The organism is Streptococcus sp. HMSC078H12, from assembly GCF_001814615.1.
Lineage (GTDB): Bacteria > Bacillota > Bacilli > Lactobacillales > Streptococcaceae > Streptococcus > Streptococcus salivarius_F.
The window spans coordinates 30,731-79,655 of sequence record NZ_KV817316.1; the positions used below are offsets into that span (position 1 = coordinate 30,731).

The 48,925-nt window shown below is 40.2% G+C and carries 45 protein-coding genes, 2 pseudogenes and 1 other annotated feature; of the genes and pseudogenes, 41 read left to right on the top strand and 6 right to left on the bottom strand.

The window, feature by feature from the left end; all coding sequences use genetic code 11:
• The 12 genes and pseudogenes from HMPREF2979_RS01570 to HMPREF2979_RS01625 form a co-directional block, all read left to right on the top strand.
• Window positions 1–200, top strand: a pseudogene (locus HMPREF2979_RS01570) (tRNA 4-thiouridine(8) synthase ThiI); the annotation flags it as partial.
• A gap of 105 nt (window positions 201–305) precedes the next feature.
• Window positions 306–1,817, top strand: coding sequence for an accessory Sec system glycosyltransferase GtfA (gtfA, locus tag HMPREF2979_RS01575; protein ID WP_070654776.1), 1,512 nt, complete (start codon window positions 306–308; stop codon window positions 1,815–1,817).
• A complete protein-coding gene (gene gtfB, locus HMPREF2979_RS01580) occupies window positions 1,810–3,129 on the top strand; it encodes an accessory Sec system glycosylation chaperone GtfB (protein ID WP_002885503.1) in 1,320 nt (439 codons plus the stop codon). Before gtfA ends, gtfB begins: the two co-directional genes overlap by 8 nt.
• A gap of 4 nt (window positions 3,130–3,133) precedes the next feature.
• A complete protein-coding gene (locus tag HMPREF2979_RS01585; protein WP_070654778.1) occupies window positions 3,134–3,670 on the top strand; it encodes a GNAT family N-acetyltransferase in 537 nt (178 codons plus the stop codon).
• A gap of 112 nt (window positions 3,671–3,782) precedes the next feature.
• Window positions 3,783–3,857: a sequence feature (ribosomal protein L21 leader region), on the top strand.
• A 40-nt stretch (window positions 3,858–3,897) separates the two neighbouring features.
• Complete coding sequence (rplU, locus tag HMPREF2979_RS01590) at window positions 3,898–4,212, top strand: 50S ribosomal protein L21 (protein ID WP_002885597.1); 315 nt, start codon at window positions 3,898–3,900, stop codon at window positions 4,210–4,212.
• Between the two features lie 35 nt (window positions 4,213–4,247).
• Window positions 4,248–4,538 (top strand): 50S ribosomal protein L27, encoded by a 291-nt coding sequence (gene rpmA / locus HMPREF2979_RS01595; protein ID WP_002885483.1) that lies wholly within the window; start codon window positions 4,248–4,250, stop codon window positions 4,536–4,538.
• Window positions 4,539–4,594: 56 nt separating this feature from the next.
• Window positions 4,595–5,290 carry a GNAT family N-acetyltransferase gene (locus HMPREF2979_RS01600; RefSeq protein ID WP_070654780.1) on the top strand — a complete coding sequence of 232 codons (696 nt, stop codon included), beginning with the start codon at window positions 4,595–4,597 and terminating at the stop codon, window positions 5,288–5,290.
• 199 nt (window positions 5,291–5,489) lie between these two features.
• Window positions 5,490–5,864 carry a DUF1149 family protein gene (locus tag HMPREF2979_RS01605; RefSeq protein WP_002885550.1) on the top strand — a complete coding sequence of 125 codons (375 nt, stop codon included), beginning with the start codon at window positions 5,490–5,492 and terminating at the stop codon, window positions 5,862–5,864.
• Between the two features lies 1 nt (window position 5,865).
• Window positions 5,866–6,708: a DegV family protein gene (locus HMPREF2979_RS01610; protein ID WP_070654782.1), complete on the top strand. Its 843-nt coding sequence runs from the start codon at window positions 5,866–5,868 to the stop codon at window positions 6,706–6,708.
• Window positions 6,709–6,768: 60 nt separating this feature from the next.
• Window positions 6,769–7,536 (top strand): 4-hydroxy-tetrahydrodipicolinate reductase, encoded by a 768-nt coding sequence (gene dapB / locus HMPREF2979_RS01615; protein ID WP_037612027.1) that lies wholly within the window; start codon window positions 6,769–6,771, stop codon window positions 7,534–7,536.
• Window positions 7,533–8,735: a CCA tRNA nucleotidyltransferase gene (locus tag HMPREF2979_RS01620; RefSeq protein WP_070654784.1), complete on the top strand. Its 1,203-nt coding sequence runs from the start codon at window positions 7,533–7,535 to the stop codon at window positions 8,733–8,735. The genes dapB and HMPREF2979_RS01620 overlap by 4 nt, the downstream gene beginning before the upstream one ends.
• Before the next feature lie 83 nt (window positions 8,736–8,818).
• The gene (locus HMPREF2979_RS01625; RefSeq protein ID WP_070654785.1) at window positions 8,819–10,699 is read left to right on the top strand and encodes an ABC-F family ATP-binding cassette domain-containing protein; all 1,881 of its coding nucleotides are present in this window, start codon (window positions 8,819–8,821) and stop codon (window positions 10,697–10,699) included.
• A gap of 78 nt (window positions 10,700–10,777) precedes the next feature.
• Here the strand turns inward: HMPREF2979_RS01625 and HMPREF2979_RS01630 are convergent, their stop codons facing one another.
• From HMPREF2979_RS01630 to HMPREF2979_RS01640, 3 genes are all read right to left on the bottom strand, one after another.
• A complete protein-coding gene (locus HMPREF2979_RS01630) occupies window positions 10,778–11,281 on the bottom strand; it encodes an HdeD family acid-resistance protein (protein WP_070654787.1) in 504 nt (167 codons plus the stop codon).
• Between the two features lie 68 nt (window positions 11,282–11,349).
• Complete coding sequence (locus tag HMPREF2979_RS01635) at window positions 11,350–12,111, bottom strand: NUDIX domain-containing protein (RefSeq protein ID WP_070654789.1); 762 nt, start codon at window positions 12,109–12,111, stop codon at window positions 11,350–11,352.
• A 56-nt stretch (window positions 12,112–12,167) separates the two neighbouring features.
• Entirely contained in the window at window positions 12,168–13,274 is a 1,107-nt protein-coding gene (locus tag HMPREF2979_RS01640) for an AAA family ATPase (RefSeq protein WP_070654791.1), read from the bottom strand.
• Window positions 13,275–13,633: 359 nt separating this feature from the next.
• Here HMPREF2979_RS01640 and gdhA point away from each other — a divergent pair, with 359 nt between their 5' ends.
• The 21 genes from gdhA to metG all read left to right on the top strand — a co-directional run bounded on the left by gdhA (window position 13,634) and on the right by metG (window position 35,575).
• Complete coding sequence (gdhA, locus tag HMPREF2979_RS01645; protein WP_002885547.1) at window positions 13,634–14,986, top strand: NADP-specific glutamate dehydrogenase; 1,353 nt, start codon at window positions 13,634–13,636, stop codon at window positions 14,984–14,986.
• A 281-nt stretch (window positions 14,987–15,267) separates the two neighbouring features.
• Window positions 15,268–16,887, top strand: a complete 1,620-nt coding sequence (locus HMPREF2979_RS01650) for a YfhO family protein (RefSeq protein ID WP_261787277.1) — start codon at window positions 15,268–15,270, stop codon at window positions 16,885–16,887.
• Window positions 16,888–16,966: 79 nt separating this feature from the next.
• Window positions 16,967–17,377, top strand: a complete 411-nt coding sequence (locus HMPREF2979_RS01655; protein WP_014633963.1) for a peptide deformylase — start codon at window positions 16,967–16,969, stop codon at window positions 17,375–17,377.
• A 185-nt stretch (window positions 17,378–17,562) separates the two neighbouring features.
• Window positions 17,563–18,006 (top strand): MarR family winged helix-turn-helix transcriptional regulator, encoded by a 444-nt coding sequence (locus tag HMPREF2979_RS01660; protein ID WP_070654793.1) that lies wholly within the window; start codon window positions 17,563–17,565, stop codon window positions 18,004–18,006.
• A gap of 3 nt (window positions 18,007–18,009) precedes the next feature.
• Window positions 18,010–19,824 carry an ABC transporter ATP-binding protein gene (locus HMPREF2979_RS01665; RefSeq protein ID WP_070654795.1) on the top strand — a complete coding sequence of 605 codons (1,815 nt, stop codon included), beginning with the start codon at window positions 18,010–18,012 and terminating at the stop codon, window positions 19,822–19,824.
• Window positions 19,814–21,592 (top strand): ABC transporter ATP-binding protein, encoded by a 1,779-nt coding sequence (locus HMPREF2979_RS01670; protein ID WP_070654797.1) that lies wholly within the window; start codon window positions 19,814–19,816, stop codon window positions 21,590–21,592. The genes HMPREF2979_RS01665 and HMPREF2979_RS01670 overlap by 11 nt, the downstream gene beginning before the upstream one ends.
• Window positions 21,593–21,699: 107 nt before the next feature.
• Window positions 21,700–22,323, top strand: coding sequence for a GNAT family N-acetyltransferase (locus HMPREF2979_RS01675; protein ID WP_070654799.1), 624 nt, complete (start codon window positions 21,700–21,702; stop codon window positions 22,321–22,323).
• Between the two features lie 148 nt (window positions 22,324–22,471).
• The gene (locus tag HMPREF2979_RS01680; RefSeq protein WP_070654801.1) at window positions 22,472–23,095 is read left to right on the top strand and encodes a GTP pyrophosphokinase; all 624 of its coding nucleotides are present in this window, start codon (window positions 22,472–22,474) and stop codon (window positions 23,093–23,095) included.
• A gap of 1 nt (window position 23,096) precedes the next feature.
• A complete protein-coding gene (locus HMPREF2979_RS01685) occupies window positions 23,097–23,774 on the top strand; it encodes a response regulator transcription factor (protein WP_070654803.1) in 678 nt (225 codons plus the stop codon).
• A 13-nt stretch (window positions 23,775–23,787) separates the two neighbouring features.
• A complete protein-coding gene (locus tag HMPREF2979_RS01690; protein WP_070654805.1) occupies window positions 23,788–25,011 on the top strand; it encodes a sensor histidine kinase in 1,224 nt (407 codons plus the stop codon).
• A 237-nt stretch (window positions 25,012–25,248) separates the two neighbouring features.
• Window positions 25,249–25,986 carry a UMP kinase gene (gene pyrH, locus HMPREF2979_RS01695; RefSeq protein ID WP_002885551.1) on the top strand — a complete coding sequence of 246 codons (738 nt, stop codon included), beginning with the start codon at window positions 25,249–25,251 and terminating at the stop codon, window positions 25,984–25,986.
• Between the two features lie 14 nt (window positions 25,987–26,000).
• Window positions 26,001–26,558 (top strand): ribosome recycling factor, encoded by a 558-nt coding sequence (frr, locus tag HMPREF2979_RS01700; RefSeq protein ID WP_014633971.1) that lies wholly within the window; start codon window positions 26,001–26,003, stop codon window positions 26,556–26,558.
• A gap of 90 nt (window positions 26,559–26,648) precedes the next feature.
• Window positions 26,649–27,506: an RNA-binding virulence regulatory protein CvfB gene (cvfB, locus tag HMPREF2979_RS01705; protein ID WP_070654807.1), complete on the top strand. Its 858-nt coding sequence runs from the start codon at window positions 26,649–26,651 to the stop codon at window positions 27,504–27,506.
• 8 nt (window positions 27,507–27,514) lie between these two features.
• Window positions 27,515–27,730 carry a YozE family protein gene (locus HMPREF2979_RS01710; RefSeq protein ID WP_002885591.1) on the top strand — a complete coding sequence of 72 codons (216 nt, stop codon included), beginning with the start codon at window positions 27,515–27,517 and terminating at the stop codon, window positions 27,728–27,730.
• Between the two features lie 239 nt (window positions 27,731–27,969).
• Window positions 27,970–29,238, top strand: coding sequence for a LysM peptidoglycan-binding domain-containing protein (locus tag HMPREF2979_RS01715; RefSeq protein WP_021144621.1), 1,269 nt, complete (start codon window positions 27,970–27,972; stop codon window positions 29,236–29,238).
• Window positions 29,239–29,317: 79 nt separating this feature from the next.
• Entirely contained in the window at window positions 29,318–30,382 is a 1,065-nt protein-coding gene (locus HMPREF2979_RS01720) for a PhoH family protein (protein ID WP_070654809.1), read from the top strand.
• 125 nt (window positions 30,383–30,507) lie between these two features.
• Window positions 30,508–30,912 carry a hypothetical protein gene (locus HMPREF2979_RS10385; protein ID WP_261787278.1) on the top strand — a complete coding sequence of 135 codons (405 nt, stop codon included), beginning with the start codon at window positions 30,508–30,510 and terminating at the stop codon, window positions 30,910–30,912.
• Window positions 30,913–30,991: 79 nt separating this feature from the next.
• Complete coding sequence (locus HMPREF2979_RS10390) at window positions 30,992–31,207, top strand: hypothetical protein (protein ID WP_261787279.1); 216 nt, start codon at window positions 30,992–30,994, stop codon at window positions 31,205–31,207.
• A 152-nt stretch (window positions 31,208–31,359) separates the two neighbouring features.
• On the top strand, window positions 31,360–32,454 hold the full coding sequence (locus tag HMPREF2979_RS01730) for a zinc ribbon domain-containing protein (protein ID WP_064520597.1): 1,095 nt from the start codon (window positions 31,360–31,362) through the stop codon (window positions 32,452–32,454).
• Between the two features lie 129 nt (window positions 32,455–32,583).
• Window positions 32,584–33,462, top strand: coding sequence for a hypothetical protein (locus HMPREF2979_RS01735; RefSeq protein WP_064520598.1), 879 nt, complete (start codon window positions 32,584–32,586; stop codon window positions 33,460–33,462).
• A 109-nt stretch (window positions 33,463–33,571) separates the two neighbouring features.
• Window positions 33,572–35,575 carry a methionine--tRNA ligase gene (metG, locus tag HMPREF2979_RS01740; protein ID WP_070654811.1) on the top strand — a complete coding sequence of 668 codons (2,004 nt, stop codon included), beginning with the start codon at window positions 33,572–33,574 and terminating at the stop codon, window positions 35,573–35,575.
• A 202-nt stretch (window positions 35,576–35,777) separates the two neighbouring features.
• Here the strand turns inward: metG and HMPREF2979_RS01745 are convergent, their stop codons facing one another.
• The 3 genes from HMPREF2979_RS01745 to HMPREF2979_RS01755 form a co-directional block, all read right to left on the bottom strand.
• Window positions 35,778–36,623: an aldo/keto reductase gene (locus tag HMPREF2979_RS01745; RefSeq protein WP_002885489.1), complete on the bottom strand. Its 846-nt coding sequence runs from the start codon at window positions 36,621–36,623 to the stop codon at window positions 35,778–35,780.
• 10 nt (window positions 36,624–36,633) lie between these two features.
• Entirely contained in the window at window positions 36,634–37,530 is an 897-nt protein-coding gene (locus HMPREF2979_RS01750) for a LysR family transcriptional regulator (protein ID WP_002885507.1), read from the bottom strand.
• A gap of 238 nt (window positions 37,531–37,768) precedes the next feature.
• Window positions 37,769–38,509, bottom strand: a complete 741-nt coding sequence (locus HMPREF2979_RS01755) for a CPBP family intramembrane glutamic endopeptidase (RefSeq protein WP_014633981.1) — start codon at window positions 38,507–38,509, stop codon at window positions 37,769–37,771.
• A gap of 410 nt (window positions 38,510–38,919) precedes the next feature.
• Between HMPREF2979_RS01755 and HMPREF2979_RS01760 the strand changes: the two genes are divergently transcribed.
• From HMPREF2979_RS01760 to HMPREF2979_RS01790, 8 genes and pseudogenes are all read left to right on the top strand, one after another.
• Window positions 38,920–40,857 (top strand): GbpC/Spa domain-containing protein, encoded by a 1,938-nt coding sequence (locus tag HMPREF2979_RS01760; protein ID WP_070475879.1) that lies wholly within the window; start codon window positions 38,920–38,922, stop codon window positions 40,855–40,857.
• Between the two features lie 1,299 nt (window positions 40,858–42,156).
• Entirely contained in the window at window positions 42,157–43,116 is a 960-nt protein-coding gene (locus HMPREF2979_RS01765) for a competence protein CoiA (protein ID WP_070654813.1), read from the top strand.
• 10 nt (window positions 43,117–43,126) lie between these two features.
• The gene (gene pepF, locus HMPREF2979_RS01770) at window positions 43,127–44,932 is read left to right on the top strand and encodes an oligoendopeptidase F (RefSeq protein WP_037599540.1); all 1,806 of its coding nucleotides are present in this window, start codon (window positions 43,127–43,129) and stop codon (window positions 44,930–44,932) included.
• Between the two features lie 211 nt (window positions 44,933–45,143).
• On the top strand, window positions 45,144–46,364 hold the full coding sequence (locus HMPREF2979_RS01775) for an L-lactate MFS transporter (protein ID WP_070654815.1): 1,221 nt from the start codon (window positions 45,144–45,146) through the stop codon (window positions 46,362–46,364).
• A 71-nt stretch (window positions 46,365–46,435) separates the two neighbouring features.
• Window positions 46,436–47,143 (top strand): O-methyltransferase, encoded by a 708-nt coding sequence (locus HMPREF2979_RS01780; RefSeq protein WP_070654817.1) that lies wholly within the window; start codon window positions 46,436–46,438, stop codon window positions 47,141–47,143.
• A gap of 61 nt (window positions 47,144–47,204) precedes the next feature.
• Window positions 47,205–48,347 (top strand): peptidyl-prolyl cis-trans isomerase, encoded by a 1,143-nt coding sequence (locus HMPREF2979_RS01785; RefSeq protein WP_037611991.1) that lies wholly within the window; start codon window positions 47,205–47,207, stop codon window positions 48,345–48,347.
• A 68-nt stretch (window positions 48,348–48,415) separates the two neighbouring features.
• Window positions 48,416–48,553 carry a hypothetical protein gene (locus HMPREF2979_RS10295; protein ID WP_153300621.1) on the top strand — a complete coding sequence of 46 codons (138 nt, stop codon included), beginning with the start codon at window positions 48,416–48,418 and terminating at the stop codon, window positions 48,551–48,553.
• Window positions 48,554–48,685: 132 nt separating this feature from the next.
• Window positions 48,686–48,925 (top strand): annotated as a pseudogene (locus tag HMPREF2979_RS01790) (UDP-N-acetylenolpyruvoylglucosamine reductase); the annotation flags it as partial.

Below are 48,925 nucleotides of genomic sequence, written 5' to 3' on the forward strand. Positions count from 1 at the left end.
CTTTTGAGGATTGCTGTACCATCTTTGCACCTGACCGTCCAAAGACTAATCCAAAAATCAAAAACGTTGAACAATATGAACGTCGTATGGATGTTGACGCCTTGGTTGAACGTGCGGTTGCAGGAATCATGGTGACTGAAATCACACCTATTGAAGAGGCGCAAGACGAAGTGGATACACTTATCGAAGACTTGCTCTAGTCTAGGAGGCTATAGTACTAACATAGTAGTGCTTAGCTGCTACTAGAGTTAGGTATGTCGAAAAAGAAATGTCGATGTTGAACTTTTACCCAGAAAGGAAAATACATGACTGTTTATAACATCAATTTAGGAATCGGTTGGGCATCAAGTGGTGTTGAGTACGCCCAGGCCTATCGTTCTACAATTTTCAAAAACACAGGTATTAAGGCCAAATTTGTCTTTATGGATATGTTCTTGCAGGACAATCTTTCTGATTTGACCCGTAACATGGGGTTTGCGGATGAAGATATCATCTGGCTCTACAGCTATTTTACAGACCTAAAAATTGCTCCAACGACCTATACTGTCAAGGATTTGGAAAAGGAAATTCCATATGACATCACGCGTCGTGAGATTAATGGTAAAGTGGTTAAGCTCTTTTGTGCCAAGGAAGATATCTTCTATGCAGCCTACTTGCGTAAAGAGGGTGAAGATATCGTTCATCGTGTGGAAAAAGTATCGCGTGGTTGCCTAATCCGTAAAGACTTTTACTCTTACACTAAGATGTTCACGGAGTACTACACACCGGTAGACAATAAGGCTCACCTCTATCAACGTCGTTTCTTCAATGAGGATGGTAGTGTTGCTTATGATGAAATTGTTGATGGTAAGGATAGTGTCTTCCGTTTTCCAGATAAGATTTTGTCATCTAAGCATGAATTTATCGCCTACTTCATGTCTCAACTTGGTCTAACTGACCAGGACATCGTCATCTTGGACCGTGCAACTGGTACCGGACAGGCTGTTTTCCGTAACACCAAACCTGCTAAGCTTGGGGTTGTGGTTCATGCAGAGCACTTTAGTGAAAATGCTGTGACAGACAAGACTATTTTATGGAATAACTTCTACGAGTACCAATTCAGCAATGCAGATAAGGTTGATTTCTTTATCACAGCGACAGAGCGCCAACGTAGCATTATGCTAGATCAGTTCAATAAATACACACCATTTACACCTCATATCGTAACCATCCCTGTGGGAAGTGTGGATAAACTGAGAAAGCCTGAAGGAGAGCGTAAACCATTCTCAATCATCACAGCCTCACGTTTGGCTAATGAAAAACACGTGGACTGGTTGGCCAAGGCTGTCGTTAAGGCTAAAGAAAGTCTGCCACAAGTAAACTTTGATATCTATGGAACAGGTGCTGAAGAAGCCAAACTTAAGGCCATTATCGAGGAAAATCAAGCTCGGGATTATATCCACCTTAAAGGTCACCAAGACTTGACAGAAGTCTACAAGGACTACGAACTTTACCTATCAGGTTCTAAGAGTGAAGGGTTTGGCTTGACACTTCTAGAAGCCGTGGGATCGGGTCTCGGTATGATTGGTTTTGATGTTCGTTATGGGAACCAAACCTTTATCAAGGATAATGAAAATGGCTACCTCATTCCTCGTTTTGAAAAAGATGATGAGCCTGCTATCGTGGCTGCCTTGGCAGAGAAAATTGTAGCCTTCTTCAATCGCTCAGATTTGGATCATGTTCATCAAGTTTCTTATGATATTGCCAAAGGCTTTTTGACAGAGGAAATCGAGCAGAAGTGGCTTAACTTAGTAAAGGAGATGACTAGTCATGATTAATTTATTTGAAAACTATAGTCAGGGTAGTTGGGATCTCCATTACTCACTGATTGTCGCTGGCTATGTGAATACAACAGTTTGTCTTTCAGATGATGGCTTTCTGCCTAGTGATGTGACCTCACCTTACCTTTATTTCACTGGTTTTGACAAGGTTCAAGGTTCTGCACTTTACTTTAATCAGGTACCTGTGCCTGACTACTGGGAAATTATAGGAACAAATAGTAATGCGGAAATCTTCCGTTTTGATAAGAAACGTGGTCATATTCATTATGCGCATCCTGCTCACCAACGTCTGGTTAAAGCCGTGGACTGGTATGATGAGTCAGGACGCCTGCGCGTGACTGATCGCTACAATAACAAGGGGTACCGTTTCTCACAAACAACCTATAATGTTAAGCAAGAAGCGACCATTACGAGCTATTTCACTCCTGACAACAAGGAAGTTATCGTCATCAACCATTTGACTAAAGACGTTATCTTGAATTGGAAAGACAAGGTCTACATTTTCAAAAATAAATCTGAATTTGTAGTCTTCTATCTTAAAGAAGCTGGTTATGATTTGAGTCGTATTCTATACAACTCATTGGCGACGCCTTTCTTGACAACTATGAATCTTCCAAATTCTGGTCAAGACGTTCTCTTCTGGCAAGAGCCTATCACTGATTCAGTTCCTGGGAATATGCGTCTGCTTCTTGAGAGCAACCATCGTCAGACTAAGATTGTTGTACAAGATTACACAGCTTATACGAATCTTCTAAAGTTGGTTAGTCCAGAGCAAGCTTCTCGCGTGGCCTTCCTTGGCTTCATGTATCCATTTGCCCGTCAGAACAACTTCCAAAATCAAGCGCTTATCTTGACCAACTCAGACCAAATTGAACATTTGGAAAGTATTGTCAGTGAAGTGCCTACCATGCACTATCATGTTGGGGCAATCACAGAAATGTCAAGTCGCTTGATGGATTTGGCTAAATATAGTAATGTTAGCCTTTACCCTAATATTACAACAGAGCAGGTTAAGCGTCTTTATAAGGAAGCTGATTTCTACTTGGATATTAACCATCAAAATGAAATCTTATCAGCGACACGTGCTGCCTTTGAAAATAACTTGCTTATCCTTGCCTTTACGAACACTAGCCATGGTCCTGAATATACCGCACCAAGTAATATCTTCTCACCAATGAATGCTGGGCAATTTAAGCAAACACTTAAAGAAGCCTTGGGCAACCGTGATTTCCTTAGTCACTTGCTTGATCGTCAACGTGAGCATGCTCATGTAGCAACACCAGAAGATTATAAGAAGGTTATTGGTTAGGAAAATGACATTAGAGGTTCGTAACATTTATCCTCTGACACCAACATTTAAGAAGGTCGCTTCGCTTTATGAAGCGGCTTTTCCTGTGGAGGAGCGTCTCCCACTTTGGCAATTGTCTTGGAACAGCTTGAAAAGAGGACAATCTTTCTTGGCCTATTTTGATCAGGGAGTCTTCGTTGGCTTGACCTATACCATTTATACTGACAACCTGGTCTACCTACTTTTTCTTGCAGTTGAGGAAAGTAAACAATCTCTGGGATATGGCAGTCAGATTTTGGCACAAGTTAAGAAAGAAGCAGGGGTACGACCGTGTGTGCTTACGATTGAACCCATGGATGAGAAGGATGCTTCTAATCGTAATCAGCGCTTAAAACGTTTGGCATTTTATGAGCGAAATGGCTATCAGTTATTGAATCACTTCTATTTTGAAGGAAGTGAACGCTATCAAATTTTGACAACGGATAGGAGCCTTTGTTTAGCTGATTTGGAGCAGGATTTATCTAAGACCTTCTTAGGAAAATATGGTATAAGGGTTGAGTAGGGGTATCATTACTTGGTTAAAGGTCAATGAGCAGAATAAGAATAATCAAAATAACTTTTTCTCTTGTCATTAGAGGGAAAAAATGATAGAATTGTAACGTTGACTAAATGCACGTCCTGTGCAACCGCACGACTACTGTTCGCAAGTGGGTTCGTCCCCGCAGTACTAGGCGAGTCTTCACAGAGGGAAACCTCAGACACATTAAAAATTTTAATAGGAGGTGCATCATGAGCACATACGCAATCATCAAAACTGGTGGAAAACAAGTTAAAGTTGAAGTAGGTCAAGCAATCTACGTTGAAAAAATCAACGCTGAAGCAGGATCAGAAGTAACTTTTAACGAAGTTGTTCTTGTCGGTGGTGATAAAACTGTAGTAGGTACTCCAGTTGTTGAGGGAGCTACTGTTGTCGGAACTATCGAAAAACAAGGTAAACAAAAGAAAGTTGTTACTTTCAAATACAAACCTAAAAAAGGTAGCCACCGTAAACAAGGTCACCGTCAACCTTATACAAAAGTTGTTATCAACGCTATCAACGCGTAAGTTAGCGACTAATCACTAAGAAAGGACACAATCTTATGTTGAAAACTCTTGAAAACTTGCAACTTTTCGCCCACAAAAAAGGTGGGGGTTCTACTTCCAATGGTCGTGATTCACAAGCTAAACGTCTTGGTGCTAAAGCAGCTGATGGACAAACTGTATCAGGTGGATCAATCCTTTACCGTCAACGCGGTACACACATCTACCCAGGTGTAAACGTAGGCCGTGGTGGTGACGATACACTCTTCGCTAAAGTTGAAGGTGTTGTACGTTTCGAACGTAAAGGTCGCGACAAAAAACAAGTATCTGTATACCCAGTTGCTAAATAATTAAGCTAAAGTCTGCACTTTTGTGTAGACTTTTCTTTATGAAAAAGGAGAATCCTATGCCTTTAAATCACTACCAACAAGAAGTGGGGCCAAGTCTAGCGGATGCTAGTCCAGGTAATATGCCAGATGCTGCCCTATTAGAAGGTCGTTATTGTAGCGTTGAACATTTGACGGTTGCAGAGCATTATAAGGACATTTTAGACTTTTACTTTACTAATCAGATCCTTTCTGATTGGACCTATATGTATGCGGATCCTTTTGAATCTGAAGAAGCTGTACGTCAGTGTTTGGAGGATTATGAGCAATCCGATAACCCTTATTTCTTTGCCATCAGGGATAAGGCTTCAGGTAAGGTTCTGGGAACCTTTTCACTTATGGCTATTACACCAAAAAATCGTAGTGTTGAGATGGGACGAGTGATTTTAGCACCTGCTTTACAAAAGACTCGAGCAGCTACAGAAGCTCAATACCTGCTTATGAAATATGTCTTTGAAGATCTTAACTATCGTCGTTATGAGTGGAAATGTGATAGTCTCAACCGTCCTTCTGCCAATGCTGCCATGCGTTTAGGGTTCACCTATGAGGGGCGTTTTCGTAACCATGCTATCTATAAGGGACGTAGCCGTGATACGGACTGGTTCTCGATTATTGATAGTGAGTGGCCGGCACTTAAGAAACGATTTGAGAATTGGTTGTCTCCTGAGAATTTTGATGAAAAGGGACAGCAGAAACATTCTTTAAGAGACTGTTAGCTGGCAATAAAAGGGCTCTCTTCTGATGAAGGAGCCTTATTTTAGTAGTCTTAGTCCTAAATCAAAGCTCCTACTTTTCTAGTGATTATTGTTGCTGTCAAAATCAGTCTAAATACTCATTTTTCTGTCAATAATATTCCCATAATAAAGCATATTTATGCTATAATAAAGAGTAATTGTATCAAGGAGAATATGACTAATGGATTTAATTCGCGAAAAAGTATTTGTTAACCGTTACCACTATGATGTTCGTAACCATGAGTGGGAAAAAGAGAATGGTGTTCCTAAAACAAATGTTGAAGTAACTTTCCAGTTGCACAATAAAGATGAAGAAGCTAACAATACGTCTGTTGTAGCTGTTTTGCAATTTATGATTGTCCGTGATGAGTTTGTTATCTCAGGGATTGTTTCTCAAATGGACCACATTCAAAACCGTATCGTCAATGAACCAAAAGACTTCTCACAAGAAGAAGCAGAAGCCTTGGCTGCACCGCTCTTGGATACGCTTCAACGTTTGACTTATGAAGTAACTGAAATTGCCTTGGATCGTCCAGGTATCAATTTGGAGTTCTAAGATGTCTCTTGCAGTTATTACGGATTCATCGGTTAATCTCCCTGCTGAAATTCAGGGCCATGCTGATGTTTATGTTTTAGATATTCCGGTCATCATTGAAGGGCAGCCTTTTGTTGAAGGAAAAAACTTGGATGTCAATCAGTTTTATGCGCAAATGGCAAACTCTGAGGAATTGCTCAAGACGTTGCAACCTAATCTAGCTGACTTGGATAACTTGCTTATGGAGTTGGAGGAGGAAGGTTATACCCATGTCATTGGGCTTTTCCTTTCTTCAGGAATCTCTGGTTTTTGGGCTAATAGTCAGTTTTTGATTGAGGACCATGCCAAGTTGAAGATTGCTTTTCCTGATACAAAAATCACAGCAGCTCCTATGGGAGCCATGGTGAGAAACGTTTTGCATTGGTCAGCCCAAGGAATGTCTTTTGAGAATATTTTGAAGAAGCTTGAGGAGCAGGTTGACCAAACGACGGCTTATATTCTTGTGGATGATCTTAATCATCTGGTAAAAGGTGGTCGTTTGTCGAATGGTTCGGCGATTTTAGGAAATCTTTTGTCTATCAAACCTATTTTGAATTTTAATGACGAAGGAAAAATCGTTGTTTTTGAAAAGGTGCGTACAGAGAAGAAAGCTGTGAAACGTTTGGTTGCCCTAGCTGAGGAAAATCGTGAAATGGAACTTAGTATCCTTCACACGAATGCTCCTGAAAAAGCTGAAGATTTTAAAAGACAGCTAGAAGCACAGGGAATTAGCGTTTCAACAGTGGTATCCTTATGTGCCGTAATTGCGACACACTTGGGTGAAGGAGCACTAGTGTTAGGTCTAACACCTAAATTTACCAAATAAGTACTATCCATCTGGGATGGGGCTTGTCTATGATTAAGATCAATAGAGAGGAAAAATGACATGTCTATTAAAGTTATTGTTGCTGGATTTAAAGGAAGAATGGGTTCAACTGCGGTTGAAATGGTCAAGGGAGATGACGAATTGACTTTGGCTGCCTTGCTTGACCCATTTGCGACAGAAAAAGAAGTGGACGGTGTTCCTGTCTTCACAGATAAAGCGGATTTGGTTGGCTTTGACGCAGATGTCTGGGTGGATTTCACTATGCCAGCTGTTGCCTATGAAAATACTCGTTTTGCTTTGGAGAATGGTTTTGCACCAGTTGTGGGTACCACAGGATTTACTGAAGCACAAATTCAGGAATTGACAGACCTTTCTAAAGACAAGTCTATTGGTGGTTTGATTGCACCTAACTTTGCTATTGGTGCTATCCTTCTTATGAAGTTTGCGGCAGAAGCTAGCAAATATTTCCCAGATCTTGAAATCATTGAGCTTCACCATGACAAGAAAAAAGATGCTCCTTCAGGTACAGCGGTGAAAACAGCTGAACTTATCCGTGAGGTTCGCGAAACAAAACGTCAAGGTGCTGAGGATGAGGTGGAAACACTTGCTGGAGCACGTGGTGCTGAGTTTGATGGTTTCCGTATTCACAGTGTACGTTTGCCAGGACTTGTGGCTCACCAAGAGGTTATCTTTGGTGCCCAAGGAGAAGGCTTGACCTTGCGTCATGATTCTTATGACCGTATTTCCTTTATGGGTGGGGTTAACCTCGGTATTAAAGAAGTGGTTAAACGTAATCAGCTTGTTTATGGTTTGGAACATTTACTATGAGATTAAGTTATTTGCCTTCTGAGTTTCAGAAGGCTTTACCAATATTAGAGAAGATTAAGGCTGCGGGTTTTGAGGCTTACTTTGTTGGTGGTTCGGTACGAGATGCCCTTCTTAACCGTCCCATTCATGATGTAGACATTGCCTCATCTTCATATCCTGAAGAGACCAAGCAGATTTTCGAGCGTACGGTGGATATCGGTATTGAGCATGGGACCGTTTTGGTCTTGGAAAATGGCGGAGAGTATGAGGTGACGACCTTCCGAACAGAGGATGTCTATGTAGATTACCGTCGTCCGTCTAGCGTGTCCTTTGTGCGTTCATTGGAAGAAGACCTCAAGCGTCGTGATTTTACAGTCAATGCTTTTGCTCTTAATGAAAATGCTGAGGTTATCGACAAGTTCAATGGTCTAGCTGATTTGGACAATCGTGTTTTGAGGGCTGTTGGTAAGGCTGAGGAACGCTTTAACGAGGATGCCCTTCGTATCATGCGAGGGTTACGTTTTGCTGCGAGTTTAGACTTTGATATCGAAGAAAAGACTTTTCAGGCTATGACCAGCCATGCCCCACTTCTGGAAAAGATTTCGATTGAGCGAAGTTTCATCGAGTTCGATAAGTTGCTTTTGGCCCCACATTGGAAAAAGGGAATCAAGGCACTTCTAGCGACTAAGGCTTATCAGTACCTTCCGGATTTTCAAGAAACTGCTGAAGAATGGCAGGCTTTTGTGGCAGACTATGTGGAGGACTTTAGATTTACAAGTTCTGAACAGGCTTGGGCGGCAACTCTTTTGGCTCTCAAGCATGATAATCCACGCTCTTTCCTTAAAAAATGGAAGACGTCTGTTAATTTCCAAAAGACAGTTCAGTCCTTGATTGAGATTTTCAATTTCCGTTTGGAGAGAGCCGTGACTAAACAAGATGTTTATCAGTATGGTAAGGAGCTCTTAGAGGCGGCTGAAACTTTGAGACAGGCTCAGGGCTTGGACGTCGATTATGAGCGTATTGCCGATTTGGATGGTCAGTTGCTCATCCATGATAAGCACGAAATCGTTGTGAATGGTGGCACACTGATGAAGGAGCTAGGATTCAAACCTGGTCCGGACCTTGGACGTACACTTAAAGCCATTGAAAATGCCATCGTTGATGGGAAACTAGCTAATGACAAGGAAGCTATTATGGCCTTTGTTCAAGCTATGAAATAAGTCTACAGACGTTATAAAAATGACACACCGCTACAGAGCATGCGTAGGATCCGTAGCGGTGTTATTTGTAAGAAGGAAGTAAGATGTCAGATTTTATTGTTGAAAAATTAACCAAGTCCGTTGGAGACAAGACGGTTTTTAAAGAGATTTCATTTATTATCCATGATTTGGATCGTATTGGGATTATTGGTGTCAATGGGACAGGTAAGACAACCTTGCTAGATGTTGTCTCTGAGCGTATTGGTTTTGATGGTGATGTGTCACCTTTCACTAAGGCTAATGGCTATAAGATTGCTTATTTGACTCAGGAGCCAGAATTTGATGATAGCAAGACAGTGCTTGATACGGTCTTGTCATCAGACCTTCGTGAGATGGCTTTGATTCGTGAATATGAAACCCTTATGGCAGATTATTCTGAAGAGAATCAAGCTCGCTTGGAGAAGATTATGGCTGAGATGGATAGTCTGGATGCTTGGTCCATTGAGAGCGAGGTTAAGACAGTTTTGTCTAAGTTGGGATTGTCAGACCTCTCGCAAAAGGTCGGGGACCTCTCAGGTGGTCTTCGTCGTCGTGTGCAGTTGGCTCAGGTTCTCTTGAATGATGCAGATCTTCTGCTCTTGGATGAGCCAACCAACCATTTGGATATTGATACTATTGCTTGGTTGACGAATTTTCTCAAGTCTTCTAAAAAGACGGTACTCTTTATTACCCACGACCGTTATTTCTTGGACAATGTAGCCACACGTATCTTTGAGTTAGACCAGGCTAATCTGATTGAATATCAAGGGAATTATCAAGACTATGTGCGTCTAAAGGCCGAACAGGATGAACGAGATGCAGCAGCCCTTCACAAGAAAAAGCAACTCTATAAACAGGAGTTGGCATGGATGCGAACGCAACCACAGGCACGTGCAACCAAACAACAGGCTCGTATCAATCGCTTTAAGGATCTTAAGGGTGAGGTTCATCAAACGGTCAATAATGACGATCTTGAAATTAACTTTGAGACCAGCCGTATTGGTAAGAAGGTAGTGAACTTCGAGCATGTCGATTTCGCTTATGAAGATGGCAAGCAAATTCTCAGAGATTTCAATCTTATCATGCAAAATCGTGATCGTATTGGTATTGTTGGGGATAATGGTGTCGGAAAATCGACCTTGCTCAATCTGATTAATGGCGACCTTGTGCCTACAGCTGGTGTCCTAGATATTGGTGAGACGGTACGTATTGGTTATTTCTCACAGCAAATTAAAGATATGGATGAGAGCAAGCGTGTCATTAACTACTTGCAGGAAGTTGCAGATGAAGTTAAGACAACGGTTGGGACAACCAGTATCACAGAGCTTTTGGAGCAATTCCTTTTCCCTCGTTCTACCCATGGGACACAGATTGCCAAGCTCTCTGGTGGGGAAAAGAAACGTCTTTATCTACTTAAGATTCTGATTGAAAAGCCCAACGTTCTGCTCTTGGATGAGCCGACAAATGATTTGGACATTGCAACTTTGACGGTTTTGGAAAACTTCCTTAATGGTTTTGGAGGCCCTGTCGTTACCGTAAGTCACGACCGCTATTTCTTGGACAAGGTAGCTAACAAGATTCTAGCCTTTGAAGAGGGTGGTGTTCGAGAGTTCTTTGGTAACTACACAGACTACCTTGATGAAAAAGCCTTCTTACAAGAGCAATCAGCCCTCCTCGAGAAGGAAAAAGAGCAAGCTAGCGTTAAAGTTGAGAAAGTTAAAGAAGACAAAAAACGCATGAGCTACTTTGAAAAACAAGAGTGGGCGACCATCGAGGACGAGATTGCTGACCTTGAAGCTAAAATTGAAGAGATTGAAGCAGCCATGCTTGAAAATGCTAGCGATTATGGACAGTTAGCTACCCTTCAACGTGATTTGGATGCTGCTAACGAAACCCTACTTGAAAAGTATGAACGCTATGAGTATTTGAGTGAGCTAGAGGGATAAGCTCTTTAGTAATCAAAGTATGACAAAAGCCCTGCATTTGCAAGGCTTTTTTATGTTTATGTAGTGTCTGGTTTCTTCTTACCACAAGCGGAATGAAAAGGAAAGGACTGAAACACCCGTAAAGATAATTAAGGAAGCTACCAAGCGCCCAATAAGAAAGGCTGAGAAAAACGGAGCACTAAAGAGCAAGAGCCCAAATACCAGACAAATTAAGGCGATTGACAGGGCAGGTTGTCCTGAGAAGCCGAATTGACGTTGACGATAAGCTTGGAAGCCTTGCGTAAATGCTGAGACAAGAAGCCACCAAGCGATAATGGTTACAGCTACGCCCGAGAGTACCCATGCTGATGTTGATAGCAGGATAATACCAAAAACGATGGAAATGATACTCTGAAGCAGTTGGAAGAAGGAGCGGTTTTCGTTATCTCGTTTAAAATAAACCATGAGACTTGAAACACCAGATACCAGCATCACTAGGGCAAATAGCCAACCAACGATGGCAAGAAGATTTGTAGGATTAGCGAAGAAAAAGACACCCAAGAGTGTAATGAGAATTCCACTAATCAATGTAAAACTTTTCATAGGATACCTCTTATTAATTTTCTTAATACTACTATGTAAGTATCAAATTGTCAAACAAAGACCTTACTTTAGAGTGGCTTGATATGATAAGTGTAGGTGGCAGCCTTTCTGGTTCTAGTAGCTACCTGACGACCTGTTTTTTGGAAGAGGTGTTTAAAGCGACGCAAGAAATTTGTGGAATCCATCTTGAGGTAGTCTTCATTGAAGGTACCAAAAAGTTGGCGGTAGGTGGTCAAGGTGTTTTCTTCGGGCATAATGGAAAGGATAGTTGGATAGTATTCGAGTCGTCCCTTGATACGTTCCATAGCTGTTAAGAGAATTTCCCAATGGTCAAAGGCAAGGTCATCATGTGACAGCATCTTATCACCATCAACAAGTTGCAGTTGACCGTCTACCATGGCGATGTCTAACCAATGCGTAGACGCGGCATCGTCGGCAGCCTTTTCCACTTGAATGTCATTAAAGGTCATAAAGCAGAGATAAGCCACTGTAATGGTCCACATTCGAGGATCACGATAAGGTGTTCCTACTGTAATGAGCTGCTCAATGTGGTCAGGGTCGAGTTTAACGGATGTTTCCTCCTGTACCTCACGACAGACAGCTAGATTGAGGTCTTCTTGCTCCTTAACGAAGCCCCCACTGAGGGCGTATTTCCCCATGAAGGGATGGTTTTTTCGCTTGATAAGTAAGGTCTGGACTCTTCCTTCATAATAGCGGAAGATGACCGAGTCAACGGTCACTGAGGGCTTAACGTACTTATCCATTTCTTCTCGCCTATAGATGTCCAAAAATTCCTTTTCACTACCAGAGTTTTCGAAGGTTTTAGTCATGGGTTTCCTCCTTTGTTTATTGTAAGTTTAGATGATGATTGCTTTACATCAGTCTTCTAAATTTCGATGTGTAAACGCTCCTTGATTGCCTTCTTAGCGTGATGGTAGTTGTCTGCAAAGAAGCTGTCGCTATTACTATTTTCCCCTAAAATAACGATTTTATCCTTAAATGGTGATAACAGGTCCAAGAGATGTTTGGTAAACCAATCACGCGTTTGGTTATCAGCCATGGTCATGTCACGGAAACCATCATCTACATAGTTTGATTTTGGCAGAATCACAAAAATCAAATCCCACTTTTCACGGGCCTGAGTTACCTGATAGAGGCGATCCAACATGTCGAACTCTTCTTGGGAGATATTTTCTTTCAAATAGTAGTCGATATAGACCTTAGTGACTGTTGAATTGGTGTCCGCAAAGATAAGTCCTGAATGTTGCCCCTTGTCAATGATATCAGAGGTCTGGGCATATTGATCTGTCAGGAGGTGAATATAGTCGTTGGTATCTAACTCGTCATCTCGTACATTATACTTTTCTTGATATTCCCTAGCATATTCCAGAGAGCAGGGAGCATTGTAAGTGCGAGCCAAATCCTTAACAAGAGTAGTCTTTCCACCGCTAGCAGAGCCCACAACAAGGACCTTGCGCGTAAAGTGACGACGGAAAGGCTTGGTGATAAAACGCCAATTTTCCATCGGATTGTCGCGAATCTCAGTAGCAGAGATATTGATAATAGAACGTTCGATGAGTTCTACCTGAGCTTGAGGGTAATAGCGATTGAGCTCAGTCACATACTCTGGCTCTCCAACATAGAAGGTAATCTTTTCAGGATCATCCGTATTCTTAGCGATAAGCTCTTTGACACGATTAACCCAAGGCACCCAGCCCTCTGGATAGGCTGGCATCCCAGCTTCGTCTAGTTTATCCACAACGACTAATTCATCATCATAGAAGACTTCTCGAACATAACGGAAACGTCGATTGAGTGATAGGCCTGCGCGTGTCCCACGATCTTCTTGTGTGTTGCTGCCACTTACGATGACAAGCACATTGTCATTAGCGCGTTTTGCCTTGGTAATGAGGTCAACGTGTCCAACGTGCATTGGAGCGAAAGTTCCAAAAACAATGCCGATGCGCTTTCCTGATAATTGTTTTCTTTTCATAAAAAATAATCCTTTTTGAGATTTAGTAAAATTACTAAATTAATGATAACATAGTTGGGAATCTTTGTAAATGTAAAAATAGTAAATTTACTAAATTGTTTTTTTTTACCCATTTTAGACTTAAAGTTCAAAAAAGTTTAAAAAATTTTGGAGAAAAACTAGAAAAATAGAATCCGCTTACATAGTTGAATTGATAACTTTTTAGGATTGGCTTAAAAAAGAGAGGTCACTTGCTATGTCACAAAACCTAACATAAAAATAAAAAAAATAGCAAAAAATACTTGACAAGAAGATTCTGAAAATTTATACTATTCATGTAATTAAATTACTAAGGTAATTATTTGAAAGGAAACATTGATATGACAACAGGTAAAGAGTACGTTGCTAGCGTTTTTGAAAAAGTGAAAGCTCAAAATGGCCATGAGGCTGAGTTCCTTCAAGCAGTTGAAGAAGTTTTCGATTCACTTGTTCCTGTCTTCGATAAATATCCTAAATATATTGAAGAAAACCTTTTGGAACGTTTGGTTGAACCAGAACGTATCGTTTCATTCCGTGTGCCATGGGTTGACGATAAAGGACAAGTACAAGTAAACCGTGGTTTCCGTGTACAATTCTCATCAGCTATTGGTCCTTACAAAGGTGGTCTTCGTTTCCACCCATCTGTAAACCAATCAATCATCAAATTCCTTGGTTTCGAACAAATCTTTAAAAACTCATTGACTGGTCAACCAATCGGTGGTGGTAAAGGTGGATCAAACTTCGATCCTAAAGGTAAATCAGATAACGAAATCATGCGTTTCTGCCAAAGCTTCATGACTGAATTGAGCAAACACATTGGTGCAGATACAGACGTACCTGCAGGTGATATCGGTGTTGGTGGACGTGAAATTGGTTACCTCTACGGCCAATACAAACGTCTTCGTAACGAGTACACAGGTGTTCTTACTGGTAAAGGTTTGAACTGGGGTGGATCACTTGCTCGTACAGAAGCAACTGGTTACGGTGCTGTTTACTTTGCAGAACAAATGCTTAATGCACGTGGTGAAAACTTTAACGGTAAAACTGCAGTTGTTTCAGGTGCTGGTAACGTTGCCATCTACGCTATCGAAAAATTGCAAAGCCTTGGTGCTAAAGCGGTAACATGTTCTGACTCATCTGGTTTTGTTTATGATCCAGACGGAATCGACGTTGACTTGTTGAAAGAAATCAAAGAAGTTAAACGTGAACGTATCGTTAAATATGCAGAAGCTCGTCCAAATGCAACCTTCACACCTGCTGGTGGTGAAAAGACAGTTTGGTCAGTTAAAGCTGACTTGGCATTCCCATGTGCAACTCAAAATGAATTGGATGAAACAGATGCAGAAACACTTGTAGCAAATGGTGTATTGGCTGTCTCAGAAGGTGCTAACATGCCATCAACTTTGGGAGCTATTGATGTCTTCCTTAAAGCTGGTGTATCATTTGGTCCTGCCAAAGCTGCTAACGCTGGTGGTGTTGCTGTATCAGCTCTTGAAATGGCACAAAACAGCGGACGTACACAATGGACATTCGAAGAAGTTGATGCTAAACTCTACGATATCATGAAAGGTATCTACGAAAATGCTGCAGCAGCTGCTAAAGAATTTGGTCATGAAGGTAACCTTGTTGTTGGTGCCAACATCGCTGGATTCCTTAAAGTTGCAGATGCTATGTCAGCACAAGGTATCGTTTAATTGATAGATTATTACTAATAGCCTCTCGATAAAATAAGAAAAGAAGCCTGCGGGTTTCTTTTTTTGTTTAGACAGACTTAGGAGGAAGAGGAGATTTATCCTTTTTTTGGTATAATGAGCTAGTAAGAAATCTCTTTCTAGAGTAGATTTTGATGAATTAGAATACGAGAGGAATAATCGTGAGTCTTGGAAAGGATCCCTGTGGGGCAAAAGAAAAGAAGTATACTAATCAGACAGTCATTCTAATAAGTTTCTTGATCAGCATAGTGTCGATACTGCCTATGTTCTTTTTTAGGGACAAGCTTTATGGTGATGATATTGTCTTTCACATTAACCGACTGTTATCCTTGGATACTGTCTGGAAGAGTCCTATCAATTTTACAACTAACGGAGGGACCGGACAATTAATCAATACCTTTTATCCCTGGTTAACCTATTATCCTATTTTCATAATCTATAAGCTGACTCAGTCAGTCTTTGTAGCCTGGATGAGTTTTCAATTTCTTGTTCGCTTTGTAACTTGTTTGCTTAGTTTTTACGGGTTACGTTTATTGAACTATTCTGATAAACAGGTGATGGTATTTGCTACCTTCTATCTCTTTTCGGGTTATTTCTTGCACAATTCTTATTACCGGGCAGCCGTTGGCGAAACGCTGGCTATGATTTTTTTACCTCTAGTTTTCGTTGGCGTTCGTTTGATAACATTTGGAGATTACAAGAAATGGTGGGTTTTGACTCTTGGCATGCTTGGTTTAGTCTATTCCCATGTCTTGTCTGTCCTTTTGGCTTCTCTTATGATTTTCATAGCAGTGGTAGCTAGTTTTGGGATTTGGGATAATAAAAAAGAACGTATTCTAGGATTTCTTAAGGCCACTCTTGTCACTCTTAGTATGTCTCTAGCTTTCTTTGTTCCTATGATAGAGCAATTCAAGTATGTCACCCTACGAATGACTTTTAAACCGCTCCTATCAAAGACTGCCTTAAGTCTGGCAGACAACTGGGAGTTGATTCTAAAAAGTGATTTAAGGACTCCATCAGTTAATCTTCTCTATCTCCTGGGTCTAGTGCTAAGCCTGATCTTTGCTAAGCGTTTTGTGAAGGATAAGGAAGCTAGAATTTACCTTTTTATTTCTTTTGTTTTGGCTTTTTTAACTTTGAATAGTTTTCCTTGGCAGTTATTACAGGAGAGTCCAGTGTCCAATCTACAATTTCCTTGGAGATTGTGGAGTTTTGCCTTGCTTTTCTTCAGTTTAGCCTTGGCTAATGTCTTAGAAAATATTTCTATGAAGGCAGCGACGATACTTGTCTTGTTTGGTCTTTGTCTGAATATGTTTCAGATTGTTACTGTCCAAGATAAGATGACTAAAGCCAAGAATATATTGCCAAGCAATACAAAAGTCACGAGAGAAATGCTAGCTAAGGGAACTTATAAAAATATAAATGGCGATTACACCAATAAAGAAGTGCCCTTTGGCTTTGTCTTTGACAAACATCTTTTCTTGGATAATCAGGAAATTAAGTCAACCATCAGCCATTCTCCAAAGGAGCTAGCACTTACAGTAGATAACGAGTCAAAAGAAGCTAAGGTCTTGTCGCTACCAGTTTTCTACTATAAAGGACAAAAAGCGAGGATTGATGGAAAGCGAGTAATTACTTACTTAGCTAAAGAAAAGAATCCAACTAATCTAGTCCTACCACCAGGTAAGCATGGTGTCGTTTTGACCTATAGCTATACCCCAGTTGCCAAATTGGCAATGGGTGTTTCAACTATTAGTCTTTTGGCGTTTATTGGTTATTTGTATAGAGTGAAGAAAGATGACGAAAAAGAAGCCTGCGGGTTTCTTTTTTTGTCTGTTTTACTAGATGGTAGGCCTTTTGATATAATAGGTCAAGGTGATTAATATGAAATTGAAAACCTTTGGTTTTGATAAAAGAAAGGTATATGATTTCATAGTTTAGATAAGAAAAGGGAGTAAATAGATGATAAAAACTATCGTAAAGGATGTCTTTTTCCTTGGACAAAAATCGACAGAAGCAACTAAAGAAGATCTCTATTTGGCTAAAGATTTACGTGATACACTGGAGTTTCATAAGGATGCTTGTGTGGGGATGGCTGCCAATATGATTGGCGTTAAAAAGCGTGTTATTATCGTCAATATCGGTTTTGTTAATCTAGTTATGTTTAATCCTATTTTAGTCAGCAAGTCCTCACCTTTTCAAACAGAGGAGTCTTGTTTGTCATTAGAGGGAAGTCGTCCAACAAAACGTTATGAGTCGATTGAGGTTGCTTATTTAGATGAACAATGGATGCCTAAACAGTTAAGTTTTTCTGGCATGCCAGCCCAAATTATTCAACATGAATTGGATCATTTGGAGGGGATTATTATTTAGATAGCCTAGCCCAAGTGGGCTAGTTTTTTGAGTTCAAAGCCTTAATAATCATAGTTATGGGAGTGAGAGTGAAAAGCAATTTTCTTTCTCACTCTTTTTAGTTCTCATAAGAACTTTTTTCTTGACATTAGTTCTCATAAGAACTAAAATAGTTTCCATGAGAATTATTCAAGGAGGGACTTGCGATGCATGGAAAAGATACTTTTAGTGAATTCAGAGAATTCATCAATACTATGGAATCTCGCGTGCAAGAGTTAGGAAAGGCCCATGGGGTTGAGCATTTAGCTGGCCCACAAGGATTTGCCGTCAAGTATTTGTCTGACAATCAAGATAAAGAAATCTTTATCAAAGACATTGAAAAAAGACTATGTATTTCTAAATCAGTGGCTAGTAATTTGGTCAAACGAATGGAAAAAAATGGTTTTGTTGAGTTGGTGACATCGGACAAGGATAAACGCTACAAGTATGTTCATCTGACAGACTTAGGTAAAAAGAAAGCTCGAGATGTCAAACATTTTCGAGAGGCCATCCATGAACAGCTGTTAGAAGGCATTTCGAAAGAGGATGCTGAAATAGCCTTTCGAGTCTTTCACCAAATTCGTAAGAATTTAGAAAAAAATAAGGAGTAACTTATGTTTAAAATTTTTAAACGTTTGACGACAAAAGAGTTAATCATGATTGTCTTAGCGGTGATTTTTGTTTGCTTGAACGTCTACCTAAACTTGAAAATTCCAGACTATATGTCTGATATTACGACACTCTTATCAACTAAGGGAACTAAAGCGTCGGATATTTTTGCCTGGAATACAGATGCCCCAGGGATGCGAATGCTTTTAATGTCGTTTGCTGGCTTTATGGCCTCTGTAGTTGTTGGTTTCTTAGCTGCCAGAACAGCGGCAAGTTTTACCACTCGTCTTCGTGATGATATCTTTCATCAGGTTCTAGATTTTTCGGATGCAGAGATCAAGAAATTCTCAATTCCTAGTCTTTTGACCCGTACGACAAATGATATTACCCAATTGCAGATGGTACTTACCATGGGGTTACAGGTTATTACACAGGGACCTATCATGGCCATTTGGGCGATTACAAAGATTGCCGATAAAAATGGAAATTGGATCCTTGCCTTGCTTGTCGCTGTGTCAGTGATTGCCATTCTCATGCTCTTCCTCTTGATTATGGTTATGCCTAAGCAACGCTTGATTCAAACTCTGACCGATAAACTGAATAGCGTAACGCGTGAATCTCTTACAGGAATTCGTGTGGTGCGTGCCTATAACGCCGAAAGTTATCAAGAGGATAAATTTGAAAAGGCCAATACTGATTTGACCCAAAACAATCTCTTTATCGGTCGTTCTTTTGCCTTACTGACACCGGTGATGACTGCTGTATCAAGTGGTTTGACACTGGCTATTTATTGGATTGGTGCACATTTGATTGAAGATGTTAAGATTCCAACAGATCCAACTAAGATTGCTGGTGCTATGGAAAATAAGGTCCATCTCTTCTCAGACATGGTGGTTTATTCATCTTATGCCATGCAGGTTGTTATGGGATTCATGATGATGATTGTTGTTTTCTTCCTTCTTCCACGTGCAGTTGTAGCAGCTAGTCGTATCAATGAAGTTCTAGATACCCAATCTTCAGTCTCTTACCCTGAAAATAGTTCTGAAAAGCCTAAAGAAGTGGGTACTGTCGAATTTGATGATGTTTCCTTCCGTTATTCTGAAACTTCAGAGCCTGTTTTGGAGCATGTTAGCTTCAAAGCTAAAAAAGGTGACACGGTGGCCTTTATTGGTTCGACTGGATCTGGTAAATCAACACTTGTCAACCTTATTCCACGTTTTTATGATGCCACGCAAGGAACAATCAAGGTTGACGGTGTCGATGTACGCCATTATGACCACGAAACCTTGCACAATATAGTCGGTTATATTCCACAGAAGGCAGTGCTTTTCTCAGGTGATATCACGTCAAATATGACGATGGGAACGAGCAATAACAGTCCTCTTGATGATGCTAAGATTTGGGAAGCTCTCGAATTGGCTCAAGGAAAAGACTTTGTTGAAAATAAAGAAGGTCAACTTAAAGCAGAAGTTGCCCAAGCTGGGTCTAACTTCTCAGGTGGACAGAAACAACGTTTGGCTATTGCGCGTGCCTTGGCACGTAAGCCTGAAATCTTGATTTTCGATGATTCCTTCTCAGCCTTGGACTATAAGACCGATCGTAAGTTACGTCAAGAATTGGCTGAAAAAACACAAGATATGACCAAGTTGATTGTTGCTCAACGTATTTCTACTATTATGGATGCGGACCAAATCTTGGTACTTGACCAAGGTAAGGTCGTTGGTCAAGGAACTCACAAGGAACTCTTGGCAAATAATGAGGTTTACCAAGAAATTGCCTATTCACAATTGTCTAAGGAGGAGTTAGAAAATGGAAAATAAGCCAAAAACATCATCCTATAAACGCTTAAAACCCTATATTAAAGGTTTCCAAATTCCGTTTGTCCTTGCGATTTTTGGAGCAATTATTTCAGCGGTCATTACAGTTATTGGACCAGATAAGCTTAAAGAAATTACCAATACTATTACTGAAGGTATCACACCTACCAAAATGGGGACGATTCCAGGTATTGATTTGGACAAGGTAGCAAGTATTGCTATGACCTTGGCTGTTTTATATGCGATTTCAGCCATTGTGGGTTACTTACAAAGCTTTACGGTTGCGACAGTTACACAACGCTTTTCACAACGTTTCCGTACAGCTATCCAAAAGAAAATCAACAGTGTCCCTCTTAATTATTTCGATAGTCACTCTCAAGGGGACACCCTCTCTCGTGTGACCAATGACGTTGACCTTTTGGGACAATCGCTTAGTCAAGGGTTAGGTACCTTGATTACTTCAAGTGTTCTCTTGGTGGCAGCCATTATTATGATGTTCTACTCAAATGTCACTATGGCTTTCACTGCGATTGGTTCTGTCTTGATAGGTTTTGTTCTGGTAGCCTTCATCATGGGCTTCTCGCAACCACTTTTCAAACGCCAACAAGAAAATTTGGCTAATATTAATGGTTATATTGAAGAAATCTACACAGGTCAAGCAGTCGTAACGAGTTACAATGCCACTCAAGAAAGCAGTCAGGCTTTCAAGGGGCTTAATGATAAACTTTATAAATCGATGTGGCAATCACAGTTTATCTCAGGTATTATGATGCCACTTATGATTTTCATTGGGAACTTTGGTTATGTCATGGTCTGTCTTGTGGGTGCCATCAAAGTTATTGATGGTAGCTTGACTATTGGTGATGTGGTAGCCTTCATGACCTATGTTCGCATCTTCTCACAACCTCTTTCTCAAATTGCCCAAGGGATTACACAACTCCAATCAGCTACTGCAGCCATTGGTCGTATCTTTGAATTTTTGGAAGAAAAAGATATGGACGACGAGTCAGCTAAGACAGCTGAGTTGACAGATACAAAAGGTCAAGTAGTCTTTGACCATGTTTCCTTTGGCTATACTCCTGAAAAGACTATTATTCATGACTTTTCAGCTCTTGCTAAGCCAGGTCAAAAGATTGCAATCGTTGGTCCAACGGGTGCTGGTAAGACGACTATTGTTAACCTGCTTATGAAGTTCTATAACATCGACCAAGGTCGTATCACCATTGACGGTGTGGATACTAACGACATGAAACGTGAAACCGTTCATGATCAATTCTCTATGGTGCTTCAAGACACTTGGCTCTTTGAAGGTACTATTCGTGATAATTTGATTTACAACCAAGAGAATATTTCTGACGAGCAAGTTATTGCTGCAGCTAAGGCTGTCGGTGTTCACCACTTCATCACCACACTTCCAAAGGGTTATGATACTTATTTGGATGATTCTGTGACCTTGTCAGTTGGTCAGAAACAGCTCTTGACCATTGCGCGTGCGCTTCTTAAGGACGCCCCTCTTCTTATCTTGGATGAAGCGACATCATCAGTTGACACTCGAACAGAAGAATTGATTCAAAAAGCCATGGACAAGCTTATGGAAGGTCGGACTTCCTTTGTCATTGCCCACCGCTTATCAACCATTCGAAATGCTGACCTTATCCTTGTGATGAAAGATGGTAACATTATTGAACAGGGCAATCATGATGAACTCATGGCAGCAGATGGTTTCTATGCTGATCTTTATAATAGTCAATTTACAGAAGAAGTTGCCTAAACTTTTCTTATAAAATTATAAGATTTTACAAAAATCCATAGAACGTATGACTGTCAGTCATGCGTTTTGTGTTATACTGAAAAAAACAGACAGATTAGGAGATTATGATGCAATATCGCAAAGCAAGACTAGACGAAGTTCAGGAAGTTGCACAAGTATGTGCCGATGCCTTTGAAGATTACCCCTATCTTTCAATGATTGCCAGTAATTTAAAGAAGCCTGAACAGTATAAGGAATTTGTCTTAGCCTTGCAGGAAATATTGGTGCGTTTGGCGATTAAACGGGACTCATGTTTGGTGGCTGAAAAGGACGGTCGCATTGTTGCGGCAGCTATTTTACAGCATCAGACGATTTCTATGCTTAATTATCTTCAAAATGGGGCGACCAAGCTTTTCCGTTTTATAAGCATCACTAAGTTGTTCAAGTATTTTAACTTTGTTGAAGAGTCTGAAAGACATCTGGAAGATTCTGCAGAATACGACTGGTACTTGATGATGTTGGCGGTGACTCCAGATTATCAAAGAAAAGGGATAGGAAGTCGCTTTTTGCTTGAAGAGGTTGAACCTTTTGTGCGTAGTACAGGAGGCCACAGTCTTGGTTTGATTACCAATCGCGATTACAATGTACCTTTCTACGAGAAAAATGGCTACAAACAATGTGGTTATAAGGTTTTGACCTACGAAACACACAAACTAGGCAACTGGCCTTTTGTCAAATCACTTGATGCATAGCCTTGTGCTAATTAAACTTAGATAAGCAAAATGAATCTGGCTTCGGCTGGATTTTTTTCTTAGCCTTAGAGTCCTTCTTGTCTGGCTCAGTCCTTATTTTTACGCCTAACTATGCTATAATTAGGAAACGCTATTAGAGGAGGTTTATATGTCAACTCCAAGTATTTATGGGGAATATGCTCAGTATCTCCCCAAGATTTTACAAGAAATAACAGACCCGATTATTGCGGCTAATATTACTAGCAAAAAAGAAACAGGTTTCAAACTCTATGAACATTTCATTTCACGAATCAAAGAAAGTGATTCTATGCGTGAAAAGTGTCGTAGGAAAAATTTGCCCGAAACCAGCCAATCTGCTCTCAAGGAAATTCGTGACAGTATTGGGATTCGAATCGTTTGTGGCTTTGTCGATGATATTTACAAAACTATTGATGTCATCAAGGCTATCCCTGGCGTTTCTATCTATAACGAGAAAGATTACATTTTAAATGCTAAGCCCAATGGCTATCGTTCTTACCATCTCATTTTGGAAGTAGAAACCGAGTTTCCAGATGTGCTAGGAAATGAGAAAGGAACCTATTTTGTTGAGGTTCAGCTTCGGACCATCGCTCAGGATTCCTGGGCCAGTTTGGAGCATCAGATGAAGTACAAGCACGACATCAAGAATCCAGAAATGATTACCCGTGAGCTTAAGCGCTGTGCGGATGAATTAGCTTCATGCGATTTGACCATGCAGACCATCCGTAACTTAATTCAAGAAGGAGGGGACTAGAATGGCTTTGAAAATTCTACTAGCTGAGGATGAAGAGGCTCTTTCTCGAGTTTACAAGGCAGCCCTAGAGCATCAGGGTTATGAGGTGGATCAAGCATTCAATGGGCAAGAGGCAGTAGACCTAGCTGCACAGAATGCCTATCAAGTGATGATTATGGATATTATGATGCCCATTAAAACAGGTATTGAGGCCCTGAAAGAGATTCGCTCCTCTGGGAATAGGACGCATGTCATTATGTTGACAGCTATGGCTGAAATTGATGATCGCGTGACCGGGCTTGATGCTGGGGCAGACGATTACTTGACCAAGCCTATTTCCCTTAAGGAGCTTTTGGCGCGTCTGCGCTCATTAGAGCGTCGTGTGAGTGAGAGCTTCACTGCCAAAATTTTGACTCTTGGTTCTGTTCGATTGGACCAAGAGGAACAGGAGTTGGTAGCTGGAAACGCTATTCGACTTTCAAGCAGAGAGACCAAGTTAATGGCCCACTTCATGCTCAATCCTGCTAAAAAACTAACGACGGAACATCTTTTTAAGACCATCTGGGATGATGAGGAAGATGTAGATGAGTCAATTGTCTGGGTCTATATTTCCTATCTGCGTCAGAAATTGCAAGCCATACAGGCTGACATCAGCATTCTTGGTGAAAAAGGTGGCGACTTTTGCCTTCTCGCCAATTAGAGAGGAGTAGCCCATGTTTAGACGTTTACGACTTCAATTTATTACGATTGCTTCCTTGGCTATCCTCTTTATCTTGGTCTCTACTGTGGGAATCATTAATACTGTGAGGTCCTTTCAGACGGAGCAGGAAATTAGTAAGGTTCTCAACACACTTACAGAAAATAATGGTAGTTTCGGAAAAACGAAAAAAATTGAGACCAATCAAGGGCGTGAAATTCCATCAGATAGTTTTCGTTTTTTCAGCGTGACCTTGTCTGGTGATGAAGTGGTCAGTCAGGATACCAGCCATACTTCCTTGATAAATGATGAAGAGGCCGCTACTTATGCCCGTGCAGCTAGTCGTATGACGAGCGCTCTTGGGACCTTTAGAGAAAAAAATATTAATCTCAGTTATCAGGTTAGTAAAGTCAGTAAAAATAAGATCCTTGTGGTCTTTCTGGACACGACCTCTTATTATAATTCCTCCCAAGCCTTGTTAAGTCTTTCTATCCTTTTATCAATGTTTGGCTTTATCTTTTTTGTCATCATTGTCAGTGCCTTATCAGGAATTGTCATTCGTCCCTTCATTCGAAACTACGAAAAGCAGCGACGTTTTATTACCAATGCTGGTCATGAATTAAAGACACCATTGGCCATTATTTCTGCTAATACGGAGCTACAAGAACTTATGACTGGAGAGAACGAATGGACCAAGTCGACGAACGACCAGGTGGCACGTTTGACCACCCTAATCAATTCTCTGGTAGCCCTATCTCGTTTGGAGGAACAACCGGATATTGTTCTTCAAGATGTAGATTTTTCTTATATTACTGAGGATGCAGCAGAGGACTTTAAGGGGCCTGTTGTCCGAGATGGTAAATCTTTCGTTATGGACATCACACCGGATATTCATGTGAAAGCAGAGGAGAAGTCTCTCTTTGAACTTGTAACCCTCCTTGTGGATAATGCTAACAAGTATTGTGATCCAGAAGGGACAGTAACCGTAAGGCTCCATCAGATTGGAAGGACACGAAAACGGGCTCGTCTAGAAGTATCGAACACCTATAAAGATGGTAAAGCTGTTGACTATAGTAAGTTTTTTGAGCGCTTTTATCGTATTGAAGAATCCCATAATAACAGAGAACACAAGGGTTTTGGTATTGGCCTCTCCATGGCCCAAAGCATGGTCAAATTATTTAAGGGGCGTATCTTTGCCTCTTATAAAAATGACACCATCACCTTTACGGTCATCTTGTAAGGATATTTTTTAAATATTTGACTAGGTGAAAACCCTAATTTATGATAAAATAGTAAGGATGAAGATTTAGTGTTTCCTTTGCAAAAAAAGAAACCATTTTCCTATCCTAATCATAAAAAGGAGATGCTCGAATGAGCCCCTTTAACCACCTTAAAAGGCTGGTAATGGATGACTTAGGAAAGATAAATCTCAGCTAAGAATCAAATCATAAAACAAAATAGTTAATAGGGAGAAATCATGGCAGAACCAAAATACAAACGTGTCCTCATTAAGCTTTCAGGTGAAGCTCTAGCTGGTGAACGAGGTGTTGGGATTGATCTTCCAACTGTCCAAGCTATGGCTAAAGAAATTGCTGAAGTAGCGGATTCAGGTATTCAAATTGCTCTAGTTATCGGTGGTGGTAACCTTTGGCGTGGTGAACCTGCAGCTGAAGCAGGAATGGATCGTGTTCAAGCGGACTATACTGGAATGCTTGGAACAACTATGAATGCCCTTGTTATGGCAGATAGTTTGAAACAACTCGGTGTTGATACACGTGTTCAAACAGCGATTGATATGAAATCTGTGGCAGAGCCTTATATTCGTGGTCGTGCCCTTCGTCACCTTGAAAAAGGTCGTATTGTTATCTTTGCAGCAGGTATTGGTTCACCATACTTCTCAACAGATACAACAGCGGCTCTTCGTGCAGCTGAAATCGAAGCTGATGCTATTCTTATGGCTAAAAACGGCGTTGATGGTGTCTACAATGACGACCCTCGTAAAAACGCTGATGCCGTTAAGTTTGACGAGTTGACACACGTGGAAGTTATTAAACGTGGTTTGAAAATTATGGATGCCACAGCTTCTACCCTTTCAATGGATAATGACATTGACCTTGTTGTCTTCAATATGAACGAGCCAGGAAACATCAAACGTGTTATCTTTGGTGAACAAATTGGAACAACTGTATCTAACAAAGCAGAATCACACAAATAAGAAAGAGAGAATTTATGACAAACGCAATTATTGAAAAAGCAAAAGAACGTTTCGCCCACTCACATGAGTCATTGGCCCGTGAATTTGGATCTATCCGTGCAGGCCGTGCCAATGCATCACTTCTTGACCGCATCACTGTAGAATACTATGGTGCCCCAACACCACTTAACCAATTGGCTTCAATCACTGTTCCTGAAGCACGTGTCCTTTTGATTTCACCATTTGATAAGGGCTCAATTGCTGATATTGAACGTGCAATCAACGAATCTGACCTTGGTATTAACCCAGCTAACGATGGTTCTGTTGTGCGCTTGGTTATCCCAGCACTTACAGAAGAAACACGTAAAGAGTTGGCTAAAGAAGTGAAAAAAGTCGGTGAAAATGCTAAAATCGCCATCCGTAACATCCGTCGTGATGCTATGGATGAAGCTAAGAAGCAAGAAAAAGACAAAGAAATCACAGAAGATCAATTGAAATCTTTGGAAAAAGATATCCAAAAAGCAACTGATGACGCTGTTAAGAAGATTGACAGCATGACAGCAGAAAAGGAAAAAGAACTCCTTACTGTTTAATCAATAGAAAAATAAGGAGAGTGGGACAGAAGCAAAAGAGCATGGACTATGTTAGCTTCCTTGTCCGACTCTCTTTTTAGAGGAAAAAAGATGAATACATTACTTGGAACAATTATTACTGCCCTAGTAACTGATGAAAATGACAAATTTTATTTTGTTCAAAAGGACGGTATGACTTTTGCCTTGTCTAAAGAAGAAGGGGAGCACGCCATTGGTGACATGGTGACAGGTTTCGCCTATACAGATAGCAAGCAAAAATCACGTCTGACTCAAAAGGAAATCAAGGCAACTCGCGATTCTTATGATTGGGGAGAGGTCACTGAAGTTCGTAAGGATTTGGGTGTCTTTGTAGATGTGGGAATTCCAGATAAGGAGATTGTTGTCTCTCTTGATGTTTTGCCGGAACTCAAAGAGCTTTGGCCTAAGAAAGGCGACAAGCTCTATATCAAACTCGATGTGGATAAAAAAGACCGTATTTGGGGGCTTCCTGCTGAACCTGAGGTCTTTCAACGTATGGCTGGTCCTGCTTACGATAATATGCAAAACCAAAAATGGTCAGCCATTGCCTACCGTCTCAAACTCTCAGGAACCTTTGTTTATCTACCAGAGAATAATATGCTTGGTTTCATCCATCCCTCAGAACGTTATGCTGAGCCACGCTTAGGTCAGGTCCTTGAAGCGCGTGTGATTGGGTTCAGAGAAGTTGACCGTACCCTCAATCTTTCTCTTAAACCACGTTCTTTTGAAATGCTTGAAAATGATGCTCAGATGATTTTGACCTATTTAGAGAGCAATGGTGGCTTTATGACGCTTAATGACAAGTCATCACCAGCAGATATCAAGGCAACCTTCGGTATTTCTAAGGGACAATTTAAGAAAGCTTTAGGTGGTCTGATGAAGGCTAAAAAAGTCAAACAAGACCAGTTTGGAACAGAATTAATCGGTTAGGAGAAAGTATGAGAAAATCCTTTTATACTTGGTTGATGGCCCAGCGTAATCCGAAGTCTAATGAACCAGTAGCAATCTTGGCTGACTTGGCTTTTGAAGATTCAACCTTCCCGAAGCATACTGATGACTTCGAAGAAGTCAGTCGTTACTTGGAAGATCAAGCTAGCTTTTCCTTTAATCTGGGGCAGTTTGACCAGATTTGGGAAGATTATCTGGCTCATTAATAGCGACTAAGTTTACGATAAACATAATGACTTTTAGCATTTTCTTTAAAAAGTAATTACCATTTGAATTGGTATGAATTGTTACAATTTTTTACAAATATCTCAGCTTTTTTTCAATAAATTAGGCTTGTTACAACTAGTTAGTAATTGCTTTAAAGTGCAGTAAATCACCCCTTTTTTGACAAAAAGTGTGGTATCATTGTAGATGTTAATATTGTTAAAAAAGGAATGAATTATACATGTTATCAAAATCTAAAACAACAAAGGCACTTCTTTACTCGACCGCAGCACTTTCACTTTTTGCTGCAAGTCACGTACATGCCGATGAAACTTCAAACTGGGCAGCTCGTTCAGTAGATCAAATCAAAGCAGACATCGCTGTAAGTGACAACCAACAAACTTATACAGTTCAATACGGTGATACTTTGGGAAGTATCGCTGAAGCAATGGGTATCGATGTGAATGTTTTGGCTAACATCAATCAAATCACAAACATTGATTTGATTTACCCTGGAACAGTCTTGACAGCAACTTACAATGCTGATAATCAAGCTGTCTCTGTTAAAGTTGAAGCTCCAGCTTCAGAAACATCAACTACACCTGTAGTTGCAGAAGCTAATTTAACAACTAACGAAGTGACTGTAAATGGTCAATCTGTAGTTGCAGCGGACTTGACAGCTCCAGTTGAAACAGTAAGCACAACAGCTACTCAAGCACCTGCTACAGAAGAATCAACTCAAGCTGTTTCAGAAGTAACAGAAGCTATCGCATCAGCATCAGAAGCACCAGCATACGCAGAAACTGAACAACCAGTTGCTGATGCTATTGATCATGTCACTGCGTCAGCAGAAGCTACACCTGAAGCAGAAACTACTCCAGCTGCTGAAACACCAGCACAGCCTGAAGTAAAAGAAGAAGCTCCAGCGGCAGAGCAACCAGCAGCAACATCAGAAGCGTCTTCAGAAGCACCAGCGACTTCTGAAGCGCCAGCAGAGCAACCAGCAGCAACATCAGAAGCTGTTTCAGAGGCACCAGCTGCTTCAGAAGCGCCAGCAGAACAACCAGCGGTAGAACCAGCAGCAACATCAGAAGTGGCATCAGAAGCACCAGTAGCTTCAGAGGCACCAGCAGCACAACCCGCATCAACAAATACACTTCCAACGGATCCACACCTTCAACCACAAGCTGAAGCTTTCCGTCAAGATGTAGCAGCACAATTCGGTCTTACTGACATCGGTGGTTACCGTGAAGGTGACCCACAAGACCATGGTAAAGGACTTGCCGTTGACGTTATGGTACCAGTTGGTTCAGAAGTTGGTAATCAAGTCGCTCAATATGCTGTAGACAATATCTCAAATGCAGGTATTTCATATGTCATCTACAGACAACAATTCTACGCACCAGTAGATAATATCTACGGACCAGCTAACACATGGAACCAAATGCCAGACCGTGGTAGCGTTACTGAAAACCACTATGACCATGTTCACGTGTCATTTAATGAATAAGTCAGAATAATAAAAAGTCACGCCTGGCGTGATTTTTTTGATATAATGGAGAAAAAGACGAAAGAAAGAGGAACTCTATTTGCAAGAGTATTCTGTTGAAATTACCCTAAATCACCCAGATGATGTCTTGTCACTTTTTGGGACCAATGAGCGCCATCTAAAACTTATTGAAGAAAACCTAAATGTTATCATTCATGCTCGAACAGAGCGTGTGCAGATCCTTGGAGATGACGAGGAAAGTGTTGAATTGGCTCGTTTGACCATTCAAGCCCTCCTTGTTTTGGTGGAGCGTGGAATGTTAGTCAACACCTCAGATGTTGTTGCAGCCTTAACCATGGCTCAAGATGGTTCGATTGACAAATTTGTTGCCCTTTACGAAGAAGAAATTATTAAGGACAATAGTGGCAAACCAATCCGAGTGAAGACCTTGGGGCAAAAGGTCTATGTTGATAGCATTAAAAACCATGATGTGGTCTTTGGGATTGGTCCAGCTGGTACAGGGAAGACCTTTTTAGCGGTTACCCTTGCGGTTACGGCCCTTAAACGTGGTCAAGTTAAACGTATTGTTCTAACTCGTCCGGCGGTTGAGGCGGGTGAGAGCCTCGGTTTCTTGCCTGGTGATCTCAAGGAAAAGGTGGATCCTTACCTTCGTCCTGTTTATGATGCCCTTTATCAAATTCTCGGCAAGGAGCAGACGACCCGCCTTATGGAACGTGAAATTATTGAGATTGCCCCCCTCGCTTATATGCGTGGTCGTACCCTAGAGGATGCCTTTGTTATCCTTGATGAAGCACAAAATACAACCATCATGCAAATGAAGATGTTCTTGACTCGTCTTGGTTTTAATTCTAAGATGATTGTCAATGGGGACATGAGTCAGATTGACTTGCCACGTCGTGTTAAATCAGGCCTGATTGATGCCATGGAGAAATTGAAGGGAATCAAGGCTATTGATTTTGTTCACTTCTCTGCTAGTGATGTCGTACGTCACCCAGTTGTAGCTGATATCATTAATGCTTATGAAAAAGATGCACCTAAAGTTGACTTTGAGGAAAAATCAGAGGAAACAAACAAGGTTGAAGAAGAAGTAGCATCAGGATTGACCGAATACCCAGTTATTGGTGCTGAGGATCTTAAAAAGTAAATAGCTAAAAAGAGGTTTGAGAGTATGTGTTCTCAACCTCTTTTCCTTTGTAGTCATGTCATTAGCTTTTCCCCTATTTTTGGTAAAATAGTATTGAAGAATGGGGCAATAAGGAGGGAAAAAGTATGACTAAGGCAAAAAAATGGAAGATTGGTATCATCTTATTTCTTGGACTTGTTGCGACAGTCTTGATAGCTATGGTAGAGGGAAGATTTTGGAAGTATCAAGAGAACTATATTCCAGACGGTACTTATCAGATGATAAAATACGAGGATAAATCGGCATATTCCAATGAATTGATAAATAGGACTGAGCGGGGAGAGAATAATGATAGCTTATATGAGGATTTTATAGTTGTTGAGAATATGAAATCTCAATTTTATTATGTTTTTGTGGGAGATGGGGAATCTTTTGTCTCACCATTTGAGCACGATGAAAAGCTCCCACAGACTTTTGACCCACGTACAGGGACTTTGAAACAGGATTTAACAGTTTCTGAATATAAAGCCTCTAGTGATTTCTCATATTGATAAGATTTCTAAAAAGGGAGAGGAGTACTCAAACGTAAAGGAAGTATCTGTCCAAAGGTGTGTAGACGATTATAAAAAAATGTTGAAGCAAAAAAGAACTTATGAAAAGCGCCCTAATGGCCTCGTTCTGACTGTTTATACTAATGATGGACATATTGAGTCGCGTAGAACTTTTAAACGATTGAGCTCAGAGGAAGCCAAAGAGGTCAAAAGTGGTTATGATTGGGACTATGAGTATGCCTTGAAGCATTATAAGTACCGGAATCATTATGGGGATTATGCCATCTGGCGCTGATCCACTTATCGTGCAAGCACCTCTTTACTATCGAGAATCATAACCTAATGATTTATTAAAAAACCTTACAGTCTTTATGATAATTGTCAAATACTATTTCACCATTTATTTTGGTACAATAGAACAGTAGACCAATAAAAAAGGAGATTATTATGAACCAGCAAGAGTGGATTGAGTACTTTGAATTAGTCAACGGTCGCAAACCAACTCCCGCAGAGTTAGCTCAAGCTCAAGCAGCAGGCGAGTTTATCCTTGAACGACCTAACCCTAACGTCTTTGGCTCAAATGGACAGGTGACGGAGCAAAGACCGATTAAACCAGCTGAACCTGTGATAACTATGACACAGCATCCTCAGTTTGCCCAAACAACAGCAACCTTCCAACAAGTCGTACCTGCTAAAAAAGGTATGTCTAAGAAAACTAAGATTATTTTGGCATCAGTCTTTGGTTCCTTGGCAGCGATTTTACTTATCGTTGGGGGCTACTCACTATGGCGCTACCAATCAGGTAAGATTGCAGATGGAACATATGAGGTAGTCAGTTTTTCTTATTACAATGAAGATAAGAATAGAATGGTCGACGGCATTAAAGAATACGAGGATGAAGACACAAAATTGTTAGACTTTTTAGTTGTAAAGAAAAATCAATCTAATCATTACAATTATTTAGAAAGCGATGGGAAATCTTCAATTAGTCTAATTCAGAACGAGAAATCGATTCCTCAGAAATTTGATCCTTGGAACAGAACTCAAAGTCAAGTACTTAGTTCAGATGATGTTAAAGATCTTGTCACTGACTATATGAAAAAAATGTCTAAAGAGTATTCTTTCTACTCAAAAGATGATGTTAAGAAAACTGTAAAAACAGCAGTTAGTGAATATAAGGATACTCTTAAAGAAACACGTACTTACGTAAAACATGGCGATGAATTTACGCTTAATATTTATGATAAAAAGGGTAAGTTAAAAATGACTACTACCTATAAGCTAATGAGCCGGGAAGATGGTGAAGAACGTAAGGATGATTATGATGATGCCGTTAAGGATTACAAGAAAGACCTAAAAGAGATTAGTGACAAGTATGACGAATATAGTGACTACGGTTACGGTTATGGTTATGGCTACGATTACGGCTATGGTTATGGTAATGACTATGGTGATACCTATGGCGGATATAATGACGGTAAGAATAGTGGATCAAAATCAGATTCAAGTGATAGTAGTAAAAAATCTAGTGATAAAATCTAATCAGCCAATGATATAAATGAGTAAAGTGGTACAAGAAGGAGAGCTAAAACTCCATTTTGGTACCGCTTTATTTTTATGAAAATAGTCAAATAGCTTTGGAGTATTTTTTCTGGTAGAATGGAAGTATCAATGAAAAAGGGGACTTTTATGAACGAAAAAGAGTGGTTAGATTATTTCGAAACAATCAATAATCGTAAGCCGACAGAGGAAGAAATCCAACAAGCAAAAGTTAATGGGGAATTTATTTCTCAAGAGGCTAAGGACGAGGGTGTTAATCCACAGCAAGCTCAGTTGAGTGATCAAGTGACACAAGCCGTTTCACAAGTTGCTCCTGCTAAGACAGGCTTGTCTAAGAAAGCTAAAATTATTATTGCTTCTGTAGTTGGAGCGGTTGTCCTAGTGGCGCTTTCATTTGGTGGCTATGCATTTATGCACCTGCAAAGCGGTAAAATACCTGAAGGAACCTATCTACTTGAAACTTATCGCTTTTACCATAAAGATAAGAAGAAAATGGTTGATGGTATGGAATCTTTCAAGGAAAGTGGCCTAGAGGCTCATGATTTTGTTAAAGTCAAAGGTAACAATGTTAAATTTTATTTTTATACCTTAGCTGGCGGGAACAATCTGGTTGACTTTACAGACTATGATACTGACGAAGCATACCGTCCAGATGCTTGGTCTAGAACGCTTAAACCAACCATGTCACTATCTGAATATACCAAAGTCATTGACCAAGCGGTAGATAATCAATACAAAATAAGTGAATATCGAACTAAGGCTGATAACGATGAAAGTAAAAAGATTTACGTTAAATCCTACAAAGAATCTCTTGAAGAAACCGTTCGATACAAGGTTAAGGGTGATAAATTGATTGTCACTACTTATAATAAGAAAGGCAAACTTATTGAAGAAAGAAGTTTTAAACGCCTATCAGGGGATGACGTGAAGAAATTAGATTATGACTATGAACGTGATGTTAGAGCTGATAAAAAGCGCTTCCAAAACTAGTGATATTTAAAACCAGCCTAGCTGGTTTTTTTAGTGTCCAAAACGTGCTATAATAAGATGTTATATCATCAGTGTTAGCCCATTTGTTAACACATGAAAGGAAATTAAAATGACAAAAACATTCTACATCACAACACCTATCTATTACCCATCTGGTAAATTACATATTGGTTCTGCTTATACAACTATTGCTTGTGACGTCTTGGCACGTTACAAACGTATGATGAACTATGATGTCTTCTACCTTACTGGGCTTGATGAACACGGCCAAAAGATTCAACAAAAGGCTGAAGAAGCAGGTATTACACCACAAGAGTATGTGGATGGTATGGCTGTTGGTGTTAAGGACCTCTGGCAACTTTTGGATATCTCATACGATAAATTCATCCGTACGACTGATGATTACCATGAAAAAGTTGTTGCTCAAGTTTTCGAGCGTCTCTTGGAACAAGGAGATATCTACCTTGGTGAATACTCAGGTTGGTATTCAGTTTCAGATGAAGAATTCTTCACTGAAAGTCAGTTGGCAGAAGTTTACCGTGATGAGCAAGGTAATGTCATTGGTGGGGTAGCTCCATCAGGACATGAAGTAGAGTTGGTTTCTGAAGAATCATATTTCTTTAAACTCAGCAACTACGCAGACCGTTTGACTGCCTTCTTTAAAGAACACCCAGAATTTATCCAACCTGATGGTCGTATGAATGAAATGCTTAAAAACTTCATCGAGCCAGGCTTGGAAGACTTGGCCGTGTCACGTACAACCTTCACTTGGGGAGTAAAAGTACCATCAGATCCAAAACATGTGGTTTATGTCTGGATTGATGCCCTTATCAACTATATCACTGCCCTTGGTTATGGTCAGGATGAGCATGGTAACTTTGATTTGTTCTGGCAAAATGATGAAAACCACGAAATCATCCACATGATTGGTAAGGATATCCTTCGTTTCCACTCTATCTACTGGCCAATCATCCTTATGGCTCTTGATTTGCCATTGCCTACACGTCTTGTTGCCCACGGTTGGTTCGTCATGAAAGACGGTAAGATGTCTAAGTCTAAAGGTAATGTCATCTATCCAGAAATGTTGGTAGAGCGCTTTGGTCTTGATCCACTCCGTTACTACCTCATGCGTAGTCTTCCAGTCGGTTCAGATGGTACCTTCACACCAGAAGACTACGTGGCTCGTATCAACTATGAGTTGGCTAATGACCTTGGAAACCTCCTCAACCGTACAGTTGCCATGATTAACAAGTATTTCGGTGGTCAAGTGCCTGCCTATGTTGAGAACGTTACAGACTTTGATGCTGATTTGGCTAAGGTTGTGGCTGAAAATATCGAAGAGTTCCACAAACAAATGAACGCTGTAGATTTCCCACGTGCCTTGGACGCCGTTTGGAATATCATTTCACGTACCAATAAGTATATTGATGAAACAGCTCCATGGGTCCTTGCAAAAGAAGATGGTGACAAGGAACAATTGGCAGCTGTTATGGCTCACTTGGCTGCTAGTCTTCGTGTGGTTGCCCACCTCATTCAACCATTCATGATGACCACTTCAAATGCCATCATGGAACAGCTCGGATTGTCAGGAGCGTTTGACCTTGAAAATCTTGAACTTTCAGCTTTCCCAGAGAATGTGACAGTCGTTTCAAAAGGTACACCAATCTTCCCACGTCTTGATATGGATGAAGAAATTGCCTACATCCAATCTCAAATGAACGCAGGCAAACCTCAAGAGCAAGAATGGAACCCAGAAGAGGTCGAACTTAAGTCTGAAAAAGACCAAATTAAATTTGACGACTTTGACAAGGTTGAAATCCGTGTCGCTGAAGTTAAAGAAGTAGAAAAAGTCGAAGGTTCAGACAAATTGCTTCGCTTCCGTCTTGATGCTGGTGACGGTGAAGATCGTCAAATCCTCTCAGGTATCGCTAAATTCTATCCAAACGAACAAGAATTGGTCGGTAAGAAACTTCAAGTCGTGGCTAATCTCAAACCACGTAAGATGATGAAGAAATATGTCAGCCAAGGTATGATTCTTTCCGCAGAACATGACGGCAAACTCACAGTCTTGACAGTAGATCCATCGGTTCCAAACGGAAGTGTGATTGGGTAAAATATCATAAAAAATAGTTTTTCAATTTTTTGAATTGGGAAACTGTTTTTTACTAATCTTCAGTTGTGAGTAAAGCGCTTGAAACAGATCTTTGTTGAGTGCTCGAAAGTTTTGCTTCCTTAAAATCGGAATGATCTACTCTTAAGGAAAGTCTTAAGAGGACCTAGTGTATAAGAAAACGAGTTCAGTCGAACTCGTTTTTTTATACACTATATTTCAATAAATGTTTAATGCGTTCCACACTTTCATCAGGTCCATAAGCATTTGGGTATCGGTCTAGTTTACTGATAGCGTCAAGGTCTACTTGGTCTAGGTGGAAGTCAAAGCTATTAAAGTTTTCCTTCATCCGTTCGATATGGGTACTCTTAGGAATGGTCAAGATGCCTTGTTGGGTTTGCCATCTGAGGATGACCTGGGCAACTGTCTTGCCATGTTTTTCAGCAATAGCAGTTAGAGTTGGGTCCTGAAAAATACTATCCTCTCCTCTATGAAAAGGAGCCCAGGCTTGCGTTAGGGTGCCAAATTCCTTATCAGCTTTCTGGATCAGTTTGTGTTGTTTATAGGGATGCAACTCGATTTGATTGACTGCTGGAATGACAGGTGTCTGCAAGGCAAAATCCGCCAAACGCCCTGTTGAGAAGTTAGAAACACCAATGGCTCTAATAAGTTCTTCATGCTTAAGCTCAATCATAGCACGCCAGGCACCATGTAAGTCGCCAAAAGGTTGATGAATCAAATATAAATCAAGATAGTCAGTATCTAGTTTGCGAAGTGTTTCTTTTAGGGCTAATTTGGTATCTTCGTAGCCTAGCTGGCTAATCCAGGCCTTACTAGTCAGGAAAATATCCTCGCGAGGGATACCAGATGCCTTAATGGCACGTCCCACGGCTTCCTCATTTCGATAAAGGCTAGCAGTATCAATCAATCGATAGCCTACAGAAAGAGCATCTTCAACGGCTTTTTGACATTCTTTTTGATCGAAAATTTGCCAGACACCAAAACCAAGGACAGGTATTTTGATGCCATTATTAAGTGTTTGAAATTCCATTTTCTTCTCCTTAGTGGTGGGGTAGTAAGCTATCCTGAATTTCCTCGATAAATGCTTGAATAATTGCGGATTGTTTCTGTTTATTATTGGTCACAAAGCCCAAGGTGTGCTTTGGACTGTTCTTCAGTGGAAGTAAAACAATTTGGTCCTTAATGAAACTATTAACAATACCGAGACCAGAAGCGTAACTATCTGAGGCACAGAGCAAATTCATGACACTACCTCGGTCATTACTGTAAATCACTTGTTGGTCAGGCAGAACCTCGAGAGGATCTTCGTCAAAATGGATTCCAGAGCTTTCTTGACGAAAGCGGACCTGTGGGTATCCCTCTAAATCTTTGAGGTTGAGGGATTTTTTGTGAGCTAGAGGATGTTGGCGACCTAAGAAAATCTTAGTTTCAAACTCTCCAAGTGGGGTGAAAGTCAGATCCATGTGTTGAAAACTGCGTTCTAGGATATGGTCGTTGTCTTCATCTAGATAAATAATCCCCAGGTCACTTTCGAAGCTTTCAACGCTTTTGAGAATCTTCCTAGTCGTTGTTTCAATCAGTTGAAATTCTTGATAGTCACTACGAAAACGTTGGGCAATGTGAGCCATGGGAAGTGATAAGAAATCGTAGTGGTGACTGGCAACAGTGAATGATTTCTTGAATGATTTACGGTAGCGTCCCTCTAGGAGATCTAACTCTCCAAGAATACGTTTGGCGTATTTGAGAAAATCATGACCGTCATCAGTTAGTTTGGCTCCTGTATTGGAACGCTCAAAGAGTTGGACTCCAAGTTCTTCCTCTAAATCACGGATGGATGCTGAGAGATTAGGCTGAGTCAAAAAGAGTTTTTTGGCAGCCTTACTAAAAGACCCTGTTTCAGCGATAGTCTGAACATAGCGACATTGTTGAAAATTCATAAGCATCCCCTTTGAAAAATATGATTGTAGGTCATATTATAACAAAATGAGAAGTCTAAAATCAGCAAAATTCTGATAGGAATAGATGAAGACCTGATATGAAATTTCTATGATTAAGTCGTTTTAGAAATAATAATGGAAAGTGAGCTGAGCTCTAAGAAAATAGTTCTGATAAAAGAAAAACTGCATCCACAGGCTAGACACTAAAAATCTAACTTGTAGGATGCAGTTTTAAATATTAGTCATTAAGATATCTAATGGCTTTCAGTTTTTTAGGACGAATGAGGAAGAGCCCTATAGCAATCAGTGGTAACCAAACAATGAAATTCCAGACACTTGTAGCTGGAGCAGCCTGTGTTGATTGTGAGAGAAGTACACTAGCAAAATCAATCAAACAGTGCAGGACAATAGTCCACCACAGGCTACCAGTACGTAAGTAAATAGCCGCATAGAATATACCTATAGCTGTCGCATAATAAACCTGAAACAGAGTAGCATTCAAGGGTTGATGAGTGAGATTTACAAGATGAGCCAACCCAAAGGATAAGGCAGATAGGAGAACGACACCTAAAACCTGTTTTGAAGATTTAACACCATCTTGGAAGGCGATTTTAAGGAAGAGTCCGCGAGAAACATATTCCTCGAAAAAACCAGCCCCTAAGGCAATAGTCAAGGCAGTTCCTATCATGTGAGGTGCCTTAATGATACCAAAAGCACCCGCAGAAAGATAGAAGAAATCTGCTAAAAGAACCAACCAACATACACTTAAGGTTTCAGACCAACTGATCTTTTTAGTTGATTTTATTTTTAATCCTAGTCGCTTATGGACTAGGAAATAGTAGCCACACCCTAGGCCTAGTGTCTTTATGAGAAAGGCTATCTCCTCTGGCAGTGGCTTAAGAAGCAAACGAAGTACAAGGTTCGCAAAAATAATACTAACCCCAAAAAGGATCAGTGTCCTAGTTTCTTTTTTTGTCATTGAAAAGTCCCCCAACTTTCTTAACATTTTTTTCAAGCATACGACGAAAAACGACTAAAGTCAAGGACTTGAAGGTGTTTTTTATGTATTTTTAGTTATGAAGAGGCCGGTTCTTGATGACCTGCTTCTAATAGAAAGCCTATTCTATCGTTGAAACAGTTTATTATGAGAAAAAAATGAACGGCTGTAAGAAAGTAATAAGTGAAAACTCTGTAAAATCCTTACGAATTATAATTAATTGTAAAGAAATGATTAAATTATAACAAAAGTGTGTCAAATTTTAAAAACATGTAGCAAATATATAATATTTTTTTCAGAAAGCTATTGCCAAATTTTGAAAATCACGGTAGTATATTAAACGGTGAAGAAAATAGGTTAATAAAATGTTAACCAAGAAGGAGAAAGTGTAAATGAAAGTCAATCCATTTAAAACAACATTGTATTCAAGCGTATTGCTTGCAGGACTCGCGGCTACAAGCGTAGCAGCTGCGGATGAAGCTAAAGATGTAACAGCAACTACTGATACTGATGCAACCGTATCAAATACGGCTGCAGAATCAAGTGCTAACCTTGTTAAAACAACAGGTGATGCAGCAGTTGTTACTACAGTACCTGGAACAGAAGAAAAAACTACTACTGAAACAGATACTACTGTAAAAACAACAACTAAAGCTATTGCTGAAGTTTCAAATCCTGACTTCGATAACGCTGTTGAAGCTGCAACAACGACTGCAGCAGCATCAAAAGATTCTGCTGATGTTAAAGCTGTCCAAGATCAAGCAGCTAAAGATGCTCAAGAAGCTTCAAATACAGTTGTTTCTGAAAATAAATTGACTCGTGAAGAAGCTGATGCAGCTCTTACATCTGCAAAAGCAAATGTTGTTGCAACAGGGGGATTCACAGCTACAGAAGAAGCAGGTGTTAAACACACTAGCGTCGAAGCTGCTAACAATGACAACAAAGTTCAAACAACAGCTTTGACAACTGCGGTTTCAGAATATAAACAAAAACTTGCAGATTACAAGACACAATTGGATAAATACTACCAAGACGTTCTTGCTTATGCTGCTTGGGAAAAATCATACAAAGAGTACACTGGTGGAACAACAGCTCGTCTTTTGACAAAAGGCTTGGCTGAAAATGCTACTGGCTTGATCTATAAAACAGAATCTGATGCTACTATGACTGTTGAAAACTCAGCAGGTTCTGTTGACTACTTGGATAAAACAATCCAATCAGGTCACTCAGTAGATGAAATCCTTGAACAATTCAACACATCTCGTTACATTCCAAGTGACTTTAGTGCAGCTAACGGTACACAATACACTATCAATGCTGACGGTGAATACACTGAAGATGTATGGTTGAAGATGGCTACAGGTCAAACATTGACTGTAACATACAACAACCTAAACGGAACATCATTCAATGGTACTCCAGTTAAGAAAATTGTTGCAACTTACACTTTGGTAGAAACACCAAGTACAGATGGTTCAGCCATTGTTAAGTTGTACCACGATCCAACTAAGACACTTTTCATTGGTTCACAAACTGACGACACTAACAAAAAACTTCACGTTAAGATGAACTTGAACTTCTTTGATTCTGAGTCATCAGTGACACCACTTGATTTGTCTAAGAACGGATCAGTTTTGAGTATCTCTTCACTTAACCACTGGAACACTGAGCTTGGAAACCACATTGAAAAAGTTGGTTTGAATGGTAATGAATACGTTCAAATTCCTGGTTCATCTATCACTTTGCATGAAGATGGTTATGCTTATGCAACAAACGATAACGAATTTGTGGCTAACGGTTCACGCTTTAACAGTGACCCAACAGTGGATCCAACAACTGGTGAAGTTACAGATGAAGGTTGGGATGCGATTAACCCAGACGGAACACCTCGTACGAAGAATGCCTACTATGGTGCTGCTGCAACAATCTTCAAGGGTGAACCAATGGACTTCATCGTAAGCGGAAATAACCTTAACGTTCCAACTGCTTACTGGTTCGCAACTAACTCAACAGTAGTTGTTCCTGAATTGCCAGAAGAACCAAACAAACCAGTTCTTCCAAACACTGTTTCAGCAAAAGTTACTTACCACAAAAACTTTGTATCTGTTGAAGAAACAACTGAGAAACCAAAACCTCAAGTACCAACAACTCCAACAGAACCTACACCAGGTAAACCTGTAACACCAACATCAGTACCTGTAAAAGAAGAAGCTCCAGCTCTTCCAGCTACTGGTGAAAAATCAACAGTAGCTTCTGCAGCAGCAGGTGCAGCTATGGTGACATCAGCTTTGGCCTTGTTCGGTATCTCAACTTACAAACGTAAACACTAAGATAATACATAAAAAAGCTAGGAAAATTTCCTAGTTTTTTTAGTTTGGAAAATCAAGTTAACCAGAAATAATAAAGATGAAATTTTCTGACATTTACTGGAATTACTTGATTTAGACTGAAAAAAGAAAAATAGATATACATTTTCTAATTTTTTCAAAATCGCAACTAAAGCCTATATTATAAGCTTTTCTCTATAGTTAACTATGTGTAAAATAAGGGTGTAAATATTATTTTCAAAAAATATGAAATAAATTAATTGACAAAAAATTATAATACAGTATAATAGATTGTGTTAGGAAGAGTTTGTTTTTTTGGCAGGGTGACTCCCTAGTCAAAAAGGACTAGCTTGGAATCTGGAATTCTAAGTTATCAAATTCCAATGTTTCATTGTGATGATTTAAAAAAGAGAAGATTTAAACAGCAAAAAATTAGATTAATCGATTTAAAACATCAGCATCATCGTAGCGGGAGCTAGCGGTATTTTTAATCCGTGTAGAGCAAACGACAGATTCAAAAACAGCAGAATCGGTAGAGACTAATCGTCAAAAGCGAAGAGGGAAAGAAAATAAAGCAGTAACTGCTAATATACCTATCAGAAGGTGGACTAAACCTAATGACTGATAGGTGGTATGTTTTGAGAGTGGCATTTTTAGCCAATACTCTTCTAGAAAATAGTATCTTGTAAGCAGTGCGACGTTCTGCGTAAAGAAGCTAGAGGGAAAGCGTTTCAGATTGACTGACTATCAATCACAAGATACTCTTAACTAGAAACCATTTTGGACCAACACGGTTTTGCGTTTGTTGGTATTGAACTGCACCTAGGGAAATGGTGGTTCAATGTTAGTAAATAAAGACTTTAACTTGTAAAAGTCTAAAAATTGTTTTATCTCATTATCAACTCAAGGATTAAGTTTTTAGTGGGATTGAGGAACAAAAGGGTGATAAGCATATTGGGATGATGCTTCAGTGACGGAATTTGACCAGATGTTTGTGAGAGCATCTGTCTATGCTACATTAGCTATTTTTAATGGTTATGTGGGATAGAAACTGTTTTCAAAATCCTGATTCCTAGGAAAATTGGGGGATTTTCCTTGAGGAATTGAGATTGTTGAAAAGAGATCAAATGGACTGAGCGGCACTTGTATCCCAAGGTAAGCAATACACCTATAAACCTAAGTTTCCATACAGCAGGGAGCAAGTTTCAGTTTGAATGGGGGACGCATCTAGAGTAATCTAGATGTTTTTTATTTTGTGAATTCTTTTACGAATAAGTAAGAGAGTGCACGAAGGAGAGAGTCATGTTAATTGCAAAAAATCAGGAGGGAAACCTCGTTTCAGCTCTAGAAACCAGTATGCAACGTAAGGAATCCTATAGCTGTCCTGGTTGCCAGGGAGTTGTCCTTCTGAGACATGGTCAGGTAATGTGTCCGCATTTTGCTCATAAGTCTTTGCGAGATTGTCAGTTCTTCTCGGAGAATGAATCGGCCCAACATTTATCGCTTAAGGCAGCTTTGTATAAATCTTTGGTTAATCATGGTGAAAAAGTAAGTATTGAAAAGGTTATGTCTGAGATGGGGCAAATTGCAGATTTATTTGTTGGCGATTCACTGGTTCTAGAAGTTCAGTGTTCTCGGTTATCCCAGCAACGTTTGAGAGAGAGGACACGTGCCTATCAACAAGCAGGTTACGAAGTGCGTTGGCTTTTGGGTGAGGAACTCTGGTTGAATGGTCGTTTAACAGATTTACAGAGGGACTTTCTCTATTTTACGGCTAAGATTGGATTTCACCTATGGGAGCTTGATTGGAAGCGTGAGGAAATTAGACTTAAGTATCTTATCTATGAGGATATTTTTGGGAAAGTCTATTATTTAACTAAGGCTTGGCCGTTAACCGAAAATCTCATGACAGTTTTACGTTTTCCTTATCAAGCAGAGCAGGTTGAGACTTATCAAGTAACTCAGCGAAAGAAGGTCTCACATGTGATTCAACGAGAATTAATTGGGAAAAATCCAAGGTGGATGAGAAGGCAGGAGGAGGCTTATCTTAAGGGAATGAATTTATTATGCCTGTCTGATCAGGATTTTTTCCCACAAGTAAGATTTCCTGAATCTAAGCAGGGGTTTGTACAAATTAGACAGTCACTTGAAGGTTTTGAAAAGCTTTTTAAGCAATATTATCGAAAAAGGCATTTTTCTTATCGACAAACTCTCTACCCTCCCACCTTTTATGCTAAAATAGTAAAGAATAGATACAATTAAGGAGAATATTATGTCAGACAATCGTGCTCATTTAGAAGAGAAATACACATGGGATTTGACGACCATTTTTGCGACAGATGCAGATTGGGAGACTGAATATGAAAGCACTGTTCAGGATTTGAAGAAGGCTAGTGCTTATGCAGGTCATCTCTTAGATTCTGCTAAGAACTTGCTTGAGGCAACAGAACTTTATATGAGCCTTATGCGTCGCTTGGAGAAAATCTATGTCTATGCGTCAATGAAAAATGACCAAGACACAACAGTAGGGCTTTACCAAGAGTACCAAGCTAAGGCCTCAAACCTTTACTCACAGTTGAGTGAAGCCTTTGCATACTTTGAGCCTGAATTTATGGCCTTGGATGATAAGAAATTAGCTGAGTTTAAAGAACAAGAGCCAGGTCTTGGACTTTATGACCATTATTTCGAACGCCTTTTGGCAAACAAGGACCACGTTCTTTCTCAAGAAGCTGAGGAGCTCTTGGCAGCAGCAGGTGATATCTTCAACGGTCCAACGGATACCTTCAATGTCTTGGATAATGCTGATATCCTCTTCCCATGGGTATCAGATGGTCAAGGGGATGTGGTTGAGTTGACACATGGTAACTTTATCACCCTCATGGAATCTAAGGACCGTGACATTCGTAAGGGAGCTTATGAAGCGATGTATGGGACCTACGAGCAGTTCCAACATACTTATGCACAAACACTCCAAGGCGTAGTCAAGGTTCACAATTACCAAGCCAAAGTTCGTCACTATAATTCAGCACGTCATGCAGCACTTGCAGCTAACTTTATTCCAGAAAGTGTTTATGATTCACTCTTGGAATCAGTGAACAAGCATTTGCCACTTTTGCATCGTTACCTTGATTTGCGTAAGAAGGTCTTGGGGCTTGACGAGCTTAAGATGTATGATGTCTATACACCACTTTCTGAGACTGAAACTGCTCTTACTTATGAAGAATCCCTCAAGAAAGCAGAAGAAGTCTTGGCAATCTTTGGTGAAGAGTATAGTAAAGGGGTTCATGCAGCTTTTACGGAACGTTGGATTGACGTTCACCCTAACAAAGGAAAACGTTCAGGTGCCTACTCAGGTGGTGCCTACGATACCAATGCCTTCATGCTTTTGAACTGGCAAGACACTTTGGACAATCTCTTTACCCTGGTTCACGAAACTGGCCACAGTTTGCATTCAACTTTCACACGTCAGACTCAACCATATGTTTACGGAGATTACCCAATCTTCTTGGCGGAAATTGCGTCTACAACCAATGAAAATATCTTGACAGAAACGCTTCTTAAAGAGGTTAAAGATGACAAGACACGTTTTGCTATTCTTAACCACTATTTGGATGGTTTCAAGGGAACTGTCTTCCGTCAAACACAATTTGCCGAGTTTGAACATGCTATCCATGAGGCAGATGCATCTGGTCAAATCTTGACAGCGGACTTCATGAATAAGCTTTACGCAGACCTCAATGAGAAATACTATAACCTCAAAGCTGAAGATAACTACGAAATTCAGTTTGAGTGGGAACGTATTCCGCATTTCTACATGAATTACTATGTCTACCAATACGCTACAGGATTTGCAGCAGCAAGCTACTTGGCTGAAAAAATTGTTCACGGTACTGAAGAAGATAAAGAAGCTTACCTTACTTACCTTAAGGCGGGAAGCTCAGACTATCCTTTGGAAGTCATCAAGAAAGCTGGTGTTGATATGACCAATACCGACTACTTGGATGCTGCCTTCAAAGTTTTTGAAGACCGTCTCGTTGAGTTGGAAGCCTTGGTTGAAAAAGGTGTTCACCTTTCTTAAAAAGAAGTCACTATAAGAGAGAATCATTCTGAATCAGGATGATTCTTTTTATGTCTAAAAGCGAACGTTTACTAGAATACAAGTTCTAATTGATTTGGAAATATGTTGATGAGCATATTTATAGCCCCTAGTTTATATTCGTGATAGACTAAAAACCTAACGTTTTGTGTTTTATAAGTGAACAATGTTCAGAAATAGAAAGTAGGTTTTTGTGAAAACAACCAATCGTTATCTTGTAGCAACGTGTGGTGTCTTACTCCATCTCATGTTGGGGTCTACCTATGCTTGGAGTATCTATCGTAATCCTATTATGGTCCAGACTGGCTGGGATCAATCTTCAGTTTCTTTTGCCTTTTCATTGGCCATCTTTTGTCTAGGGCTTTCTGCAGCTTTCATGGGACGTTTGGTTGAAAAATTTGGTCCTAGAGTGACTGGAAGTATGTCGGCTGTTCTCTATGCTGGGGGAAATATTCTGACAGGAGTTGCCATTGCTCATGGAGAGCTGTGGATGCTTTATCTTGGTTATGGTATTCTTGGTGGTCTAGGACTGGGTGTGGGTTATATTACGCCTGTTTCAACTATTATTAAGTGGTTTCCTGATAAGCGTGGACTTGCGACTGGCCTTGCCATTATGGGCTTTGGCTTTGCCTCGCTGTTAACCAGTCCCATTGCCCAATATCTGATTCAGGCACGTGGCGTTGAACAGACCTTTTATATCTTGGGAGTCGTTTATTTTGTTGTTATGCTTTTTGTCTCACAATTCATTAAACGACCAAGTGTAGAGGAAGCACAACTGTTGGCTGACAAGAGTCCAAACCGTCAAGCTGCTGATTTGAGCAAGGGAGTTACGGCTAATGAGGCCCTGAAATCGTCAACTTTCTACTGGTTATGGCTTATTCTGTTTATCAATATTTCATGTGGCTTAGCCCTTGTCTCTGCTATTTCTCCAATGGCTCAAGATATGGTTGGGATGTCAGCGGAATCAGCGGCAGTTGTTGTAGGTGTTATGGGAATCTTTAATGGTTTTGGTCGCCTTCTGTGGGCAGGCTTGTCGGATTATATTGGGCGTCCGAAGACCTTTATCCTCCTCTTTGTGGTTAATATTGTTATGGCCGTCCTCTTAATTGTCCTGCAAGTTCCACTTGTCTTTGTGGTTGCGATGGCTGTTCTGATGACTTGCTACGGAGCAGGATTCTCCTTGATTCCTCCCTATCTTAGCGATATCTTTGGGGCAAAGGAGTTGGCTACCCTTCATGGTTATATTTTGACTGCCTGGGCGATGGCAGCCTTAGTGGGGCCAATGCTCTTATCCGTAACCTACGAATTGACAAAATCATACCAGATGACCTTGCTTGTTTTTATCGCTCTTTACGTGGTAGCTTTGGTCATTTCCTACCTCTTGAAAAAGAGGGGGTTACGTCAAGTAGCTTAATGATGAGGATTTGAGTTATAGATAAGAAAAATCTCTAGCACTCGCTAGGGATTTTTTATATAATAAAACACATGGTTAAATCATATAGTAAAAATGCAAATCACAACATGCGACGTCCTGTAGTCAACAAGGATATTGTGGACTACATGCGAACGCATCTTCAGAAAAATAAAGGGCATTTGGCTGAACTGGAGGCCTTTGCTCGTAAGGAAAATATTCCAATTATCCAGCACGAAGTTGTTGCTTATTTCCGATTTTTATTGCAGACCTTGCAGCCTAAGAAAATCCTTGAGGTAGGAACAGCTATTGGTTTTTCAGCCCTTCTTATGGCTGAATATGCGCCTGATGCTCAGATTACAACGGTTGATCGTAATGAAGAAATGATTGGATTTGCCAAGGAAAATCTAGCCAAGTATGACAGTCGCAAACAAATTACCTTGGTCGAAGGAGATGCAGCGGAAGTTTTGAAAGATTTGGACACTGATTATGATTTTGTCTTTATGGACTCAGCCAAGTCTAAATATATCGTCTTTCTGCCTGAAATCCTAAAACGTCTCAAGGTAGGTGGTGTCATCGTCTTTGATGATATCTTCCAAGGTGGGGACATTGCCAAAGACATCATGGAGGTCCGTCGTGGTCAGCGTACGATTTACCGTGGCTTGCATCGTCTTTTTGATGCGACCTTAGATAACCCTGGATTGACTGCTAGTTTGGTCCCTATGAGTGACGGACTTCTTATGCTTCGGAAAAATTCTGAAAATATTATCTTGCCAGATTAAGCATTATTTAAGTAAGTGTGGTATAATAACAAAGATATTGACAATTTAAGGAGTAGATAGAATGGCTAAAGAAAATGAAAACCTTGAGTCAACAGAAGAAACTGTTGAAGAGGTTGTAGCAGACAAAGACGCAGAACAAGAGCATCTTGATCGCCAAAAAGAAGAAGAGGAAAGCATCGCCCTCGCCAGTGAAAAAGCGAAAGAAAAAGCTAAACGTGCTAAAACTAAAAAGACACGTGATGCTGGTAAACCAAGCTCAGGTGGTCGCTTCCTTGGAGGTCTTGCCCTTGTAGCTGTTTCAGCTCTCGTTGGTGCAGGTGCTATGTATGTTTCTCTAGGTAACAAAACAACTGAAGAAACAACTTTGGTGTCTATGAAAGGTGATACTGTTACTGTCGGTGATGTTTTTGATTCACTTAAAGGTAGCAGCCAAACACAACAAAGTGTTTTGAGTGCAACTTTGCAAAAGGCTCTTGAAAAAGAATATGGTAGCAAGGTCAGCAAAGAAGACGTTGACAAAGCTTATAAGCAAGCTTCAGAACAATACGGAGATCAATTCTCACAAGTACTTGCAGCCTATGGTCAAACAGAAGAGTCATACCGTAATCAAATCCGTACACAAAAATTGGTTGAGTATGCTGTTAACCAAGCCGCACAAAAAGATTTGACGGAAGCAAATTACAAGGCTGCCTATGATAACTACACACCAAATACAGAGGTGCAAGTGGTTTCAACTACTGATAAAGCAGTGGCAGATAAAGTAGACTCTGAAGCTAAGGCAGAAGGAGCAGATTTCTCACAAGTAGCTAAAGATAACAGCTTGGAAGTGACTTCTAAGACAGTTAACTCAGCTTCTCAAGACTTCCCAGCAGATGTTTTGACAGCAGCCTTCAAACAAGATGCTAATGCCGTTTCTGACGTAGTGACTGTTTCAAACAGCTCAACTGGTGCTGCAACTTACTACATCGTCAAAACTGTTTCAAAATCTGAGAAAAATGCAGATTGGAAAAACTATAAGGATGATTTGACTAAGGTTATCATCAATGGTAAGAAAGCTGATACTAACTTCACTAACTCAGTGATTGCTAAGGTCCTTAAGAAATATAATGTTAAAGTTGTAGACAAGGCCTTTAGCGCAATTCTTGACCAGTATGTGACTGGTTCTGGAGCTTCATCAAGTTCATCATCAAGCTCTAGCAAATAAATCACAAGATAGAGTTGATAATGCCATTATCAGCTTGACCTAAGACCTAAAACACGTTAAAATGGAGAGTGGCTGAAAGTTCTAATATCATGACATTTTTAGCCTTCCCTTTGAGATTGGTAATCATCGCTTCTGATACAGAAAAATGGCGGTCGCTGCGAGCCATGGACGAATCTGGTTACTTGCTACTCAAAGTTCACAATTAAAGACAAATAAGAATGACAAGTTCATTGAATGAAGGTGGTACCGCGGTTCACGTCGCCCTTCGTTTAGTGGTCTTGTCTTTTATTCTTTGGGTATTTTCTGAATGAAATGTGTGGCAATATTGGAGGTAGCGTATGAAAACCTATTTTGTCAAACAGAAGTTTCGATTGGGTGGCGAACGCTTTGATATCAAGGATGATCAAGGTAGAGTTGCCTATCAGGTTGAAGGGTCCTTTTTTAAGATTCCAAAGACCTTTACGATTTTTGGTGAGGATGGTCGTGAGATTAGTCATATCGCCAAGGAACCGCTTAGTCTCTTGCCTAAGTTTATAGTAGACTTGCAGGATGGTTCGAGTTTTTACATTCGAAAAAAA

Bases quoted from the DNA above. Each gene is read 5' to 3' on its own strand.
- HMPREF2979_RS01735 (WP_064520598.1), top strand. From the start codon at position 32,584: ATGAAAAAGGGGACTTTTATGAACGAAAAAGAGTGGTTAGATTATTTC.
- HMPREF2979_RS01715 (WP_021144621.1), top strand. From the start codon at position 27,970: ATGTTATCAAAATCTAAAACAACAAAGGCACTTCTTTACTCGACCGCA.
- HMPREF2979_RS01675 (WP_070654799.1), top strand. From the start codon at position 21,700: ATGCAATATCGCAAAGCAAGACTAGACGAAGTTCAGGAAGTTGCACAA.
- HMPREF2979_RS01620 (WP_070654784.1), top strand. From the start codon at position 7,533: ATGAGATTAAGTTATTTGCCTTCTGAGTTTCAGAAGGCTTTACCAATA.
- HMPREF2979_RS01605 (WP_002885550.1), top strand. From the start codon at position 5,490: ATGGATTTAATTCGCGAAAAAGTATTTGTTAACCGTTACCACTATGAT.
- frr (WP_014633971.1), top strand. From the start codon at position 26,001: ATGACAAACGCAATTATTGAAAAAGCAAAAGAACGTTTCGCCCACTCA.
- gtfB (WP_002885503.1), top strand. From the start codon at position 1,810: ATGATTAATTTATTTGAAAACTATAGTCAGGGTAGTTGGGATCTCCAT.
- dapB (WP_037612027.1), top strand. From the start codon at position 6,769: ATGTCTATTAAAGTTATTGTTGCTGGATTTAAAGGAAGAATGGGTTCA.
- HMPREF2979_RS01650 (WP_261787277.1), top strand. From the start codon at position 15,268: ATGTTCTTTTTTAGGGACAAGCTTTATGGTGATGATATTGTCTTTCAC.
- rpmA (WP_002885483.1), top strand. From the start codon at position 4,248: ATGTTGAAAACTCTTGAAAACTTGCAACTTTTCGCCCACAAAAAAGGT.
- metG (WP_070654811.1), top strand. From the start codon at position 33,572: ATGACAAAAACATTCTACATCACAACACCTATCTATTACCCATCTGGT.
- HMPREF2979_RS01730 (WP_064520597.1), top strand. From the start codon at position 31,360: ATGAACCAGCAAGAGTGGATTGAGTACTTTGAATTAGTCAACGGTCGC.
- HMPREF2979_RS01610 (WP_070654782.1), top strand. From the start codon at position 5,866: ATGTCTCTTGCAGTTATTACGGATTCATCGGTTAATCTCCCTGCTGAA.
- HMPREF2979_RS01745 (WP_002885489.1), bottom strand. From the start codon at position 36,623: ATGGAATTTCAAACACTTAATAATGGCATCAAAATACCTGTCCTTGGT.
- HMPREF2979_RS01635 (WP_070654789.1), bottom strand. From the start codon at position 12,111: ATGACTAAAACCTTCGAAAACTCTGGTAGTGAAAAGGAATTTTTGGAC.
- HMPREF2979_RS01670 (WP_070654797.1), top strand. From the start codon at position 19,814: ATGGAAAATAAGCCAAAAACATCATCCTATAAACGCTTAAAACCCTAT.
- HMPREF2979_RS01660 (WP_070654793.1), top strand. From the start codon at position 17,563: ATGCATGGAAAAGATACTTTTAGTGAATTCAGAGAATTCATCAATACT.
- pyrH (WP_002885551.1), top strand. From the start codon at position 25,249: ATGGCAGAACCAAAATACAAACGTGTCCTCATTAAGCTTTCAGGTGAA.
- HMPREF2979_RS01585 (WP_070654778.1), top strand. From the start codon at position 3,134: ATGACATTAGAGGTTCGTAACATTTATCCTCTGACACCAACATTTAAG.
- HMPREF2979_RS01640 (WP_070654791.1), bottom strand. From the start codon at position 13,274: ATGAAAAGAAAACAATTATCAGGAAAGCGCATCGGCATTGTTTTTGGA.
- HMPREF2979_RS10385 (WP_261787278.1), top strand. From the start codon at position 30,508: ATGACTAAGGCAAAAAAATGGAAGATTGGTATCATCTTATTTCTTGGA.
- HMPREF2979_RS01600 (WP_070654780.1), top strand. From the start codon at position 4,595: ATGCCTTTAAATCACTACCAACAAGAAGTGGGGCCAAGTCTAGCGGAT.
- gdhA (WP_002885547.1), top strand. From the start codon at position 13,634: ATGACAACAGGTAAAGAGTACGTTGCTAGCGTTTTTGAAAAAGTGAAA.
- HMPREF2979_RS01655 (WP_014633963.1), top strand. From the start codon at position 16,967: ATGATAAAAACTATCGTAAAGGATGTCTTTTTCCTTGGACAAAAATCG.
- HMPREF2979_RS01690 (WP_070654805.1), top strand. From the start codon at position 23,788: ATGTTTAGACGTTTACGACTTCAATTTATTACGATTGCTTCCTTGGCT.
- HMPREF2979_RS01680 (WP_070654801.1), top strand. From the start codon at position 22,472: ATGTCAACTCCAAGTATTTATGGGGAATATGCTCAGTATCTCCCCAAG.
- gtfA (WP_070654776.1), top strand. From the start codon at position 306: ATGACTGTTTATAACATCAATTTAGGAATCGGTTGGGCATCAAGTGGT.
- pepF (WP_037599540.1), top strand. From the start codon at position 43,127: ATGTCAGACAATCGTGCTCATTTAGAAGAGAAATACACATGGGATTTG.
- HMPREF2979_RS01750 (WP_002885507.1), bottom strand. From the start codon at position 37,530: ATGAATTTTCAACAATGTCGCTATGTTCAGACTATCGCTGAAACAGGG.
- HMPREF2979_RS01780 (WP_070654817.1), top strand. From the start codon at position 46,436: ATGGTTAAATCATATAGTAAAAATGCAAATCACAACATGCGACGTCCT.
- HMPREF2979_RS01665 (WP_070654795.1), top strand. From the start codon at position 18,010: ATGTTTAAAATTTTTAAACGTTTGACGACAAAAGAGTTAATCATGATT.
- HMPREF2979_RS01755 (WP_014633981.1), bottom strand. From the start codon at position 38,509: ATGACAAAAAAAGAAACTAGGACACTGATCCTTTTTGGGGTTAGTATT.
- rplU (WP_002885597.1), top strand. From the start codon at position 3,898: ATGAGCACATACGCAATCATCAAAACTGGTGGAAAACAAGTTAAAGTT.
- HMPREF2979_RS01760 (WP_070475879.1), top strand. From the start codon at position 38,920: ATGAAAGTCAATCCATTTAAAACAACATTGTATTCAAGCGTATTGCTT.
- HMPREF2979_RS01765 (WP_070654813.1), top strand. From the start codon at position 42,157: ATGTTAATTGCAAAAAATCAGGAGGGAAACCTCGTTTCAGCTCTAGAA.
- HMPREF2979_RS10390 (WP_261787279.1), top strand. From the start codon at position 30,992: ATGTTGAAGCAAAAAAGAACTTATGAAAAGCGCCCTAATGGCCTCGTT.
- cvfB (WP_070654807.1), top strand. From the start codon at position 26,649: ATGAATACATTACTTGGAACAATTATTACTGCCCTAGTAACTGATGAA.
- HMPREF2979_RS01685 (WP_070654803.1), top strand. From the start codon at position 23,097: ATGGCTTTGAAAATTCTACTAGCTGAGGATGAAGAGGCTCTTTCTCGA.
- HMPREF2979_RS01785 (WP_037611991.1), top strand. From the start codon at position 47,205: ATGGCTAAAGAAAATGAAAACCTTGAGTCAACAGAAGAAACTGTTGAA.
- HMPREF2979_RS01630 (WP_070654787.1), bottom strand. From the start codon at position 11,281: ATGAAAAGTTTTACATTGATTAGTGGAATTCTCATTACACTCTTGGGT.
- HMPREF2979_RS01710 (WP_002885591.1), top strand. From the start codon at position 27,515: ATGAGAAAATCCTTTTATACTTGGTTGATGGCCCAGCGTAATCCGAAG.
- HMPREF2979_RS01625 (WP_070654785.1), top strand. From the start codon at position 8,819: ATGTCAGATTTTATTGTTGAAAAATTAACCAAGTCCGTTGGAGACAAG.